At 61.9% G+C, this 40,481-nt stretch carries 41 protein-coding genes, 1 rRNA gene and 2 pseudogenes; 16 read left to right on the top strand and 28 right to left on the bottom strand.

Features of this window, described 5'->3' with window-relative positions; translation table 11 throughout:
• The 12 genes and pseudogenes from J9893_RS08255 to J9893_RS08200 all read right to left on the bottom strand — a co-directional run.
• Positions 1 to 496: pseudogene (locus J9893_RS08255) on the bottom strand (ATP-binding protein); the annotation flags it as partial.
• Between the two features lie 234 nt (positions 497 to 730).
• Positions 731 to 1,705 carry a prolyl oligopeptidase family serine peptidase gene (locus J9893_RS08250; RefSeq protein ID WP_210600806.1) on the bottom strand — a complete coding sequence of 325 codons (975 nt, stop codon included), beginning with the start codon at positions 1,703 to 1,705 and terminating at the stop codon, positions 731 to 733.
• Between the two features lie 145 nt (positions 1,706 to 1,850).
• Positions 1,851 to 2,198, bottom strand: coding sequence for a hypothetical protein (locus tag J9893_RS08245; protein WP_210600807.1), 348 nt, complete (start codon positions 2,196 to 2,198; stop codon positions 1,851 to 1,853).
• 954 nt (positions 2,199 to 3,152) lie between these two features.
• A pseudogene (locus tag J9893_RS08240) lies at positions 3,153 to 4,782 on the bottom strand (PAS domain-containing methyl-accepting chemotaxis protein).
• A gap of 237 nt (positions 4,783 to 5,019) precedes the next feature.
• Positions 5,020 to 5,868 carry a TIGR03899 family protein gene (locus tag J9893_RS08235; protein WP_210600808.1) on the bottom strand — a complete coding sequence of 283 codons (849 nt, stop codon included), beginning with the start codon at positions 5,866 to 5,868 and terminating at the stop codon, positions 5,020 to 5,022.
• Positions 5,869 to 5,989: 121 nt separating this feature from the next.
• Positions 5,990 to 6,466: a DUF3299 domain-containing protein gene (locus tag J9893_RS08230; RefSeq protein WP_109422197.1), complete on the bottom strand. Its 477-nt coding sequence runs from the start codon at positions 6,464 to 6,466 to the stop codon at positions 5,990 to 5,992.
• A gap of 31 nt (positions 6,467 to 6,497) precedes the next feature.
• Entirely contained in the window at positions 6,498 to 7,745 is a 1,248-nt protein-coding gene (locus tag J9893_RS08225) for an ABC transporter permease (protein ID WP_201922676.1), read from the bottom strand.
• Between the two features lie 58 nt (positions 7,746 to 7,803).
• Positions 7,804 to 8,490, bottom strand: coding sequence for an ABC transporter ATP-binding protein (locus J9893_RS08220; protein WP_201957025.1), 687 nt, complete (start codon positions 8,488 to 8,490; stop codon positions 7,804 to 7,806).
• 4 nt (positions 8,491 to 8,494) lie between these two features.
• The gene (locus tag J9893_RS08215; RefSeq protein ID WP_109112832.1) at positions 8,495 to 9,085 is read right to left on the bottom strand and encodes a DUF2796 domain-containing protein; all 591 of its coding nucleotides are present in this window, start codon (positions 9,083 to 9,085) and stop codon (positions 8,495 to 8,497) included.
• Between the two features lie 36 nt (positions 9,086 to 9,121).
• Complete coding sequence (locus J9893_RS08210) at positions 9,122 to 9,412, bottom strand: hypothetical protein (RefSeq protein ID WP_109112833.1); 291 nt, start codon at positions 9,410 to 9,412, stop codon at positions 9,122 to 9,124.
• A gap of 43 nt (positions 9,413 to 9,455) precedes the next feature.
• Positions 9,456 to 9,998: a YtfJ family protein gene (locus J9893_RS08205; RefSeq protein ID WP_010675585.1), complete on the bottom strand. Its 543-nt coding sequence runs from the start codon at positions 9,996 to 9,998 to the stop codon at positions 9,456 to 9,458.
• Between the two features lie 204 nt (positions 9,999 to 10,202).
• Positions 10,203 to 11,081 carry a hypothetical protein gene (locus J9893_RS08200; protein ID WP_210600809.1) on the bottom strand — a complete coding sequence of 293 codons (879 nt, stop codon included), beginning with the start codon at positions 11,079 to 11,081 and terminating at the stop codon, positions 10,203 to 10,205.
• A gap of 123 nt (positions 11,082 to 11,204) precedes the next feature.
• Between J9893_RS08200 and J9893_RS08195 the strand changes: the two genes are divergently transcribed.
• Positions 11,205 to 11,555, top strand: coding sequence for a hypothetical protein (locus J9893_RS08195; RefSeq protein WP_010675583.1), 351 nt, complete (start codon positions 11,205 to 11,207; stop codon positions 11,553 to 11,555).
• Between the two features lie 25 nt (positions 11,556 to 11,580).
• Here J9893_RS08195 and ppa read toward each other — a convergent pair whose 3' ends face one another.
• Positions 11,581 to 12,111 (bottom strand): inorganic diphosphatase, encoded by a 531-nt coding sequence (gene ppa / locus J9893_RS08190; protein WP_005335667.1) that lies wholly within the window; start codon positions 12,109 to 12,111, stop codon positions 11,581 to 11,583.
• 233 nt (positions 12,112 to 12,344) lie between these two features.
• Here ppa and mpl point away from each other — a divergent pair, with 233 nt between their 5' ends.
• Together mpl and J9893_RS08180 are read left to right on the top strand one after the other, a co-directional pair.
• On the top strand, positions 12,345 to 13,715 hold the full coding sequence (mpl, locus tag J9893_RS08185; RefSeq protein WP_210600810.1) for a UDP-N-acetylmuramate:L-alanyl-gamma-D-glutamyl-meso-diaminopimelate ligase: 1,371 nt from the start codon (positions 12,345 to 12,347) through the stop codon (positions 13,713 to 13,715).
• Positions 13,712 to 14,323 (top strand): flavin prenyltransferase UbiX, encoded by a 612-nt coding sequence (locus J9893_RS08180; protein ID WP_042864976.1) that lies wholly within the window; start codon positions 13,712 to 13,714, stop codon positions 14,321 to 14,323. Before mpl ends, J9893_RS08180 begins: the two co-directional genes overlap by 4 nt.
• A gap of 73 nt (positions 14,324 to 14,396) precedes the next feature.
• On the opposite strand, the gene J9893_RS08175 is transcribed toward J9893_RS08180, so the two are convergent.
• Positions 14,397 to 15,011 carry a TetR/AcrR family transcriptional regulator gene (locus tag J9893_RS08175; protein ID WP_029314803.1) on the bottom strand — a complete coding sequence of 205 codons (615 nt, stop codon included), beginning with the start codon at positions 15,009 to 15,011 and terminating at the stop codon, positions 14,397 to 14,399.
• A 201-nt stretch (positions 15,012 to 15,212) separates the two neighbouring features.
• Between J9893_RS08175 and hpt the strand changes: the two genes are divergently transcribed.
• From hpt to J9893_RS08160, 3 genes are all read left to right on the top strand, one after another.
• Positions 15,213 to 15,743, top strand: a complete 531-nt coding sequence (gene hpt, locus J9893_RS08170) for a hypoxanthine phosphoribosyltransferase (protein ID WP_010675579.1) — start codon at positions 15,213 to 15,215, stop codon at positions 15,741 to 15,743.
• A gap of 112 nt (positions 15,744 to 15,855) precedes the next feature.
• On the top strand, positions 15,856 to 16,773 hold the full coding sequence (locus tag J9893_RS08165; RefSeq protein WP_045521939.1) for an ABC transporter ATP-binding protein: 918 nt from the start codon (positions 15,856 to 15,858) through the stop codon (positions 16,771 to 16,773).
• Positions 16,770 to 17,543, top strand: coding sequence for an ABC transporter permease (locus tag J9893_RS08160; protein ID WP_010675577.1), 774 nt, complete (start codon positions 16,770 to 16,772; stop codon positions 17,541 to 17,543). Before J9893_RS08165 ends, J9893_RS08160 begins: the two co-directional genes overlap by 4 nt.
• Positions 17,544 to 17,604: 61 nt before the next feature.
• On the opposite strand, the gene J9893_RS08155 is transcribed toward J9893_RS08160, so the two are convergent.
• The 9 genes from J9893_RS08155 to thpR all read right to left on the bottom strand — a co-directional run bounded on the left by J9893_RS08155 (position 17,605) and on the right by thpR (position 24,713).
• Complete coding sequence (locus J9893_RS08155; protein ID WP_210600811.1) at positions 17,605 to 17,952, bottom strand: putative quinol monooxygenase; 348 nt, start codon at positions 17,950 to 17,952, stop codon at positions 17,605 to 17,607.
• Between the two features lie 20 nt (positions 17,953 to 17,972).
• Positions 17,973 to 18,827 (bottom strand): pantoate--beta-alanine ligase, encoded by an 855-nt coding sequence (gene panC / locus J9893_RS08150; protein WP_039040846.1) that lies wholly within the window; start codon positions 18,825 to 18,827, stop codon positions 17,973 to 17,975.
• Positions 18,828 to 18,924: 97 nt separating this feature from the next.
• On the bottom strand, positions 18,925 to 19,719 hold the full coding sequence (gene panB / locus J9893_RS08145; protein ID WP_042864977.1) for a 3-methyl-2-oxobutanoate hydroxymethyltransferase: 795 nt from the start codon (positions 19,717 to 19,719) through the stop codon (positions 18,925 to 18,927).
• 20 nt (positions 19,720 to 19,739) lie between these two features.
• Positions 19,740 to 20,237, bottom strand: a complete 498-nt coding sequence (gene folK, locus J9893_RS08140; RefSeq protein WP_045521936.1) for a 2-amino-4-hydroxy-6-hydroxymethyldihydropteridine diphosphokinase — start codon at positions 20,235 to 20,237, stop codon at positions 19,740 to 19,742.
• Between the two features lie 10 nt (positions 20,238 to 20,247).
• Complete coding sequence (gene pcnB / locus J9893_RS08135; protein WP_210600822.1) at positions 20,248 to 21,747, bottom strand: polynucleotide adenylyltransferase PcnB; 1,500 nt, start codon at positions 21,745 to 21,747, stop codon at positions 20,248 to 20,250.
• A gap of 99 nt (positions 21,748 to 21,846) precedes the next feature.
• Positions 21,847 to 22,749, bottom strand: coding sequence for a tRNA glutamyl-Q(34) synthetase GluQRS (gluQRS, locus tag J9893_RS08130; protein ID WP_210600812.1), 903 nt, complete (start codon positions 22,747 to 22,749; stop codon positions 21,847 to 21,849).
• Between the two features lie 109 nt (positions 22,750 to 22,858).
• A complete protein-coding gene (dksA, locus tag J9893_RS08125) occupies positions 22,859 to 23,308 on the bottom strand; it encodes an RNA polymerase-binding protein DksA (protein ID WP_029314801.1) in 450 nt (149 codons plus the stop codon).
• Between the two features lie 119 nt (positions 23,309 to 23,427).
• The gene (gene sfsA, locus J9893_RS08120) at positions 23,428 to 24,171 is read right to left on the bottom strand and encodes a DNA/RNA nuclease SfsA (protein WP_210600813.1); all 744 of its coding nucleotides are present in this window, start codon (positions 24,169 to 24,171) and stop codon (positions 23,428 to 23,430) included.
• Complete coding sequence (gene thpR / locus J9893_RS08115; protein ID WP_210600814.1) at positions 24,168 to 24,713, bottom strand: RNA 2',3'-cyclic phosphodiesterase; 546 nt, start codon at positions 24,711 to 24,713, stop codon at positions 24,168 to 24,170. Before thpR ends, sfsA begins: the two co-directional genes overlap by 4 nt.
• Positions 24,714 to 24,896: 183 nt before the next feature.
• Here thpR and hrpB point away from each other — a divergent pair, with 183 nt between their 5' ends.
• The 3 genes from hrpB to J9893_RS08100 all read left to right on the top strand — a co-directional run bounded on the left by hrpB (position 24,897) and on the right by J9893_RS08100 (position 30,238).
• The gene (hrpB, locus tag J9893_RS08110; RefSeq protein WP_210600823.1) at positions 24,897 to 27,350 is read left to right on the top strand and encodes an ATP-dependent helicase HrpB; all 2,454 of its coding nucleotides are present in this window, start codon (positions 24,897 to 24,899) and stop codon (positions 27,348 to 27,350) included.
• 122 nt (positions 27,351 to 27,472) lie between these two features.
• Positions 27,473 to 29,794, top strand: a complete 2,322-nt coding sequence (gene mrcB, locus J9893_RS08105; protein ID WP_010675566.1) for a penicillin-binding protein 1B — start codon at positions 27,473 to 27,475, stop codon at positions 29,792 to 29,794.
• 42 nt (positions 29,795 to 29,836) lie between these two features.
• The gene (locus J9893_RS08100) at positions 29,837 to 30,238 is read left to right on the top strand and encodes a VOC family protein (RefSeq protein WP_210600815.1); all 402 of its coding nucleotides are present in this window, start codon (positions 29,837 to 29,839) and stop codon (positions 30,236 to 30,238) included.
• 85 nt (positions 30,239 to 30,323) lie between these two features.
• On the opposite strand, the gene J9893_RS08095 is transcribed toward J9893_RS08100, so the two are convergent.
• Both J9893_RS08095 and J9893_RS08090 read right to left on the bottom strand, forming a co-directional pair.
• On the bottom strand, positions 30,324 to 30,644 hold the full coding sequence (locus J9893_RS08095; RefSeq protein WP_042077791.1) for an SMR family transporter: 321 nt from the start codon (positions 30,642 to 30,644) through the stop codon (positions 30,324 to 30,326).
• Positions 30,632 to 31,036: an SMR family transporter gene (locus J9893_RS08090; protein WP_042077790.1), complete on the bottom strand. Its 405-nt coding sequence runs from the start codon at positions 31,034 to 31,036 to the stop codon at positions 30,632 to 30,634. The genes J9893_RS08095 and J9893_RS08090 overlap by 13 nt, the downstream gene beginning before the upstream one ends.
• Positions 31,037 to 31,192: 156 nt before the next feature.
• On the opposite strand from J9893_RS08090, the gene J9893_RS08085 reads away from it, so the two are divergent.
• Positions 31,193 to 32,074: a LysR family transcriptional regulator gene (locus J9893_RS08085; protein WP_210600816.1), complete on the top strand. Its 882-nt coding sequence runs from the start codon at positions 31,193 to 31,195 to the stop codon at positions 32,072 to 32,074.
• A 42-nt stretch (positions 32,075 to 32,116) separates the two neighbouring features.
• On the opposite strand, the gene J9893_RS08080 is transcribed toward J9893_RS08085, so the two are convergent.
• A complete protein-coding gene (locus tag J9893_RS08080; RefSeq protein WP_042077825.1) occupies positions 32,117 to 32,632 on the bottom strand; it encodes a DUF2937 family protein in 516 nt (171 codons plus the stop codon).
• Positions 32,633 to 32,840: 208 nt separating this feature from the next.
• Between J9893_RS08080 and J9893_RS08075 the strand changes: the two genes are divergently transcribed.
• Together J9893_RS08075 and J9893_RS08070 are read left to right on the top strand one after the other, a co-directional pair.
• Positions 32,841 to 33,524, top strand: coding sequence for a phosphatase PAP2 family protein (locus J9893_RS08075; RefSeq protein ID WP_210600817.1), 684 nt, complete (start codon positions 32,841 to 32,843; stop codon positions 33,522 to 33,524).
• A 259-nt stretch (positions 33,525 to 33,783) separates the two neighbouring features.
• Entirely contained in the window at positions 33,784 to 34,686 is a 903-nt protein-coding gene (locus J9893_RS08070; protein ID WP_210600818.1) for a sulfite exporter TauE/SafE family protein, read from the top strand.
• 46 nt (positions 34,687 to 34,732) lie between these two features.
• Here the strand turns inward: J9893_RS08070 and J9893_RS08065 are convergent, their stop codons facing one another.
• Together J9893_RS08065 and hemL are read right to left on the bottom strand one after the other, a co-directional pair.
• Complete coding sequence (locus J9893_RS08065) at positions 34,733 to 35,545, bottom strand: hypothetical protein (protein WP_042016292.1); 813 nt, start codon at positions 35,543 to 35,545, stop codon at positions 34,733 to 34,735.
• Positions 35,546 to 35,744: 199 nt separating this feature from the next.
• A complete protein-coding gene (gene hemL, locus J9893_RS08060; RefSeq protein ID WP_210600819.1) occupies positions 35,745 to 37,031 on the bottom strand; it encodes a glutamate-1-semialdehyde 2,1-aminomutase in 1,287 nt (428 codons plus the stop codon).
• Positions 37,032 to 37,240: 209 nt separating this feature from the next.
• Between hemL and clcA the strand changes: the two genes are divergently transcribed.
• From clcA to J9893_RS08040, 4 genes are all read left to right on the top strand, one after another.
• Positions 37,241 to 38,635, top strand: coding sequence for a H(+)/Cl(-) exchange transporter ClcA (gene clcA, locus J9893_RS08055; RefSeq protein WP_210600820.1), 1,395 nt, complete (start codon positions 37,241 to 37,243; stop codon positions 38,633 to 38,635).
• A gap of 87 nt (positions 38,636 to 38,722) precedes the next feature.
• On the top strand, positions 38,723 to 39,415 hold the full coding sequence (locus tag J9893_RS08050) for a DUF6776 family protein (protein WP_210600821.1): 693 nt from the start codon (positions 38,723 to 38,725) through the stop codon (positions 39,413 to 39,415).
• Between the two features lie 89 nt (positions 39,416 to 39,504).
• On the top strand, positions 39,505 to 39,855 hold the full coding sequence (gene erpA / locus J9893_RS08045) for an iron-sulfur cluster insertion protein ErpA (RefSeq protein ID WP_010675554.1): 351 nt from the start codon (positions 39,505 to 39,507) through the stop codon (positions 39,853 to 39,855).
• A 492-nt stretch (positions 39,856 to 40,347) separates the two neighbouring features.
• Positions 40,348 to 40,481 (top strand): 16S ribosomal RNA (locus J9893_RS08040); the annotation flags it as partial.

The raw sequence follows: 40,481 nt of genomic DNA, 5'->3' as shown, positions 1-40,481 counted from the left end.
ACTCTCCGCTACTGATTTGATCTGGCTGAACTTCTTCACCATTAATATTTCTAAATACAAAGTTCGAGCCCTCCTGGCAAATTTCCAGATTTGAAAGTAATCTGTTAATAGAGTCTAATCGCTCTGTGCGAAAGTTCTTAGTTTGATTAAGCCTTATTTCAGGGTTGTCCTGCAGTTTTCTTAAATATGCTGTTTCAACCTCCCTAAGTAGGTTTGCAGAAGCTGCCTTAAAGTTAGCAGCTTGATTCATTCTTCGCGCATAGCCAATCCAGTTTGGATCACTTTCCATGTTGGTCATAATGTTTCCATCTCGCTTGAAAACACCTGCGCGCTCTGGGCTTATATACCTCACGTTAAACTCACTGTTTCCCATAAAGTATTGGTCTATTGCTCGAAGAAACCTACTTTTACCGGCACCATTTCTCCCTAGTAGTATATTTATACTTTTTAGGTTATTAGCTCTTACTTCACCGATGTCTAAAGTATCTCGTATCATATATAACTCTTGGTTTGTATGTGAATATACTGGTAATTAGATGGAAAGCGGTACGGATTTGACAATCTAGCCTTCCATGAAACTCTGCTCAATAAATAGAAGTATTAATTTAAATTATAATCTTATTCGACTATCTCTGATATAGTGACTTACTCGCTTGGATTATTCTTTTCGCTATGGAAAGTGCGAACAAGTATCCCAAGAACAAAAAATGAAAATTTTAGTCATTTAATATCAATGGGTTACCAGTAAATGCTCTCGTGCCATATGACTTATTCGCACCTTCCCTAGCTTCGACTTTAACCACATATTCATATCGCTAACGACCTCTTTACGCAGGTTTTTCCCGTCACTGTCCTTCAATCCATGATCGAGTTTTTCGTAACGCCGATATTCAATATTGTTTTTCCCTAGGTCTTTAAGGCGCTGCCACAATTCATCTGTTTTTTGCGGTGATACCGACGTGTCTCTCCCTCCCTGAACGATCAGCAAAGGAGATTTTACGTTTTGCAGGGTATCAAGCTGATCGAGGGAGAGCATCTGCTGCCACCAATGATAACCATGTCCGCTCACCTCAAGCTCAAAGGGTTTGCTGTGAAGAACATGCTCGGCAAACTCTTTAAAGTCATCGACCTCTTTTCTCGCCGCTTCGGGGTTTTTATGCTTTACCTCGATGCTGTGTGAAACGTCATCGATAAACCAGCGGCCACCGCCATTAAAGGCGATGGTGGCATCGATAGAGTCAATATCTGCGCTCACCAGGTTGGCGATAACGGCACCTTCACTGCCGCCCAATTGGATGAGCTTTTTGTATTGCCCGTCTTTTCGAACGATATCGAGCACAGTGTTGATATCCGCGACTCGCTGCGCAGGATTGTCCTTTTCAAAGTATTGAGCAGGGCAGTCCTTGCGTGCCGGGTCGGTACTGTATTTTAACTTGCGATTGATGCCGTACTTTTCGATTAGCAACACATCAGCTTCTGGCCAGACATTTTTATACTCGGTGAGTATGGAGTCTATGTTAAGCACGCTATTGCAATCAGAGCCTTGCAGGATCAACAGCAGTGTATCTGTGTCATGGGCATGTTGGACAAGATAATAGGAAATAAACGAACCATCATCTCTGCTAACTGTGCGAGTCATGATCGCTGTTGCGCTTACCGAGCAGGAAAAAATGAGCAAGAGTAAAGATATTGCGCGGACTTGCATATTATTCCCTGAGAGTCATGATAGAGGCAGTACGTTAATAAGTGCTGAAACCTTCATTCCTCTTGAATGGAAAAAGGGCTGAGGAAGCGTAGTGAAAACCGCCCCAGCCCGGCTTTTATTGGTTCTCGCACCCTGTTATCAGTGATTAACCACCAAATTCACGGCTAATAATTTGTGTGGGGACAACATTCTCTGGCAAGTCACTCGACATTTTTTGAGCAAGTTCACCAGCCAAACCAAACGCGTTGTCAATGGGGTCGACCTTTATTCCGCTTTCGACAGCCAACTCCAAAAACTTCTTGCCAATCTGATTGCACGTATCAACCCATTTTTTGGGCAGCTCCCCCATGGTGAGCTTGGGTTGACAGACCAGTTGAAATGTATTTTTTCCTTCTTGTATTTGAAATGCCACATCAACAAATTCACTTTTATATGGGTTGGCTAGCGCACTTGAACTAAGTAAAAAAACAGCACCAATAGAGGATTTTTTCATGACACGTCCTTGTGAATAGTAATGCCCATCAAGGGGCTGATAACATATAACCGCTAAACTCTGCGGCAACAAAAATAACCATTTAGGTCAATGGGGCTGAAAACACCGAGCGATGAAAGTTTCTTTTTACCCATCGATTGTGCATCCGTTTCGTGACCAGGTTCCCTCTGGCTTTTGACCTCATTGCCAATCAATATACTCTTGAGGTGGTCGTTCAATATCGATCATGTGTGCAGCAGAAAATAGAATTTCAACGCCAAAACCGAGAGGGACATCAACCTCATCAGGAACAATACAACGTGGCTGGAAGTCCAGTCTGACTTTGGTTGCATCACCTATTTTTAGTTACCGTTCGACCCCATCCCTCTTTATCCCACTCTGGTTCATGTGACCATGCTCGTTTGTTGGGCGCCGCTGCGCTCTGCACCAACCGGCAAAAAACACGCTACCGCCCCTGAATTTCAGCCTCCAGCCTGCTGCACTTTTCCTGTGGCTCCGGTCTGGTTCATGGCTGACTCCGACAAGAGGTGATCCCGATTGCCATGTTACCGAACGGAGCTGGTTAGGGAAGGGGGATCGGGTGATTTCTCGGGCAAGATCAATAAATTGGGGGGACAGCGGGGCCTGCGTCAGGTTGGATAAGAAGGCTCTCAAGGCGCAACGCGTTCCCGCTTTCCCGCTCAAGGCCCACGATTCACGGTGTATGGATGGGAGAGTGAGCGAGGTCATTGCCCTGCCGAGTGCCATGCGGTGCAGCCGAGAGGGGTGGCCTGGCACGGGCGAGCAGGTGGTTGGGAGGGGGCGAAAGAGCCGCGGGTTCAGTCGAGGACTCGAATTTGAAACCCGCTCAGACGCCCATGCTCCACTCAAAAGAGGGGCCCGCTGCCGGTGACGGCAGGGGCCCGTTTTTATTGTTAGCGCACGGTCTTTGGGTCTGGTTTCCTCCGTGAAGGCTTAGCGGGCGAGCAGGGGTTGGCCGCTGGTCAGGGCGGCACTGGTTGGCCGGGTGGCGGGATGCTGCTGGAACTGGCGCACCAGCCGCTCCAGATCCCCGAGCTGCTTCACGAGGGCAATGATGCCCTGCACGGCGTGGCGGCTGCCCTGGCTGGAGTCGTCGGCCAGACGCTTGATGTCCAGCACGCTGTGGTGGATGTCCTGGGTGACCAGGGATTGCTCCTGCACCGCCTGGGCTATCTGGTTGCTGCCTGCGGTCACCTGCAACAGGCGTTCGCTTATCTGTTGCAGGATATCGCCAGTGGCGGCGGCCTTGAGGCGGCAACTGGCGGAGAGCTGCTCCCCTTGCTCCATGGCCTGCTGGGCATCGTCGGCGCTGGCCTGCAAGAGGCTTATCATCTGCTGGATCTCGCCGGTGGAGGATTGGGTCTTGATGGCCAGGGTGCGGATTTCGTCCGCCACCACCGAGAAGCCGCGACCGGACTCGCCTGCCCGGGCCGCTTCGATGGCCGCATTGAGGGCCAGCAGGTTGGTCTGGTTGGCGATGTTGTTGATGACGTCCAGGATGCCGTCGATGGCGCGGCACTGGCTGGCCAGCGCCTCTATCACGGCGCGGGAGGTGAGCAGCTCGCCGTGAACCCCTTCCACCGCCGCCACGGTATCGAGCACGCTGCGATTGCCCTCCCGAAACAGCACGGCGGTGTTGTCCAGGCTGTCCGAGGAGGCGCTCGAGCTGTGGGAGACCTCGCGAATGGACGCCGTCATCTCGGTGATGGCGGTCGCGACCTGGTTGGTCTGGGCCTGCTGTTGTTGCAGGTTGCCGGTGATGGACTCGGCATTGTTCAGATCCGTCTGCGCCGCCTGCACGAGCTGCTGGCAGGTCTGCTGGGTGCGGGCCAGCACCGCATTGAACTCGGCCTGGTTCATCTTCATGGCGAGCTCGACGGCAGCCAGACGATCGACCCGGCCGGTATACAGCAGTTGCATCAAGGGGTTGTCGAAACGGTGGCGGGCCAGGGTCTCCAGCCGGGCGAGGCGCCGGGAGAGGGTCTGGCAGATGACGAGCGCAACCACCAGGGGCAGGGCGCCGATGAGCAGAGGCCAGCCCGGGCCGTGCTGATAGCCGAGGGTGACCAGACTGGCCAGCAGCGCCATCAGGCAGAGGTGGATCCCCAGGGTGTGGCAGCAGGGGGGGCAGGCGCAGGGCCCGGGGGGTCTTGCCGCGGCGCATCTCGTCATAGACCCGCTCCGCACGCTGCTTGACCGCGTCGTCCGGCGCCGTGCGCACCGGCTGGTACTCCACCACCTTGCCGCTTGCGTCCTGAATGGGGGTGACGAAGGCGTTGACCCAGTAGTGATCCCCGTTCTTGCAGCGGTTCTTGAGCGGGCCCATCCAGCTTTTGCCTTCCCGCAGATGGCGCCACATGTCGGCAAACGCCTGGGGCGGCATGTCGGGGTGGCGGACCAGGTTGTGAGGGGCCCCTTGCAGCTCCTCCAGGGTGAAGCCGGCTATCTGGCAGAACTCGTCGTTGGCATAGGTGATGCGGCTCTCCAGATCCGTGGTGGAAATCAGGTTCTGGTGCGACGGGTAGAGGCGCTCACGCTGGGTAACGGGTTGATTGACTCTCATGGTACTTCCTGCCTGACAGAGGAAAGAGAGTCTGGTTGCAATTCGTACACCAGAGTGCCCAAAAACGCTTAAATTGCGTTCTATATGTCTCTTTTGTGCTCAAAGCCCGTAGATGGGGGAACAGGGCCCGGGCTCGCGTCCGCCCCTGCCGTCAGGATTCGCTTTTTGGGAGCCGTTTTGGCAATGGCGGGGCGGGTTTCGCAATTTGGCAAGGCGGGGCCGGGGCCTCCGCCAGCCTCAGGCGGGCAGATCCGGCTCGCTGACCGGGGTCGGTATCTGGGTCTCTATCAGCAGGTGGGTGGAGAGCAGGGTCTTCAGATCCTGCAGGTACTCCTCCAAAGGGGGCTCGTCCAGCAGCAGGGCAAGCTCGTTGCCGATGGGGGTGAGCCGGTAATAGAGCAGGGTGAGGTTGCTCTGGCGTTGGCGCAGACGCCAGCGCTGGTTGCCAAAGGCCAGCTCGACCCCGTCGGCGGGCAGGGGACCGGATTCGAGCTCGCCACGGTGCAGCAGCCCGAGATCGCACAGCAGCAGCAGGGCGCTGTAGGGTACCCGGTATTTGCCGAGCCCCATCCGGGTGACCTTGGCGCGACTGAGCAGGCTGGCCCCCTTGTGCATGCCCAGCAGCAGGCGCTGTTCGTCGCTGCCCTCGTAGTGGCAGGAGAGGGCGCAGATGCGCTGGAACAGCTGGGCTTCGCGCTGGGTCATCTCCTTGAGGGTGTTGAGGGCCCGGATGGAGAAGCGGCCCGGGGTCGCCACTTCCAGGGCGAAGATGCGGCCCCACAACTGCTGCATGGGGGTCATGCTGATGTCTTCGGCCAGTTGCAGGAAGCGGGTGAGCCAGTCGCTGTCTATCTCGCCGCCGGCGGCGGTCTCTTCACAATGACGGGAGGCCATCACCATGATGGCTTCCAGATTGCGCTGGCGGGTAGCCTGATCCGCCAGATGGCGAAAGGTGGCGCGCTGCTCGAAGGTGCTGTCGCTGTTGCGGGTGAGCATGCCATCGATGCCGCGGCTGCGGGCCAGGCGCAGGGTCTGCTCCTGGCTGCTCAGGATGGAACTCTCTTTCTTGGGGGGCAGGTCAGCCATGCTGGCTCCGTGATGGCAAGGTCTGGTAGTGAATGTTACTCCAACCAGATCCATGAACAATCCCTTTGCCGGGGTCGTCACGGGATAAAAAAATGGCCTCCCGGGGGAGGCCATCAGGGGCTCACTCTTCGTAGACGCTGACCTCGACCGCGTCCATGGAGTAGGAGGCGGTGGCCATCTCGTGGCTGGAGCTGACGGTGTGCATCTTGCCTTTGACCCAGATGGCGTCCCAGAGGTCATCCACCGGCGCCCCCTTGGGGTAGCTCACGTAGATCACCTGGTTGGTGGGCGGGGGCGGCACGTGAATGCAGGCGCCGAAGTAGGGGACCAGCAGGAAGGCGGTGATGGTCTTGGCATCCCCTTCCAGGGGCACCACGAACCCGGGGATCCGCACCTCCTGATTGTCCAGCTTCTTGTTGACGCCCCCCACCGGCTGCGGCACCGAGGAGAAGTCGCCATCATGGCTGACCTGGGGCGGTGGCAGCAGTTTTTCCCCCTCCGGGATGAGGATATCCCAGTCGATGGTCTTGTAATCTGCGGCCATGGCAGGCAGCACCAGCAGGCTGGTCAGCAGCGCCACTATTTTCCACTTCATCATCTGTTCTTCTCTCTTGGTCGGATGCGTCGGGTCAGACGCGAATGCTCATGCCGTCGCTCAGGCTGTAGCGGTAAGCGCGGGCGGCAGGCAGCAGCCCGATCACCATGCCCGCCAGCCAGACCAGGCCCAGCAGTTGCCACTCATAGGCGCTCGGCAGACCCAGGCTCATTTGCAGGCCATAGTGGCTGAGCAGCCAGGGGCTAGCAAGCCCCTGCCCGAGATAGAGTGCGGCCACCCCGAGGGCGATGCCCGCCGTGGTGAGCGCCATCGCCTCCAGCGCCAGCAGCAGGAAGAGGTGGGCAGGGCCCGCCCCCAGGGAGCGCAGAATGGCGAGCTCGCGGCGCCGCTCGTTGAGGCCGGCGAGCAGGGTGGTCAGCATGCCGATGAGGCCCGCCACCACCACGAAGCCCGCGATCACCGACAGGGCGGTCTCCGCCACGCTCATCAGCCCCCAGAGCTCCTGCAGGGCGGCTCCCGGCAGGATGGCCATCAGGGGCTCTTTGGGATAGGTGTTGACGCTGCGCTGCAACTGGAACGCCAGGATCCGGTTGCTCAGCCCCACCATGAAGGCGGTGATGGTCTTGGGGGTGAGATCCAGCGCCATCGCCTGTTCCGGGGTCACGTTCTTGCTGTGACGACCGGTGTCCCAGCCCAGATGGATCGCCTCTATGCCCGCCAGCGGCACATGGATAGTGCGATCGATGGGGGTGCCGGTGGGGGCCAGGATCCCCACCACCTTGAACGGCATGTTGTCGTGCTGGCTGAACGAGGTGTTGCCGGCGCCATGGGCGATGACGATGGATTGATCCAGGTGATAGCCGAGCTTTTCGGCCACCTGGGCACCCAGCACCGCTTCAAACGGTGTTTCGAAGGGGCGGCCTTCGCGCAGGACGAGCGCCTGCTGCTGGCCGTACTTCAGGTGGGTGAAGTAGTCCCCATTGGTGCCGAGCACGCGAAACCCCTTGTGGGAGTCGCCAAGGGAGAGGGGGATGGTCCAGGCGATACCGGGCCTGGCCTTGATGGCCTGGTAGGAGTCCCAGCCCACGTTGTTGGTGGGGTTGCCGATGCGAAACACCGAATAGAGCAGCAGGTTCACCTGACCGGAGCGGGCGCCGACGATGAGATCGGTGCCCGAGACGGTGTTGGCGAAGCTGTCCCGTGCCTGACTGCGCACCCGCTCCACCCCGAGCAGCAGGGTGACGCTGATGGCGACGGCCAGCAGGGTGAGCCCGGCGGTGAGGCGACGGGCCCAGAGACTTTGCAGGGCGAGTTTCAGCATGAGAGCCTCCGCAGTGAAGGGGAGATGGCCGGACGGGCTACGAAATGATGGCGTGTGGTCATGCCGCCCTCCGGTTGAGCTGTTGCAGGTTCTCCACCCGGGGGAAGAGGGGCTCCAGATAGGGATCGTGACTGACGAAGACCAGGGTAGATCCCTGCTTGTCACACTCCTCGAACAGCAGCCGGATGAAGGCGGCCCGGTTGTCGGTGTCCAGGGCCGAGGTGGGCTCGTCGGCTATCACCAGAGGAGGGGAGCCTATCAGGGCGCGGGCGGCGGCGACTCGCTGCTGCTGGCCGATGCTGAGGGCGTGGACGGGGTGATGGAGCGCCTCATCCGGCAGTTGCAGTTCTGCCAGCAGGCGGCGCGCCTCCTGCTCGGGGCTCCCTGTCAGGCGGGCCCGCTTGGCGGGTGAAAAGGTGAGGGCAGCGGTGACGTTGTCCTGCACCGAGAGAAACGGCAGCAGATTGAACTGCTGGAAGATGTACCCCAGATTGGCCGCCCGGAACTGGTCACGGGCGCGGCCGGAAAGCCGGGCCAGGGGCTGGCCCAGCACTTCCAGGGTGCCGTGGTTGGCGGTCTGGATACCGGCCAGCAACCCAAGCAGGGTGGACTTGCCACAACCCGATGGGCCCTTGATGAAGACGCGCTCACCCTCGTGGATGCGAAGGGCGGGCAGATCGAGGACGGCTTCGTGACCCGGCCAGGCAAAGGCCAGATCACGGATCTCAACCACGGCATGTTTCATGGTGTTACCAGCCCAGTTTGTTGGCGGACGGAGTCAGTTCGGCGGCGGTCTGGCCGGTGGGCAGTATGCCCTGCACGCTCAGCTTCTCCAGGCTCGGGTAGAGGCTGAACAGGGTGGCCTCGAGACCGGTGAGCTTGGCCGGGGTAGCGCAGGTGTAGGTGTACATGGCTCCCATGTCCGCATGGCCCGCGTCGTCGTGATGGTGTTCATCGTGAGCGCCATCAGCCTTGTCGTGCTCGTGCTCGTGCTCGTGCTCGTGCTCATGGTCATGATCTTCCTTGGCGGCCTGCAGCTCCTGCTGGGTCAGCTTGCAGCCGGCGGCCGGGTCGAAACGGAAGAGGGCGTCGGGCTGCTGGAGGCGGGCCACCGCCTTGGCATACTGCGCTTTCTCCTCATCGGTGTTGGCGGCATGCTCGAAGCCCACCAGATCGGCGGCAGGGGCCTGCAACTCGATCATCAGCTGGTTGCCGTCGAGTACCAGGTTGAGGTGGCCGTGACCGTGCTCATGGGCACCGTGGCTGTGGCTTTCGTGTTCGTCGTGATGGGCCTGGGCGCCGAAGGCGGCAGCGGCCAGCAACAGGGTGACTGCTTTCATCGTTAATCCTTTTGAATAAATAGAGAAAAGATTGGTTCAAAAAAAGAAACAATGAAGGGGCGGCGGGGCGCGGATACGGCGATGTCCCGTGGTGCCGGTGGCCGCCCTCGGTTGGGGAGTGCCGATATACCGGTCGATGCCAAAGGAGAGGGAAGGGAGAACGGGGGTCGGCGTCAGTGCCAGCTTGCCATCCAGATGCAGGACGCAGAAGGTGCAGGCATGACCGTGATCGGGCAGGGCAGCTTCAAGAGGGTGCTGTGCCAGCGCCGGTTGCATCCACAACCAGCCCAGCAGCAACACCCAGATTGTCAGTGTGGAACGACCCATAGACCCTTGTGGAAAGGGCGCCATCAGCGCCCTTCTCTCTGATTCAGAGATGGGACTGGATGAGCCCCATCACCTTGGTTATCTCGGCGGCATCGAGCTGGCCATCTTTGGCAAACAGCACCTTGCCCTCTTTATCCAGCAGTATGATGGCCGAACTTTCCGGGGTGAGCGCCCAGGCGTTGCGGGCCATCCCCTTGGCATCCAGCACCATGGCGGACCAGGGGAACTCTTTCTTGCTGTCCTCGGCACTGCTCTTCACGAAACCGGACGTGCCCCAGATGGCGTCATTGCTGTTGATGATGGTGACGGTCTGGTACTTGTCGTGGGGCAGCTTGGCCGCCTTGATCGCCTCGATCATGGGGGCATTGAGCTCCTTGGCGCTGGAGCGACCCGCGATGTGCTGGATCAGGAAGACCTTGCCGGTCAGGACCTTGCTCTGCCAGGGCTGATAGCTGATCTCCTTCTCCTTGAGCACCAGCTCCCCCTTGTCGCTGATGTTGACCAGCGGCACCTGGGTTGATTCCTTGATGTTGTGGGCCATGACCAGGGTTGGCAGCAGCGCCAGAGTAAGCACGAGATGTTTCATCCGGATGACACTCCTTTGTGATGTTATAACGATTTTTGGGTCGAGGGAATGGGACCCTGAACATCCTAAACTGATCGGATCTGTTTAAAAAGTGTTAAATAATGCAGGGTGCGACGGTGATCTTGTCAACATGGGCGCCATCCCCCAATGACGGCGGCAAGGATGGCATGTCATCCATCAAAAGCAAGTGATGGTCAGAAGAGGCTAGTAGAGCGGTTCGCTGATCAAGGGAATCTGGGCCATGGTCATCTGCTGGGCCAGCAGGGGAGAACCGGTGAGCAGCACGTGGCGCTGATTGCCGATCACCAGGGTGTCTCCCTCAAGGCCGCTGTCGGCCGTGATGGCGAGCCAGGCCGGCGAGACGCTGCCGATGCTGATGTTCGGATAGATGATGCTGAGACTGTACTGGGGCGCCAGCTCCGCCAGCAGACTGGCCATGAGCAGCGCCTTCTCGTCGCTGTCGGCCTTGTTGTCCTGCAGGGCCTGCAAGGGCGGAGCGAAGTGGTCCATCTGCTCGGGCGGGGTGGGGATGCCGCTCAGCCACTCCTGCAGCAGGGTGACGCTGGTGGCGAGATCCTTGGCCGAAAACTGCTGTGCCAGGGGTTTGAGGTCTCCCTTGAACTGATAGAACAGCTGGGAGTAGTTGGGGCGCACACAGGGCAGCTTCTGGTTGGCCGGGTGCACGCAGGGCTGGACCCGCATTTCGTAGAAGGCGTCCTCCTGATATTGCCGGTAGGCCTGCCAGAACTGGGCGGATTCGAGGCTGCTGTCGTGCAGGGTAAAGGCCTGTTCCAGGTTGCGGAACTTGGTGGCCGTCTCCGGGCTGTGCTGGTTGATCTGGTTGATGCTGTTGTAGAGGCGCGGACTGATGTAGGAGTAGAGTGTTTCCAGCGGGAAGTTGAGGGCGGTGTCGAGCTGTGTCATCTCGTGACGGCTGGCTGAAAAGGTGCGCTCATCCGCCGTCAATTGCAGGTGCTTTTGCTGACCATCCGCAGATTGCCACTGCCAGCTCAGGTTGATCTCGTTGGCCTGCACCATGGTGCCGAAGAGCAGACTGCACAGAAAGCCTTGTGCCAGTTTCATGGTGCGCCTCCGCCTAGGTTGATAATAAACAACTAGGTGAGTGACCGGCATTTGGATTGGTCTGGTGACAGATATATTGGTAATTATCTGATCTGACTTTAAATTTAATTCAGGAAATAAGTCATGGGGGAAATCATCATGAAGCTTGTTTCACGGTTTCTGCTGATATTGGTGGCCACGCCGGCGCTGGCGGGGCAGGTCATCGTCAATCAGGGATTGTCCAGCGCGGATACCTTCGCCCTGCGGGATCAGCTGGCCCGGGAGCATGAATGGCAGGAGTGGCTGCGCTTCCAGCAGGCCATCAAGTGGCTGGAGGTGCTGCCGGTCAACTGCGATCTGGTGGGAGGTGCCGGTCAGGAATATCGCTGCGGTGATGACTATTACCGCCCCTATCGGCAAAACGGGCGCGACCTCTATATCCAGGGGGATCCCCCCGGAGCGTCCCCGCAACGACCCATAAAAAAGGCGCCATAAGGCGCCTTTTTTGCGAGGAATACGCTTATTTTGCAGCGTAACGCTCGGCAGAGGTCTTGATCTCGGCTTCGGCAGCGGCCTTGTCGCCCCAACCTTCCACCTTGACCCACTTGCCCGCTTCCAGCTCTTTGTAGCGCTCGAAGAAGTGCTGGATCTGAGCTTTCAGCAGCTCGGGCAGATCGTTCACATCCTGGATGTGATCGTACTGCTTGGTCAGCTTGGAGTGGGGTACGGCCACGATCTTGGCGTCTTCGCCAGATTCGTCGGTCATCTTCAGCACGCCGACCGGGCGGCAGCGGATGACGGAGCCGGCCAGCAGCGGGTAGGGAGTCGGAACCAGCACGTCGACCGGATCCCCGTCTAGGGACAGGGTGGCGTTCACGTAACCGTAGTTGCACGGGTAGAACATCGGGGTGGACATGAAACGGTCAACGAAGATGGCGCCACTGTCCTTGTCGACTTCGTATTTGATCGGGTCGGCGTTCTGCGGGATTTCGATGATGACGTAGATGTCGTCAGGCAGGCTCTTGCCGGCCGGTACCAGGTTCAGGCTCATGACGTTTCCTTTGAGTGTTGGAGTCAAGTTTGCAGGCCGACATTATAGCGATGTCCCGTCAAATGACCATATTTCAAGGGCCGGGTGGTGTGTTGGAGGGTGGCTTTTCCCCGCGCTTGCCCGATTTCTGTCGTCTGCGGGCACCGATGCCTTCGCTCCCCATGGGCGCGGCTTGTGCCACCGGGTCAACAGACCCTAGAATGCGCACTCCCTTTACTGGAAAAGGCAGCGGTATGCACATTCACATTCTCGGGATCTGCGGCACCTTCATGGGTGGTCTGGCGGTGTTGGCAAAACAGCTTGGCTATCGGGTGACCGGCTCTGACGCCAACGTCTATCCCCCCATGAGCACCCAGCTCGAGCAACAGGGCATCGAACTGACCGAAGGCTACGACCCCTCCCAGCTCGATCCGGCGCCGGATCTGGTGGTGATCGGCAATGCCATGAGCCGTGGCAACCCCTGTGTGGAATATGTGCTGGACCGCAATCTGCCCTATATCTCCGGCCCTCAGTGGCTGCTGGAGCACGTGCTGAAGGATCGCTGGGTGCTGGCCGTCGCGGGCACCCATGGCAAGACCACCACCGCCAGCATGCTGGCCTGGGTGCTGGAGTATGCCAAGCTGGAACCCGGTTTCCTCATCGGCGGCGTGCCGGGCAACTTCCCGGTTTCCGCCCGTCTCGGCTCGGCTCCCTTCTTTGTGATTGAAGCGGACGAATATGACTGCGCCTTCTTCGACAAGCGATCCAAGTTTGTCCACTACCACCCGCGCACCCTGGTGATGAACAACCTGGAGTTCGACCACGCTGACATCTTCCCGGATCTCGCCGCCATCCAGCGTCAGTTCCACCACCTGATGCGCACCGTGCCGAGCAACGGCCGGGTGCTCTTCCCCAAAGGTGATGACAACCTTACCGCCGTGCGCGGGATGGGCTGCTGGAGCGAGGTGGAGCTGGTGGGCCAGGACGACGCCAAGTGGAAGGCGGTGAAGCTGGCCGATGACGGCTCCGCCTTCGAGGTGTGGCTGGATGGTGAAAAACAGGGGGAGGTGCACTGGGAGTGCATCGGCGAGCACAACGTCAACAACGGTCTGATGGCCATCGCCGCCGCCCGCCATGCCGGTGTCATGGTGGAGCACGGGATCAACGCCCTCTGCCAGTTCAAGTCCCCCAAGCGGCGCATGGAGCTGAAAGGGGAAGTGGCCGGCATCAGCGTCTATGACGACTTTGCCCATCACCCCACCGCCATCGAGACCACCCTGGGCGGGCTGCGCGCCAAGGTGGGCAAGGCCCGCATCCTGGCGGTGCTGGAGCCCCGCTCCAACACCATGAAGCTCGGGGTTCACAAGGAGGAGCTGGCCGGTTGCTTCGACGGTGCCGACCAGGTGTTCTTCTTCCAGCCCCCCAACATCGGCTGGGATCTGGGGGAGGTGACGGCCCACATGACCCGGCCTGCCCGGGTATTCGAGGCCCTTGATGCCCTGATTGGCGCCCTGGTGGCCGAGAGCCGCCCAGGGGATCATATTCTGATCATGAGCAACGGCGGCTTCGGCGGCATTCACGACAAGCTGATCGCCCGCCTAAAGGAGCTGCAGAGCGCATCATGAACAAGGCCATCACCCTGGCGCTGACCGGCGCCTCCGGCGCTCCCTATGCCCTGCGCCTGCTGGAATGCCTGGTGCAGGCGGACTATCGGGTCTTCCTGCTCGCCTCCTCGGCGGCCAGGGTTGTGCTCAAGACCGAGCAGCAGCAGGATTGGCCGGGCTCCCCCAGGGAGCTGTCTGCGTACCTCTGTCGCCATTATGGTGCCAAAGAGGGTCAGATCGTCGCCTGCGGCAAGGAGGAGTGGTTCTCGCCGGTGGCTTCCGGCTCGGCGGCCCCCAAACAGATGGTGGTCTGCCCCTGCTCCATGGGCACCGTCTCGGCCATTGCCAACGGCACCTCGGACAACCTGCTAGAGCGGGCGGCGGACGTGGTGATCAAGGAGCGGGGCCAGCTGATTCTGGTGCCCCGGGAGAGCCCCTTCTCGGCGATCCATCTGGAGAACATGCTCAAGCTTGCCCGTCTTGGCGTGACCATCATGCCGGCGGCGCCAGGGTTCTACCATGAACCCAAAAGCATCGAGGATCTGGTGGACTTCATGGTCGCCCGCATCCTCGATCATCTGGGTGTCGAGCATGAGTTGACCAGTCGCTGGGGTTATGCAAACCACTGATACGGCGGGGAGCGGACAAAAAAGCGGCGCCGGGCTGTAAAGCCCGGCGCCGCTTTGTCAACATCAGCACGAGTCAGCTGGCCTGGATGGGGGCCGTCACGTACTTGAACAGGAAATCCGTCACCTCTTCCCGGCTCGGACGCTGCGGCTGATTGATCATCTGCATCATCACATAGCCAAAACCGGTCAGGGAGCGGGCCAGATCCTGCGCCGACAGCACGCTCTGGATCTCGCCGTTGTCGATGGCCCGTTGCAGGTGGGGGGCAATGCGCTCCAGCGCCTTGTCCAGCAGCCGGGTGTAGCGAGGCCACACTTCTTCCCGCACCGAGGAGCTCCACTCCAGCCAGATGCTGGCGTGATCGGGCTTGTCATAGGCGGCGTCAACGAACAGCTTCACGTGGCGGTGAATGCTCTCCCTGGCGGAGCCCTGACCGTTGTAGGCCTGTTCGAGGATCTGCTGTACGAAGGCTTCGATTTCTGTCAGCACTTCGTCGACCAGATCTTCACGAGTATTGAAATAGTTAAAAACGGTCGCAACCGAGACCTTTGCCTGTTCGGCTATTTCGGCATGCCCGGCACGGCCGATGCCGCGACGGGAAAATACCTCGACGGCACACTCCATCAATTGATCACGGCGAGCCTCCGGCGAAAGCCGGGTTCGACGTCTTATTTCTGCGCGTGGTTCCATAGTTTTTTCATCTAATAGTTATTGATTATGGTGTTTATAGTATTGTCACCGATAATGCCCGAAGGCTTGCTAACTCTATCAATTAAAATAAGCCGATAAAAGCATCACGTATGCCTGACGCCCACTGGTTGGAGTGGTAGAATCCTCGGTTTTGACGTTAATGAACGGCCAATAACCCTTTGGTCATTATTGGAGTATGTGATGAAACACATTGTCGAGGTGATGATCCCCGAGGCCGAGGTTGCAGCCCGGATCGCCACGCTGGGTGAAGAGATTACCGCCCGTTACCAGGGCTCCGAGGAAGTGGTCATGATCGGCCTGTTGCGCGGCTCCTGCGTCTTCCTGGCGGATCTCTGCCGTCAGTGCCAGTTGCCCATCACCCTGGACTTTATGACTGCCTCCAGCTATGGCTCCGGCATGCACAGTACCCGTGACGTGCGCATCCTCAAGGATCTGGATGACGACATCAAAGGCAAGGACGTGGTGATCGTGGAGGACATCATCGACACCGGTTACACCCTCAACAAGGTGCGCGAGATCCTCTCCCTGCGCGAGCCGAAATCCCTGGCCATCTGCACCCTGCTGGACAAACCGTCCCGCCGCGAGGTTCAGGTGCCGGTGGACTGGCTTGGCTTCTCCATCCCGGACGAGTTCGTGGTGGGCTGTGGCATTGACTACGCCCAGAAGTACCGTAACCTGCCTTTCATTGGCAAGGTGGTACCGCAAGAGTAAGCCGGGTCCGAAGTAGCAAGGCAGGCTGGCCGGCCCGCCATCGACTGTCTTCAGGCGGCGTCACAGCCGCCTTTTCTGTCTCGAGATGGGCTCATCCATCACAGGGGTTGCAATGAACGCATTGGAAATCAGCGGTCTGAAGAAGACCTATCAGGGGGGCGTCGAAGCCCTCAAGGGCATCGATCTCACCGTCAAACAGGGGGATTTCTTCGCCCTGCTCGGTCCCAACGGGGCGGGCAAATCCACCACCATCGGCGTGATCAGCTCACTGGTCAACAAGAGTGCCGGCAAGGTGAAGGTATTCGGTCATGACATCGATACCGATCTGGAGCTGGCCAAGTCCCAGCTCGGCCTAGTGCCCCAGGAGTTCAACTTCAGCCAGTTCGAGAAGGTGAGCCAGATAGTGACTCACCAGGCCGGTTTCTATGGAGTGCCGCGGGCCGAGGCCAAGGTGCGCGCCGAGAAGTACCTGCGTCAGCTCGATCTGTGGGACAAGCGCGACATGGCGGCCCGCACTCTCTCCGGTGGCATGAAGCGCCGGTTGATGATTGCCCGCGCCCTGATGCATGAGCCCAAGCTGCTGATCCTGGATGAGCCGACCGCCGGGGTGGACATCGAGATCCGCCGTTCCATGTGGAGTTTCCTCAAGGATCTCAACGAGCAGGGGGTGACCATCATCCTGACCACCCACTACCTGGAAGAGGCCGAGATGCTGTGCCGCAACATCGGCATCATCGACAAGGGCCGTCTCATCGAGAACACCAGCATGAAGAGCCTGCTCGGCAAGCTGGGTCGCGAGACCTTCCTGCTGGATCTGGTGCCGGGCTCCAGCGTACCGGCCCTGCCCGAGTTCAACGGCCGGATGCAGGATGAGAACACCCTGGAAGTGGAGCTGGAGAAGAGCCAGTCCCTCAACAGCCTGTTCGAGCAGCTCTCCGCCCAGGGGGTGAAGGTGCTCAGCATGCGCAACAAGGCGAATCGGCTGGAAGAGCTGTTCGTCAATCTGGTAGAGGAGGGTCGCAAAGCATGAACCCCATGACCTATTACATCGCCTTCAAGAGCATTCTGGCCAAGGAAGTGAGCCGCTTCACCCGGATCTGGATCCAGACCCTGGTGCCGCCCGCCATCACCATGAGCCTCTACTTCGTCATCTTCGGCAACCTCATCGGCTCGCGCATCGGTGACATGGGGGGCTTCAGCTACATGGAGTTCATCGTGCCCGGCCTCATCATGATGTCGGTCATCACCAACTCCTACTCCAACGTCGCCTCCTCCTTCTACAGCGCCAAGTTCCAGCGCAACGTGGAGGAGCTGCTGGTGGCGCCGGTGCCCAACTACATCATCATCGCGGGGTATGTGGGCGGTGGCGTGGCGCGCGGCCTCTGTGTCGGCCTCATCGTCACCCTGGTGTCGCTGTTCTTCGTGCCGCTGCAGATCCATCACCTGTTCAGCGTCTGCGTGACCGTGCTGCTCACCTCCATCCTCTTCTCCCTGGGGGGGCTCATCAACGCGGTGTTCGCGAAGTCGTTCGATGACATCAGCATCATCCCGACCTTCATCCTGACTCCCCTGACCTATCTGGGGGGCGTCTTCTACTCCATCACCCTGCTGCCGCCGTTCTGGCAGGGGGTCTCCCAGGTGAACCCCATCATCTACATGGTGAACGCCTTCCGCTACGGCTTCCTCGGGATCTCGGACGTGCCCCTGGGCACCGCCTATCTCATCATCATCGGCTTCATCCTGGTGCTCTACGGGATGGCCTGGTGGCTCATCTCCCGCGGCACCGGTCTGCGCCACTGAGGCGCAGCACCTGCCAGCAAAAAGGCGCCCTCGGGCGCCTTTTTATTTGCACATGTCGGTCTCAGAGCGCCGGGGCATCGTAGTCCGCGGGCTCGTCGCTGTAGACGCAGACGTTCCACTTGGCCGCGAGGCCATCATCCGCGAGGCAGTAGCGCTCGAAGAAGGCCTTGATACCGGCGCGCTGGCAGTGGGCCTCGAAGCTCGCCATGTCGCGCCAGATCTCGTTGAAGACGATGGGGAAGCTCTCCCCCTCGGCAAAGGGGCTCTGGATATGGCGGGTGACGATGTACTGCAGGCAGCCATCTTCACGCAGGGTGTCGGGTTCGAGCCTTTGCAGGACGCGGAACAGGGCCTGCTCCTGGCCCGGCTTGGGTTGGAACTGGGCGATGCAGTAAACCTTCTTGGACATCGTGGTCTCCTTGCCGTGTCTCAACCCCGCAGGGCGACGACCCGGTTGTCGATGAGGCGGGCCTTGCCCAGATAGGCGGCCATCAGGATCACCAGGCGCTGGCTCTCGGCGCTGGCGGATTCCAGGGTGTCGGCATCGACGATGTCGATGGCATCCGTCCTGAATCCCGCGTTGTCGAGGCGTTGGCTGGCCTGGGCAACCAGGGAGGGGAGGTGACTGTTCCCCGCTTCAATCTGCCCGGCAATCCAGTTCATGGTGCGCGCGAGCTCGGGAGCGATGGCCCGTTCGGCAGCGGTCAGATAGCCGTTGCGCGAAGAGAGGGCCAGCCCGTCTTCGGCCCGCACGGTCGGCACGCCCACGATCTCGATGGGCATGGCCATGTCGGCCACCATCTTGCGAATGAGCGCGAGCTGCTGGTAATCCTTCTCGCCAAAGCAGGCCACGTTCGGCTGTACCAGATTGAACAGCTTGGTGACCACGGTGCTGACCCCGCGAAAATGCCCCGGACGCAGCGCCCCTTCCAGCAGGCTGGAGATGCCGGGCACCTCGACGAAGGTCTGGCTGGCGAGCCCCTGGGGATACATGATCTCCGGCGTCGGGGTGAAGACCAGGTCGACACCGGCGGCCTCCAGGGCGGCGCAATCCTGCTCCAGGGTGCGGGGGTAGTTGGCGAGATCCTCGGCCTTGTCGAACTGCAAGGGGTTCACAAAGATGCTGACCACCACCTTGTCGCCATGGCGGCGGGCCTCCTCGACCAGGGTGAGATGACCCTGATGCAGATTGCCCATGGTGGGCACGAATGCGATGGCGCGGCCTTCGCGATGCCATTGACCGATCTGCTCGCGCAGCGCGGCGGGATTGTTCACAACCAACATCGTCAGTTCACCTTCAGATGAATCAATAAAAGAGGGGGCCGTCAGGGGGGAGGGCGAGACGGGGGGCACAGGCCCCCGCGCTCATGACGACAGAAAGTCAGTTGAAGCAGTGCTCGGGGCCGGGGAAGGTCCCCTCGCTCACCTGCTGCACGTAGAGACGAATGGCGGCACGCATGTCACCGGTCTCGGCCAGGAAGTTCTTGGTGAACTTGGGCACATAACCCGAGGTGATGCCGAAGGCATCGTGCATCACCAGGATCTGGCCGTCGGTGGCAGGGCCGGCACCGATGCCGATCACCGGAATGCGCAGCGCCTTGGTGATGCGCTCTGCCAGAGAGACGGGCACGCACTCGAGCACCAGCAACTGGATGCCGGCCGCCTGCAGCTCCAGCGCCTGGCGGTAGATCTCCTGGGCGTGGAACTCGTCGCGCCCCTGCACCTTGAAGCCGCCAAACACGTGGACGGATTGCGGGGTCAGGCCGAGATGGCCGCACACCGGCACCCCGTTGCGGGTCAGGTGGCGGATGGAGTCGCACAGCCAGTCCCCCCCTTCCATCTTCACCATGCGGGCACCGGCCGCCATCAGGCGCGCCGCGTTCTGGTAGGTCTGCTCCGGGGTGGCGTAGCTCATGAACGGCATGTCGGTCACCACCAGGGCATTGGTGGTGCCGCGCACCACGCAGCGGGTGTGATAGACCATCTCGTCCATGCTGACCGCCAGGGTGTCGTCTCCGCCCTGCAATACCATGCCGAGGGAGTCGCCGATGAGCAGCACCTGGGCGCCCTCGTCGTCGAACAGCTTGGCGAAGGTGGCGTCATAGGCGGTGATGGCGGTGATTTTCTGTCCGTCCTGCTTCATCTTCTGCAGGTGGGTAATGGTGATCTTGCTCATTACGTTGTTCCTACTCTTCTCTACTCGCCTGCTGCACCGGCCAGGATCGCGAGTCCATTGCGCGGGCAGCGGGCAACCAGTTCGGTGAGCGGGGTGCCGCAGGGCAGCACCAGGGAGGGGGCTATCTCGGCAAGGGGCAGCAGGACGAACTCCCGCTCCTTCATGCCATAGTGAGGCACAGTCAGGCGCTCATGTCGGATGACCTCGTCACCGTACAGCAGCAGATCGAGATCCAGGGTCCGGGGGCCCCAGCGCTCATCTTTGCGCACTCGCCCCTGTGCCTGCTCGATGCGCTGCAGCTCGTCCAGTAGCGCCAGAGGGCTGAGGCGAGTGGCAAGGCGCGCCACGGCATTGATGTAGTCCGGCTGATCCGCAGGGCCCATGGGGCGGCTGCCGTAAAGGTGGGAGGTCTGCAGCAGCTCGGACTCAGGCAGGGTCGCCAGCGCGGCGATGGCGCGACGAGCCTGGCCGAGGGGGTCGGCCAGGTTGGAGCCGATGGCGACGAAGACCTCGATCATCGGCGGATCCTTACTCTGCCGACTTCGGCTTGCGGCGGCGGGGGCGACGGCGGTTGCGGCCATTGCCGCTGCGCTTCTCGCCATCGTTGCTGCGGGCCTCACCGGCCTGACCGCGCTCACCGCTTGCCGGGCGGCGGGTCGCCTCCCGTTGCAGTTGCGGGCGCACATCCGGGTTGGAGGCCACATAGCGCTCCCACCAGCTCGCCAGCTCGCCGAGGCCGCGCTCGACCCGGTTGCGCAGCAACAGGAAGTCGAAGGCCGCACGGAATTTCGGGTGCTCCATGGCGCGCTCGGGGTGCTTGCCCTGGCGGCGGGTCAGGCGCTGCTGCAGGGCCCAGATGTCGCGCACGTCCGTGGTGAAGCGGCGCGGCACGGCGATGATCCTCACCTGGTTGTCGAGCACCTCGTTGATGGCCAGCATGAAGGCATCGTACCAGGGCAGACCGCTCTCGTTTTCCAGCACGCGGCCGCGGGCCTCGACGGCGCCCCACAGCAGGGTGGCGTAGAGGAAGGCGGGAGTGACGCGCTTCTCTTCACGGACCCGGGTATCGGTGTCCATCAGCGCCTGCTCGATGAACTGCTCGTAGGGCGAGTTGCCGTGGGGCGTGAACAGGGCGGCTACCTGGGGGAACAGCGGCTGGAACAGCCCGTATTCCCGCAGCAGCTTGTAGGTGGCCAGACCGTCCCCCGCCAGGAACAACTTGAGGGTCTCCTCGAACAGGCGGGCGGCCGGGATGTCCTGCAGCAGCGGGGCCAGCTCCCGGATGGGCGCGGCGGTGCGCGGGCTGATGGTCATGTCGAGCTTGGCGGCGAAGCGCACGGCACGCAGCATCCGCACCGGATCTTCCCGGTAGCGGGTCTCGGGGTCGCCGATGAGCTCCAGTCTACGCGCGGCCAGGTCTTCCAGCCCACCCTCGAAATCGTGCAGGGTGAAATCCTTGGCGCTGTAGTAGAGAGCGTTGACGGTAAAGTCGCGACGCTCGGCATCCTCTTCGATGGTGCCGTAGACGTTGTCCCGCAGCAGCATGCCTTCATTGGACTGGGCCGACACATGCTTGCTGGTATTGACCTGATGGTGGTGACCCCGGAAGGTGGCCACTTCGATCACGTCACGACCAAAGACGATGTGGGCCAGGCGGAAACGGCGGCCGATGAGGCGGCAGTTGCTGAACAGCGCCTTGATCTGCTCCGGCGTCGCGTCGGTGGCGATGTCGAAATCCTTGGGGGTCTTCCCGAGCAGCAGGTCACGGACGCCGCCGCCGACCAGGTAGGCCTCATAGCCCCCCTTGTTCAGGCGATAGAGCACCTTGAGGGCATTCTCGCTGATCTCTTTGCGCGAAATCGGGTGCTGGTCACGGCTCAAGGTACGGCGCTGTCCGGCGACACGGGCCGGAATGGGGGACTCCACCGACTGCTCGCCGTCTTCCTTGCCGAGCACTTTGCGGCAAAAGTTTGCGATCTGGGAAAAAATGGTACACCTCGTTATGACTTCAAATTGACGGGAGGCCAAAAAATAGCGGCCTATCATAGCTCAGCCCCAACCAAATGAGAAACGGTGTGGCCTGCTTCCCCTTGATTGGTCCTTTTGGGGCAAGAAATGCAGCCGGGGCTAGCTTTGCCCTTGCGGGATCTTCTGTTGGCGGGGTACCCGGGCCAGCTGCCAGTGGGCGATGCCCCAGCCGATGATCTCGTCGATCCGGCACGCCATCAGCTCGGGCGGCGGGCACTGACCGAGAAAATGCAGTGTCTGCCACAGGGCCGGTCGTACCTCGTCCTGCGACAGCGCCGGCGCATGGTTCTGCTTGGAGAGCTTGTTGCCATCCGCTTGCACCGCCAGTGGCAGGTGCACCCAATCGGGGACGGCAGCCCCCAGGGTCTGGTAGAGGGCTATCTGGCGCACGGTGGGCTCCAGCAGATCGGCGCCACGGACGATCTCGGTGATGCCGCTGTCCATGTCATCCACCACCACCGCCAGGTTGTAGGCGTAGAGCCCGTCCCGGCGGCGCACGATGAAGTCCTCCTCCGCCAGCGCCGCGGGGACGGTGATCTCTCCCTGAAGCGCATCCTCGAACCGATAGACCGGCTGGTGCTGGCGCAAACGGGCGGCACACCCCTCGGCGGTCAGCCCCAGGGGGCGGCAATGACCGTTGTAGAACCCCCCTGCGGCCATGATTTCGCGTCGGGTACAGCGGCACCAGTAGAGATCCCCGGCCCGATAGAGCTGATCGATGATCTCGTCATAGCGGCCATGGCGCGCGCTCTGGAACATCACCTCCCCATCCCAGCCAAGACCGTGTGCCTCCAGGGTGGTGAGGATAAGGTCAGCCGCTCCCGGCATCTCCCGCGGGGGGTCGATGTTTTCGATGCGCACCAGCCAGCGTCCCTGCTGCGCCCTGGCCTGCAAGAAGCTGCCAAGGGCGGCGACCAGGGAGCCGAAGTGGAGCGGACCGGACGGTGAGGGGGCGAAGCGGCCCACATAGGGGCGTCGGGAGGGGGGGGATGTCATGACCATGGCAATTCGGGTAGGCGATGCATTGAGGCTGCATTCTGGGACGGCCCGACCAAAAGCTCAATAAAAAAGGGAGCCTGGGCTCCCTTTTCGTTCCTGTGGATGGGCGGCATCAGCCAGCCATCTGTTTTTCCTTGATCTCGGCCAGCGTCTTGCAGTCCACGCAGAGGTCTGCGGTCGGACGGGCTTCCAGACGGCGGATGCCGATCTCGATGCCGCAATGCTCGCAGTAACCGAAGTCATCTTCTTCGAGCAGCAGCAAGGTTTTCTCGATCTTCTTGATCAGCTTGCGTTCACGGTCGCGGGTGCGCAGTTCGAGAGCAAACTCTTCTTCTTGCGCGGCGCGATCCACGGGATCCGGGAAGTTGGCAGCCTCATCCTTCATGTGGTCGACGGTGCGGTCAACTTCCTGCATCAGTTGGTTGCGCCAGGCTCCCAGGATCTTGCGAAAATGTACCTTCTGTTGGTCATTCATGTACTCCTCACCGGCTTTCATCTGGTAAGGCTCTACACCCGCAATGGCCAGGGGGCCCAGAGATTTCCTGTTTTCGCCTGTTGGCATGCCCTGTCTCCTAATTCAGCACGCTACCCGTGCCATCCATAAATTGAGGGCGACATCTATAGCAGAAGGGTCAACGGGAGGCAAACAAGCCTTATCAATAATGTTACCCACTTCTGCATTTATTCTCTGCCCTCGGGTAGCATATGGTCAGATTCAAATGGGATAAAATCCTGAGCCACCATGCCCTGCACACCAACATGGGGGCGATAGCATAAAATTTCAACCCCTGCCGCCATCGCCTGTTCAACAAGCTGACTATAGTGCGGATCGATATGGGCTGCAGGGCGCATTCTCGCGATGCCGGAGTGCAATACCATGAACAGCAGCACGGCCCGGTGCCCTGCCGCCTTCATGGCCATCAATTCACGCAAGTGCTTGGCGCCGCGGGTGGTGACCGCATCGGGGAAGTACCCCATGCCGTGTTGCTCCCGCTCGTCGAGCAGGGTGACGGATTTCACCTCGATGTAACAATCCGGCCTGTGGTCATCTTCCAGCAGCAGGTCGATGCGGCTGTTCTCTTCCCCGTATTTCACTTCGGTGCGCAGCCTGGCATAGCCTGCCAGGGGGGCGAGAGCGCCCTGTTCGATGAGCTCCCGGGCGATCTGGTTGGCACGGGCCGTGTTGACGCAGATGAAGTGACCCGCCGGGCTCTCGGCGATTTCCCAACTGTTTGGCAGCTTGCGCTTGGGGTTGTCGGATGTGGAGTACCAGACCCGGGTGCCCGGCAGGGCGCAGCCGGTCATGGCACCGGTATTGGCGCAGTGGATGGTGATCACCTCGCCGTTGTCGAGCGCCACATCCGTCAGGAAGCGCTTGTAGCGGGAGATCAGCTGCCCGGACTGCAGGGGGGGATCGAAGATCATGGGGTGAGCTCCTCGCGGTGCGGTTTTTTGACGCGGGCCCGCAGGGGCCAGCAGGCGAGCGGTTCGTAGTGGACGCCGTCCAGCGTGCTGACGGATTGATAGAGGCAGAAGCGATCGGCCCTGAGCAGAAAATCCGGCGCAGGCAGCTCGCCGGGGGCCTCGCCCGCCTTGCGCGACAGGGTGACGTGGGGGCGATAGCCCTGCTCGCCGTTGCCCAGCCCGAGTTTTTCACCGTGGCGGCGCAGCGCCCTCGCGAGCACGGTCAGCTCGTTCGGCCACTCACCGGGCCCCACCCAGGCGGCTTTGGCGCGCTGAAACCAGCCGGTTTGATCCAGATGGACGCTGAAAGGGGGACAGTGCTGTCGCTCGGCGGCCGCGATCAGGCGAGCCTGGGTCGTTTCGTCGGCCTCCCCGAGAAAGGCCAGGGTCAGGTGCAGGTTGCTCTCGGGCACCGGCTGGCCGGGCCAGGGGCGCTGGTCTCGCCAGGTCGCAAGCTCGGGGGCAAGCTCTGGCAGGGGCAGGGCAAAGAAGAGTTTGGGCATGCGGCGTGTTGGTCCTCGTGATGGGCATCGGATAAGGCCATTCTATGGCAGCCGCTCCCGGGATGTCTTGCCGTGTTGCACCTGACGCTTCCTGCCCCTGCCCGGCAGGGGCGCTTACGATGGCCGGGAGGCTGTGGCAGAATGGACCCCTTTTCAGAAGTGTCACAGAAGGTGCCCATCGCTTTGTCTTCCCTCCCCATCGTCCCGGTGTTGCCTGAACTCTTTGCAGCCCTCGACAACCATACCAGCGTGATCCTGCAGGCGCCCCCCGGCGCGGGCAAATCGACCCTGCTGCCCCTGGAGCTGGTGCGCCAGCACCGGCTGCCCGGGCGCATTATCATGCTGGAGCCCAGGCGCCTCGCGGCGCGCAACATCGCGAGCTTCCTCGCGCGTCAGCTGGGGGAGAAGGTGGGCGAGCGCATCGGCCTGCGAGTGCGCGGGGAGAGCCGCACCAGCAGCCAGACCCGGCTCGAGATCGTGACCGAGGGGGTGCTGACCCGGATGCTGCAGCAGGATCCTGAGCTCACCGGCGTGTCGCTCGTCATCTTTGACGAGTTCCACGAGCGCAGCCTGCACGCCGATACCGCGCTGGCCTTCGCCATCGAGAGCCAACAGGGGTTGCGCGATGATCTCAAGCTGCTGGTGATGTCCGCCACCCTGGATGGCATGGCCCTGGAGCGCCTGCTGCCAGGCGCCCCCGTGGTGCGCTCCGAGGGGCGCGGCTTTCCCATCGAGTACCACTATCGCCCCGCCAATCGCCAGCAGTGGTTGGAGGCCCAGGTCGGCGCTGTGGTGCTGGAGGCGCTCGCCAGTCAGGCTGGCAGTGCCCTGGTGTTCCTGCCGGGACAGGGGGAGATAGAGCGGCTGGCACAGTGGCTGGAAGGGCGGTTGCCAGGGGGTGTGACCCTGGCTCCCCTCTATGGCCGTCTTGACCTCGCGGCCCAGCAAGCGGCCATCGAGCCTGCGCCTGCGGGTCGTCGCAAGCTGGTGCTCACCACCAACGTGGCGGAGACCTCCCTCACCATCGAGGGGATCTCCGTGGTCATCGACAGCGGATTGGAGCGGCGCGCCGCCTTCGATATCAAGAGCGGCGTTACCCGGCTGGAGACCCGGCCCATCGCCAAAGCCTCCGCCACCCAGCGGGCGGGGCGGGCAGGGCGGCTTGGCCCCGGCGTCTGCTACCGGCTCTGGAGCTGCGAGGTGCAGGAGCGCCTCGCCGAGCAGAGTCCCCCCGACATCCTGACGCAAGAGCTCACCGGCCTGCTGATGGACGCCGCCCAGTGGGGGGCCCGGGTGGAGGCGCTGCCCCTGCTGGACATGCCACCCCCTGCCGCCGTGGCCAGCGCCCGGCGGTTGCTGGTGGCCCTGGGCGCCATGGCCCCGGAGGGTGAGCAACAACTTACCCCGGCAGGCCGTGCCATGGCGGCCTTCGGCACCCATCCCCGCCTCGCCCGCATGTTGCTGCGGGCCCGGGAGCTGGAATCCGAGGGTCTGACAGGGATTGTCGCCGATGCGGCTTTCCTGGTGGCGCTGCTGGAAGAAGATCTGCGAGGATCGGAGCGCCTGTCCGTGCAGTTCCACCGCCGTCAGGGCGCCCTGCGCCAGGGGGCGGCCCGCTGGTTCGAGCGGCTCGGCGTGCGGGCAAGCAGCCCGCAGGGTCAATGGCTGGGGTTGCTGTGCGCCCTCGCCTGGCCCGATCGCATCGGCAAGCTGCGCAGTGGCAGCCGCTATCAGCTCAGTGGCGGGGTGAGCTGCGATCTGGTAGAAGGGCATCCCTGCCAGGGGCAGGGGGCCATCGTGGCCGTCGAAATGGGTCAGAACGAGCGCGGCAGCCGCATCTTCATCGCCGAGCCGGTGGCGCTGGATGAGTTGGTGCGCCAGCTGCCCGAGCTGGTCGGCGAGCGCCAGTGGTTCGACTGGGACGATCGGGAGGAACGGGTGCGTGCGGAGCGCCAGCAGGTGCTCGGCGAGCTGGTGCTCGGCCAGCGGCCGCTGACGGATCTCTCCGATGAACAGAAGGGGCGCTGCCTGCTGCAGGGCATCCGGCGCAAGGGGCTGCACGTGCTGCCCTGGGACGAGAGCAGCGAGGGGCTGCTGGCCCGCTTGCGCTGCGCCCGCGACTGGCTGCCCGACGAAGCCTGGCCCGCCATGGATGAGGAGAGCCTGCTGGCCGACCTCGAGCAGTGGCTGCTGCCGGCGGTGAGCGGCATGACCCGGCTGGAGCAGTTGAAGCGGCTCGACATGAGCGACATCCTGCGCCAGTCTCTGCCCTGGCCCCTGCCAAGGCGGCTGGACGAGGCGCTGCCGAGCCACTTCACCGCACCGACCGGCAGCCGGGTGCGGATCCGCTACCAGCCGGGTCAGGCGCCAGCGATCCCGGTGCGCATCCAGGAGATGTTCGGGCTGGGCGCCACCCCATGCGTGGCCGATGGCCGGGTGCCCCTGGTGGTGGAGCTGCTCTCCCCGGCCCAGCGCCCCTTGCAGATCACCGCGGATCTCGCCGCCTTCTGGGCGGGATCCTATGAGCAGGTGAAAAAAGAGATGAAGGGGCGCTACCCCCGTCACTACTGGCCGGACAACCCGCTGGAGGCGATGCCGACCCGGGTGACCAAGAAGAAGATGGGATTGCAGGAGTAGCCGACGGGGCAGTGATCGGTCGGCACGACCAGAACAAGATGGCGGTGGCACAGCCCCCTCCACAACAGGCATCGCAGGCCGCTCGCATCAGCGGGATGGCGAGGAGAACGACAAGAGGATTTATGGCAACCCAACGACGCAAGCGCACGCCCAAGAAGGCGGCGCCCAAACGCACCATCTGGCGCACCCTGTTCTGGCTGGGCTTCAAGCTCTCTCTGGTGGTGGCGGCCTTCATGGTGGTGTTTGGCATCTATCTCGACACCAAGGTGCGCGAGCGCTTCGACGGGGAGAAGTGGCAGTTGCCTGTGATGGTCTACAGCCGCCCGTTGGAGCTCTATCCCAGCCAGCGGCTCTCCCAGACCCAGATGCTGCGCGAGCTCAACATGCTGAGCTACAAGCAGGTGCGTCAGCCTCATACCCCGGGTGAGTACGCGGTGAGCGGCAACCGCATCGAGCTGGTGCGCCGGCCGTTCGAGTTCCACGACGGTGCCGACGGCGCCCGTGGCCTGCGCCTCACCTTCAACGGGGCGCGCCTCGAGGGGATCCAGTCCCTGGAGAACCAGCGCCAGCTCGGCTATGCCCAGATGGACCCGGTGCTGCTCGATCGCCTCAACACCGAGGATCGGGAAGACCGCCTGCTGGTGCGCCTCTCCGAGGTGCCGGACAGCCTGCTGGTGACGTTGCTCACCACGGAAGACAGGGACTTCTACCAGCACGGCGGTGTCTCGCCGGTGGCCATCATGCGCGCCATGGCAGCCAACCTGCTGGCGGGGCGCACCGTGCAGGGGGGCAGTACGCTCACCCAGCAGCTCGCCAAGAACTTCTTCCTGACCCGTGAGCGCAGCCTGTGGCGCAAACTGCAGGAAGCCTACATGGCGGTGCTCATCGACTACCGCTACAGCAAGGACGAGATCCTGGAGGCCTACCTCAACGAGGTCTATCTGGGGCAGAACTTCTCCCAGGGGGTCTACGGTTTCGGGCTCGCCTCTTACTTCTACTTCGGCATTCCGGTCAACGAGCTGGACATCGATCAGGTGGCCCTGCTGGTGGGCATGGTGAAGGGCCCCTCCTATTACGATCCCTGGCGATTCCCGGACCGGGCCAAGGCGCGCCGGGATCTGGTGCTGAAACTGCTGGCGGATCACGGCAGCCTGACCCAGGCCGAGTATGACCTGGCCAGCAAGCAGCCCCTTGGCATCATCGCCCGCGGCCAGATGAGCTATGGCCGTACCCCGGCCTTCATGGGGCTGCTCAAGCGGGAGATCCAGAACCGCTTCGGCCCGGATCTGCTCAAGCAGTCCGGCCTCAAGATCTTCACCAGTCTGGATCCCATCGCCCAGCACGCCGCCGAGCAGGCGGTGGAGTCGGGTCTGGCCACCATCGAGAAGCAGCGTGGCAAGAAGAAGCTGGAGGCGGCCATGGTGGTCTCCGACTGGCACAAGGGCGAGGTGGTCGCCATGGTGGGGGGACGGGATCCCCGCTACGCCGGCTTCAACCGGGCGCTGGATGCCCGCCGTCAGATTGGCTCCCTGGTCAAACCGGCGGTCTACCTGACCGGCCTCTCCAACGGCCTGACCCTGGGCACGCCGCTTAAAGATCAGCCGATCCGGATTCGCGGCCAGGATGGCCAGATCTGGACGCCGCAGAATTACGACCGCAAGTTCCGCCAGAGCGTGCCCCTGATGGAGGCGCTCGCCAGCTCCCTCAACGTGCCGACCGTCAACCTCGGGATGCAGATAGGCCTGGACAAGGTGGTGGATACCCTGCACAAGCTGGGGGTGCAGCAGGAGATCCAGCCCTATCCGTCCCTGGTGCTGGGGGCGGTGGCGCTCTCGCCCATGGAGGTGAACCAGATGTACCTGCCCATTGCCAACCAGGGGTTGACCCAGCCCCTGTCGGCCATCCGGGCCGTGGTGAATGGCGAGGGGCGCCAGCTCTACCAGCATGACGAAGCGGCCAAGCGAGTGACGGATCCCCAGGCAAGCTGGCTGACCCTGTTCGCCATGACCAAGACGGTGAGCCAGGGGACGGCCCGGGCGCTCGGTGCCAAGTTCCCCGGGGCCACCATGGCCGCCAAGACCGGTACCACCAACGAGCTGCGTGACTCCTGGTTTGCCGGGATGGACAACAACGAGCTGGTGAGCGTCTGGGTCGGCCGTGACGACAACACCCCGGCCGGGTTGACCGGTGCCAGTGGCGCCTTGCAGCTGTTCAGCGGCTACATGAGCCAGCGAGGGGTCAACAGCCTGGGGCTGAAGATGCCCGAAGGGGTGAGCTGGGCCAACTTCTCCCGCTCGAGCGGTGCCCGGGTGGCCAGCGATTGTCCCGGCAGTCTCCAGGTGCCGGCCAAGCTGGCCGGTCTGGCCGAGCCCATGAGCTGTGCCAGCCCGGTTTCGGACCCGGCGAATGCCCTGGACAACTGGTTCAACGGTTTCTTCAACTGACGAAGACGGGCAGCGCAGGCTGCCCGTTTTGCAAGGATTGCCATGACCCATCCCCTGTTTGAGGCCATCCATCACGTGGCCATCATCGCCAGCGACTATCCGCGCTCGCGCCACTTCTATCACCAGGTGCTGGGGTTGCCCATCATTGCCGAGACCCTGCGGGCCGAGCGTCAGTCGTGGAAGCTGGATCTGGCGCTGCCGGACGGCAGCCAGCTGGAGCTGTTCAGCTTCCCGGCGCCGCCGCCGCGCCCCTCCCGGCCGGAGGCGTGCGGGTTGCGCCACCTGGCGTTTCGGGTGGCGGATCTCGACCGGGTCATCGCCCACCTGGAGCAGCACGGGGTGGAAGTGGAGCCGGTGCGGGTGGACGAGCTGACCGGCAAGCGCTTTACCTTCTTCGCCGACCCCGACGGCCTGCCGCTGGAGCTCTACGAAGCGCAGCCATAGGGATGTGCCGCTCAGGCCTCAGTCCCCCAAACAGAAGAAGCCGCCAGGCAAACCGGGCGGCTTCTTTCTTTGCGTCAACTGGGGGTCAGGCGGTGGTGAGCAGGGCCACGGCGACGGCCATCACCAGGATGCCGACCCAGCCGACGGGCTTGAGCCGCTCGCCGAACAGCAGCAGTCCGCCGAGGGCGGTACCCAGGATCCCTATGGCGCCCCAGGTGGCATAGGCCACGGCCAGATCGATCCGGCCCGTGCTGACCGCCTCCGACAGCAGGGTGAAGGCGCACAGTACCAGCAGGATGCCGAGCAGGCCCCAGCCCTTGTGGCGAAAGCCGAGCGAGCGGTTGATCGCCATGTTGGCGCCGATATCCAGCAGGGCGGCGCCCAGCACTATCATCAGCGGGTGCATGGGACCTCCCTGGCCTCGTGGGCGCTGTGCATGGGGGCGACCGGCTCCTCGTGGCGCTCACCCATCGTCACCAGAACAATCCCCACTATGGCCAGCGCCAGTCCGATCAACTCCTGAGCATTCAGGCGGTAGTCGAGGAACAGTACGGAGACGACGGTGATCAGCGCGATCCCCAGCCCCTCCCAGAGCGCGAAGGCAATGCCAATGGAGATTGTTGTGGCGGCTTTGGCCAACAACAGGTAGGAGAGCGAGATGAGTGCCCACATGGGCAGGTAGTTGAGCCAGCCGGCCTGGTTCTCCGGGATCATGGCCATGGTGGAGGTACCGGCGACCTCGGTCAGGATGGCACCCGTCAGGAAGAGGCGGGCCAGAAGCATGGGATTGAATGACATAACATGTCCTCTTGTTGCTGCGACGGGGCCATGATAGCCGCAGCCCGTTCAGGCGGCAGAATCGCTGAGCGTCGACAACTCAGACGCTGACGGTTTGCCTTGGCAGCAGCGGGCGAGATAAGGTGAATGCCGGATACCTAGCTCACGACCCAAATCATGAAGCTCTACCAGATACAACTCTTTGTGGAATCAGCCAGCAGTGGCTCCATCGCCAATGCAGCCCGCCGCCTTGGCAAGAGTCGCAGCGCGGTCAGCACGGCGATCGCGGCGCTTGAGGTTGAGCTTGGCGTCGAACTTTTTGAACGAGGGGCCAACCAGAGCCGGCTGACCGAGATCGGCGAGCAGGTGCTGGACGACTGCAAACGGCTGCTGCAGGCCGCCAACAGCCTCAAGCTCAAGTGCGAGCACCATGCCTCCGGCGCCGAGGTGGCGCTGCGGGTGGCGCGGGATGACGCCATCCCCGAGGCGGTGTGGCGGGAGATGCTGGGCCAGCTGCGCCACCAGTTTCCCGGCACCAGCATCTCCCTGGTGCTGGCCTCGCCGCCTGAGCTGCCCGCCCTGGTGGAGGAGGGGTTCGTGGATGCCGCCTTCGGCCTCATCACCGAGGAGCAGGAGCGCAGCGGCCTCAGCATCGAAGTGCTCAACCCAATCCGCACCCTGATGGTGGTGGCCCCGAGCCACCCCCTGGCCAGCCTGAAGCGGGTATTGCAGCAGGACCTGACCGGCCATACCCAGGTCACCCTCTCCTATGTGGACGAATTCTCGGTCAAGAGCCTGCTGCCCATCGGCGGCCATCACATCGGGCTGTCGAGCTTCGAGCTGATGCGGGATGCGGTGCTCGACGGCCTCGGCTGGGCCGTGCTGCCGTCACCGCTGATCCAGAGCCAGCTGCGCCAGGGGGAACTGCTGACCCTGAAACACAAGTTCAGCCTGCAGTGGCGCGACTACGGGGTCTATCTGGCGGAAAATGCCCACCATGGCAAGGTGCTGGCCTGGCTCAAGAAGGCCATCGGGGCCTATCTCGAACCCTTCGAATGACCGCGTTCGGGGGCGCCGCCGGACATGGCGGCACCAGGGGGATCAGCGCAGGCTGCGCCGGGAGAGCGGCTGGCGCGGGCGAAAGGGCAGCGCCAGGAGGCTGAGCAGCAGATCCCCCAGCAGGGAGGCCATCAGGCCCACCGCCACGCCGCAGAGGATGGCGGCCTGATTGAGCGGCACCACATAGCCGTAGTTGTGCAGGGTGTCCTGCCAGAGCAGGGGATCGGCGCGCAGCAGCAGGTGGGAGAGTTGCCGATACCAGGCCTGGTCCCGGAAGGCGAGTTCCTGCTGCAGGTGCCGCTGCTGGCTCACCAGCTGTTGCAGGCTGGCGGCATCCTGGGTGAAGACGGGATCCTGGCTGGCGCCGTAGTGGGCGACCAGGGCCTGAAGATCGCCCTGGAAGTGCTGATCCGCGGTGCGCTGGAAGGGCGCCAGACTGAGGCTGGCCTGTTGCAGGCGCGCATCCAGCCGCTGGTAGTAGAGATCGACGATCCCGGGGATCTGCACGCCAGCCAGCAAGCCGAGGGCAAACAGCATCATGCGAAGGTAGCTGCGCATCATCATCATCCTGAGTGAACGGAGTGGCCATACTAGCCGCAAGCCGTGGGAGAGCCAAGACGGCGGTGCCCGTTCTGCCGGCCAGGGGGCAGAACGGGGCAGGGGCGGATTCAATGGAATTCGTTTTTGACACGAATGCTTACATTTCTGTGATTCACGTCATCTTTTGACTGACCTAGAATGCGCGCTTTTCCAAGGAAAAGTCGGCATGAGCAAGTTCATTCCTCTCTATCTGATCGGTGGCCTGATTGCCTTCAGCTGGGCTGCCCTGCCGGATCATGGCCCCTGGGATCACTGGGATCTCACCCTCTTCCAGCTGGTCAATGGCTGGCTCGGCCACTCCCCCCGCTGGGCCGATCTGGTGGCCATCACCAACAACCGCCTGTTCGATCTGGCCGCGCTGGCCTGCATGGGCGGGATCCTTGCCGGTTGCTTCTTCCGTGCCGACGGGCAGGAGCGCCGTCGTCTGGTGGCCATGGGGGTCGTGATGCTGCTGGGGGCTCTGGTGATCAATCAGCTCGGGCATCTGTTGCCGGTCAGCCGTCCCAGCCCCACCTTGATGGTGGACGGGGCTCTGCGCCTGACCGAGATCAGTGCGATTCCCACCAAGGACTCCGCCGGTGACAGCTTCCCCGGTGATCACGCCCTCTTCCTGATGATCTTCGCCGGTTTTGCCCTGCGCTATCTGCCGCGCTGGGCCGGGGTAGTTGCGGTGGTGATGGTGCCCCTGTTTTCGGCGCCCCGCATCCTGGCTGGTGCGCACTGGATAACGGACGTCTATGTGGGCGCTCTTTGCCTCTCCCTGATCTGCCTGCCGCTGCTGTTGCTCACTCCCGTGTCGGATCGCCTGATCGACCGCCTGGCTCCCCGGCTGCCACGCTGGATTGCCTGACGGAGAATGAAAAAAGAAGGCGGGTCACCCCGCCTTCTTTCGTTTACGCCTCACCGGTGCTGTGGTCGTCGCGAAATGACCAGGACTACGCCCGATGAGCCCGGGCTGTCGCCCTCCCAACCAGTATGGATAGCCCCATTCGGGTTCTGCCAGCCAAAATAGTCGCGGCCAAACGTTTGCACCCGTCGTCTCATGATCCTGGCCAGGATTTTTTCCCTCCGCTGCCTTAGAATCGCCGCCCGTTGTTGGAGGTCTCCCCATGCTTGTCACTTTTCTGCGTCTCTTGTTTATCGGTTGTGCCCTGGTCTTTCTCTTTATGCTGGTCCGTGCCTGGTGGCACAAACGGCGTCATGGCCAGCTCGAAGCCACCCCTTTCTGGCCGGTGGCGGCCATCGGTTTTGTGGCCAATTTTCTCGATACCCTGGGGGTGGGGAGCTTTGCGGTGAAGACCGCCTGCTACAAGCAGTTCAGGCTGATCGATGATCGGGTGCTGCCCGGTACCCTCAACGGCCAGTGCGTGCTGCCGACCGTGACCCAGGCTCTCATCTTCATCGGCGTGGTCAACGTGGATCCCGTCACCCTCATCAGCATGATGGCGGCTGCGGCGGCCGGTGCGGCCTGGGGCGCCCGTTACGTGGCTTCCTTTGATCGCCAGACCATCCGGCTGGTCATGGCGGTCTCCCTGCTGGTGGTCGCCGGTCTCATCTTTGCCGGTCTGCTCGGGCTCTTCCCCCTCGGTGGCGAGGCCATGGGGCTGAGCGGTTACAAGCTGGGGATCGCCCTTGCCGGCAACTTCCTGTTCGGAGCTCTGATGAACGTCGGTATCGGCCTGTTCGCCCCCTGCATGACCCTGGTCTATCTGCTCGGCATGAACCCGCTGGTGGCCTTCCCCATCATGATGGGATCCACCGCCGTGCTCAGCGTCTTCTCGGCGGGGACCTTCATTCGCAAGGGGGCTTTCGATGCGCGGGCCGTGCTGGCTGTGGCTATCTTCGGCCCCATCGGCGTGGTGCTGGCGGCCATGCTGGTCAAATCCATGGAGATGGAGATGCTCAAATGGCTGGTGGCTTTCATCGTCATCTATACCTCCTGGACCATGTACGCCTCCTGGCGTGCGGCGCAGCGACAGCCAGCGCCCGCGCTGGCAGAGGCGACGAGCTAGCTGGCGTCGGCGAGGCCCGCCTGCACGGGCACCCCGCGTTGGTATGTCATCCCGCTCGCCCGGTCCTGGCGCGTCTTCTGATGCCCCTGGCAGCCCCCTCCGAGTGGGCGGTCTGCTGGCTGGAGGCGACCAGTGCGGCTTCCGCCCTGGCACCGAGAAACACATAGAGCCCCAGCGCCAGCAGCAACCCCACGGCGCACCCCATCACCCCCACCGCAGGCCAGAGCAGTTCGCTCTGGCCGAGGGATCCCTTGAACAGCAGCAGCAACCCCTCGATGGAGACCGCGATCAGGATGGCGGCGATAAAGCGGGTAATGGTGCGCCGGATGGCGCTGTGGCGGAAGATGTCCTTATGCAGCAGTACTTCCTCTTCGAGGATGGTCTTGCCGAGATCGAACACCGCCAGCGCGAGCGTGAGGAAGATGATGGCGCTGAAGGCGCCCAGCCGGTTCTGCTGGGTGCCGCACAGGAGCAGATAGAGCTGTTCCAGCCCGTGCCAGATGAGGGTGCCGACGATGAGAAACAGGGCCAGACTCAGGACGACGTAGACGGCCCTGAACCAGGGAATGGCGCGCCGCCGCTCCCTGTCCCCCATCAGCCAGGCGATCAGCTGGTGCAGGTTGATCTCCAGCTCCCGGCCATGGCCCTGCACCAGCAGGCGCAGCTGCCCCTGGGCCGCCGGAACGGGCGCCAGTATGGCTGGCCTGATCTGGGGGGCCAGGCTCTTCACCTCCTCGACGAAGGCATAGGTCTTGAGAGACGCCTCGGGGAGGGTGAGCAGCCCCAGCAGCAGGGGGGCCAGCTCGGTTTCGTACTCCTGATAGCGCCGCAGCACATCGATGGGGCTCATCTCTGCCATATACACCTCGGTCCAATGGGCTCCTGAGCAGGGTTCTGCAAATTGTGGGCCCGATTTATGACAGCCCGTGTACGGCGCGGCGCACCAGCAGGTGGCAAGGCTCCGGTGAGGGACTTAAGGATGCACCACTATGGTGCCTTGTCGGGACGAGCAAACAAAAAAGGGCCCCATCGGGGCCCTCTGCACATCTTGCTGCTTGTCAGCCAGCCAGCTTGGCGAAGCTGCGCTCGGCGGCCGCCAGGGTGTGTTCAATCTCCTTGTCGCCGTGCGCCAGCGACAGGAAGCCCGCCTCGTAGGCGCTCGGTGCCAGATAGACACCCTCTTCCAGCATCAGATGGTAGAAGCGCTTGAAGCGTTCCATGTCGCAGCGAGTCACCTGCTCGTAGCGGGTGATCTCGGGCTCGTCGGTGAAGAAGAAGCCGAACATGCCGCCCACGTAGTTGATGGCAAGCGGGATGCCGTGCCTGGCGGCGGCCGCTTTCAGCCCTTCGGCGACACGGGCGGTCTTGGCGCTCAGCTGCTCATAGAGGCCCGGCTCCAGCAGCAGGTCCAGCATGGTGAGGCCGGCGGCCATGGCCACCGGGTTGCCGGAGAGGGTACCGGCCTGATAGACGGGGCCGGTCGGGGCGATGTGCTGCATCACCTTCTTCTTGCCGCCGAAGGCGCCCACCGGCATGCCGGCACCGATGATCTTGCCGAGGGTGGTGAGATCCGGGTCGATGTTGTAGTGACCCTGGGCACCGCGCAGGGAGACGCGAAAACCCGTCATCACCTCGTCCAGGATCAGCAGGGCGCCGAATTCGTCACAAATGGCCCGAAGCCCTTCCAGGAAGCCGGGCACCGGCGGGATGCAGTTCATGTTGCCAGCGACCGGCTCGACGATGATACAGGCGATCTCGTTGCCGTACTGGGTGAAGGCTTCGCGCACCGAGTCCAGATCGTTAAAGACACAGGTGAGGGTGTGCTTGGCAAAGTCGGCCGGTACACCCGGGCTGTTGGGCTGGCCCAGGGTCAGGGCGCCGGAGCCGGCCTTGACCAGCAGGGAGTCGGCGTGGCCGTGATAGCAGCCTTCAAACTTGACGATCTTGTCGCGACCGGTATAGCCGCGGGCCAGCCGGATGGCGCTCATGGTCGCCTCGGTGCCGGAGTTGACCATCCGCACCTGCTCCATGGAGGGGACGATCTGGCGCACCTTCTCGGCCATCAGCACTTCGATCTCGGTCGGGGCACCGTAGCTCAGTCCCTTCTCCACCGCCTTGATGACGGCGGCCTTGATGGCCGGGTGGTTGTGGCCCAGCAGCATGGGGCCCCAGGAACCGATGTAATCCACATAGGCCTGGCCGTCCACGTCATAGAGGTAGGCACCATCGGCGTGATCGATGAAGCGGGGTGTGCCGCCGACCCCGTTGAAGGCGCGGACTGGTGAGTTGACGCCACCGGGAATGGTCTGGCGGGCCTGTTCAAACAGCTGATCTGATTTTGACATGGATCATCCTTAATGGGATTTTGGTCGTTACCCGGGCACAGGCTGCCGATTGCGGCTCGGCAGGGGATGGCGGGAGGAGTATGCTTTGCGCTCTCGCCCCGGACTCTCGCCCGTGAAACATGAAACGGGCCGACTATAGCAGAAAGGCCCAGAGCTGGGCAGCCGAGGCCGAGGTGTGTCTGGTCCTCGTTAGATGAGCGTGATTATCCATGGAGCAACAAGCCATTCCTTCCGCCGACGCGGCCTCGCTGCGTCGTCCTCCAGTCTTGCAGCGCCTGATACGGCGGGACAAGATGCCGCTGCTGGTGCTCCTGTTGGCGGCCCTGGTCGGCCTGCTGGCAGGCCTGGTGTGCGGATTGTTCGAGTCTTGCGTTCACTGGCTGGCCCAGCAGCGTGTCGACTTGCTGGCCGATCGCCCCTGGTGGCAGCTTGGCCTGCTCGGCTTTGGTTTCAGCGCCCTGCTGGGGTTGGTTGGCTATTTCCTCACTCATGCCTTTGCCCCCGAGGCAGGGGGGTCCGGTATCCCGGAAATTGAAGGGGCCATGGACGACCTGCGCCCGGTACGCTGGTGGCGGGTGTTGCCGGTGAAGTTTTTTGGCGGGGTCTGTACCCTGAGTTCCGGCATGGTGCTGGGGCGGGAGGGGCCCTCGGTGCAGATAGGGGGCAACCTCGGCAAGATGGTGGCGGATATCTTCCGGTTGCCCAAGGAGCATGGCCACGCCCTGCTGGCTGCCGGTGCGGCGGGTGGTCTCGCTGCGGCCTTCAATGCCCCGCTGGCAGGGATACTGTTTGTCATGGAAGAGATGCGACCGCAATTTCGCTACTCCTTCCTCGCCATCAAGGCGGTCGGGATTTCGGCCGTCATGGCGACCCTGATGCTGCAGAACATGGAAGGGCAATCCCCCGTCATCATGCTGCCTCACTACGACGCTCCGGCCTTGAAGGCGCTCTGGCTGTTTCTCTTCATGGGGGGCTGCTTTGGTGTGCTGGGGTTCGTCTTCAACAAGCTGGTGCTCGCCTGTCAGGATGGTTACCTGGCATTGCATCAGAACAAGCGCCACCGCTTCGTCATCATCGGCATGGTGGTGGCTGGAACCTTTGGCATGCTGTCGCTGTTCGCCCCTTCGGTCACTGGAGGGGGAATCGAGCTCATCCCGCATCTGACGGGGGGAGACTATGCGATGGCGACGCTCTTCATCATCTTCTCGGTGCGACTGGTGGGTACCCTCATCTGCTTTTGCTCGGGGGCCCCTGGTGGTGTCTTTGCGCCGACCCTGGCGCTGGGCACCCTGTTCGGGGTGATCTTTGGTCACCTGTTCCACTCTGCATTTCCCGATCTCGGCATCGAACCTGGCGCCTTTGCCATCGCCGGCATGGGGGCGCTTTTCGCCGCCACCGTACGTGCCCCCATTACCGGCATCGTGCTGGTGACAGAGATGACAGACAACTATCAGCTAATCCTGCCCATGATGATCACCACCATAGGGGCAACCCTGGTGGCGCAATGGTTGGGGGGGCGCCCTATCTATTCCCAGATCCTGGAGCGAACTTTACGGCTTGCTGCGCGTCAAAACCGGGGTGAAAGCAGCATCGCGACCGGTTAACTCTTTGTTTATCCGTATCAATCCGGCATGGTCGCGTATAGTGAAAAGAAACCAGCTGTGTTGATGTCGGCATATAGAAGAGGCCTTATGTCCCAAATCGTGAAGTTATTGGTGGTGCTGGCCGTGGGGGCATGTACCGGCTATGTCGTCGGGAACAGACAGGAGCTGGCTCAGAGCAGCCTGATGACGGTGCAGCAAGAGACGTTGGAGCGTCAGAGCAAGGCCATTGCACAACTGAAGACGGATCTCGGCGTCAGGGAGACCTTGCTGGCGACCCAGAAGGCCGCCTTCGAGCAACTTCAGCAGACGCTCAAGGATCAGGAAGCCCAGGTACAGGAGCAGAAACGTCAGCTCGCCTTCTTCGAGCGCATCATGCGTCCCACCGGCGAACAGGTGGGGGTATCCATCGACAATCTGACATTGCAGGAGACGAGTGTGCCGGGTCGCTACCACTATCGTCTGGCGCTCACACAACCCGCCAAGAAGCGGGAGCTGTTTCGGGGGCAGGTGCAGATCCGGCTCGAAGGCAGTCTGGCTGACAAGCCCAGGATCCTCAGTGGCCGGGATCTTGGCATGAAGGTGGGGGAGGGACGCTACGCGTTGCGATATTTCCAGCTCTTGGAGGGCAATTGGCAGCTTCCCTCAGGCTTCATCCCGGACAGGGTGAGAATCCTCATCCCGAAGGAGGGTCGGCAACCGGCCCAGGAGCTGGTTGCTGAGTGGAACGAGGTGCTCAAGCCTCTGGTCGCTCAACCAACCCCCTTGCCGGCAGCACAGTAAGAGAGTGGTGAATACTTGAACTAAATGGTCGGGTATTGGATAATTTCGCGGTTTCCATGTTTGTGGATGTAACGGTTGTGAGGTCAGCAATGAGTGCAGTAGCAGAAGCCCCCTTGCCCATCCAGATGACGGATGCGGCAGCCAACAAGGTAAAGACCTTGATCACCGAAGAAGAGAATCCCGAACTCAAGTTGCGGGTCTACATCACTGGGGGGGGCTGCTCCGGTTTCCAGTACGGTTTCACGTTTGACGAGAAAATCAATGATGGCGATACCGTGGTCGAGAAGAGCGGCGTCACCATGGTGATCGATCCCATGAGCCTGCAATACCTGGTCGGCGGCAGCGTGGATTACACCGAAGGCCTGGAAGGTTCCCGTTTCACCGTGACCAACCCCAACGCCACGACGACCTGCGGTTGCGGTTCCAGTTTCTCCATCTGATCTACAAGCAGCGTGATATGAAGGGCCCCGAGGGGCCCTTTTCATTTTTGTATGCCTGGCGTGGCTGGCATGTAGATCTTGATGTGGCGAAAACGGGTACCGATTGGTAGCGATAGAGAAGGTGTGCAGGCTCATTTAGATGAATCGTTGACGGCTTTTTAGTCTGATTGGTTGTTGATTAAACACCTGAACGTCTTTTTCAAATAAACACGTAGTTTTCGCTTGTCAGCGAGAATCATATCCCTATAATGCGCCTCCATCAGCACGGCGCAGTGCGCGTCTGGTCCACCTTGCAAAACAAGCTGGTGAGGGTTATAGTTTCAGGCCCTGCTCTTTAACAATTTGAATCAAGCAATCTGTGTGGGCACTCACAGCATCGAGCATCAAAAAACAATTTTTGATTTTCAATGTCTGATGAAGTGACCAAAGCAACGAAAGTTGCAGCAGTTAATTCAGCAATTCATTGAGCCGCCTTAATTGGCAACCAAACTTAAATTGAAGAGTTTGATCATGGCTCAGATTGAACGCTGGCGGCAGGCCTAACACATGCAAGTCGAGCGGCAGCGGGAAAGTAGCTTGCTACTTTTGCCGGCGAGCGGCGGACGGGTGAGTAATGCCTGGGAAAT

Source organism: Aeromonas sp. MaB10011B, from assembly GCF_017939325.1.
GTDB lineage: Bacteria > Pseudomonadota > Gammaproteobacteria > Enterobacterales > Aeromonadaceae > Aeromonas > Aeromonas caviae.
This window is presented reverse-complemented; position numbering and strand designations above follow the sequence as displayed.

Bases quoted from the DNA above. Each gene is read 5' to 3' on its own strand.
- erpA (WP_010675554.1), top strand. From the start codon at position 39,505: ATGAGTGCAGTAGCAGAAGCCCCCTTGCCCATCCAGATGACGGATGCG.
- J9893_RS08230 (WP_109422197.1), bottom strand. From the start codon at position 6,466: ATGATGAAGTGGAAAATAGTGGCGCTGCTGACCAGCCTGCTGGTGCTG.
- J9893_RS08215 (WP_109112832.1), bottom strand. From the start codon at position 9,085: ATGAAAGCAGTCACCCTGTTGCTGGCCGCTGCCGCCTTCGGCGCCCAG.
- J9893_RS08225 (WP_201922676.1), bottom strand. From the start codon at position 7,745: ATGCTGAAACTCGCCCTGCAAAGTCTCTGGGCCCGTCGCCTCACCGCC.
- J9893_RS08160 (WP_010675577.1), top strand. From the start codon at position 16,770: ATGAACCCCATGACCTATTACATCGCCTTCAAGAGCATTCTGGCCAAG.
- J9893_RS08165 (WP_045521939.1), top strand. From the start codon at position 15,856: ATGAACGCATTGGAAATCAGCGGTCTGAAGAAGACCTATCAGGGGGGC.
- J9893_RS08050 (WP_210600821.1), top strand. From the start codon at position 38,723: ATGTCCCAAATCGTGAAGTTATTGGTGGTGCTGGCCGTGGGGGCATGT.
- panB (WP_042864977.1), bottom strand. From the start codon at position 19,719: ATGAGCAAGATCACCATTACCCACCTGCAGAAGATGAAGCAGGACGGA.
- hemL (WP_210600819.1), bottom strand. From the start codon at position 37,031: ATGTCAAAATCAGATCAGCTGTTTGAACAGGCCCGCCAGACCATTCCC.
- J9893_RS08180 (WP_042864976.1), top strand. From the start codon at position 13,712: ATGAACAAGGCCATCACCCTGGCGCTGACCGGCGCCTCCGGCGCTCCC.
- panC (WP_039040846.1), bottom strand. From the start codon at position 18,827: ATGTTGGTTGTGAACAATCCCGCCGCGCTGCGCGAGCAGATCGGTCAA.
- J9893_RS08200 (WP_210600809.1), bottom strand. From the start codon at position 11,081: ATGAAACTGGCACAAGGCTTTCTGTGCAGTCTGCTCTTCGGCACCATG.
- J9893_RS08175 (WP_029314803.1), bottom strand. From the start codon at position 15,011: ATGGAACCACGCGCAGAAATAAGACGTCGAACCCGGCTTTCGCCGGAG.
- sfsA (WP_210600813.1), bottom strand. From the start codon at position 24,171: ATGATCTTCGATCCCCCCCTGCAGTCCGGGCAGCTGATCTCCCGCTAC.
- J9893_RS08095 (WP_042077791.1), bottom strand. From the start codon at position 30,644: ATGCACCCGCTGATGATAGTGCTGGGCGCCGCCCTGCTGGATATCGGC.
- J9893_RS08205 (WP_010675585.1), bottom strand. From the start codon at position 9,998: ATGAAACATCTCGTGCTTACTCTGGCGCTGCTGCCAACCCTGGTCATG.
- J9893_RS08070 (WP_210600818.1), top strand. From the start codon at position 33,784: ATGCTTGTCACTTTTCTGCGTCTCTTGTTTATCGGTTGTGCCCTGGTC.
- J9893_RS08100 (WP_210600815.1), top strand. From the start codon at position 29,837: ATGACCCATCCCCTGTTTGAGGCCATCCATCACGTGGCCATCATCGCC.
- dksA (WP_029314801.1), bottom strand. From the start codon at position 23,308: ATGCCAACAGGCGAAAACAGGAAATCTCTGGGCCCCCTGGCCATTGCG.
- J9893_RS08090 (WP_042077790.1), bottom strand. From the start codon at position 31,036: ATGTCATTCAATCCCATGCTTCTGGCCCGCCTCTTCCTGACGGGTGCC.
- J9893_RS08245 (WP_210600807.1), bottom strand. From the start codon at position 2,198: ATGAAAAAATCCTCTATTGGTGCTGTTTTTTTACTTAGTTCAAGTGCG.
- J9893_RS08195 (WP_010675583.1), top strand. From the start codon at position 11,205: ATGGGGGAAATCATCATGAAGCTTGTTTCACGGTTTCTGCTGATATTG.
- gluQRS (WP_210600812.1), bottom strand. From the start codon at position 22,749: ATGGTCATGACATCCCCCCCCTCCCGACGCCCCTATGTGGGCCGCTTC.
- J9893_RS08220 (WP_201957025.1), bottom strand. From the start codon at position 8,490: ATGAAACATGCCGTGGTTGAGATCCGTGATCTGGCCTTTGCCTGGCCG.
- J9893_RS08085 (WP_210600816.1), top strand. From the start codon at position 31,193: ATGAAGCTCTACCAGATACAACTCTTTGTGGAATCAGCCAGCAGTGGC.
- mrcB (WP_010675566.1), top strand. From the start codon at position 27,473: ATGGCAACCCAACGACGCAAGCGCACGCCCAAGAAGGCGGCGCCCAAA.
- thpR (WP_210600814.1), bottom strand. From the start codon at position 24,713: ATGCCCAAACTCTTCTTTGCCCTGCCCCTGCCAGAGCTTGCCCCCGAG.
- J9893_RS08250 (WP_210600806.1), bottom strand. From the start codon at position 1,705: ATGCAAGTCCGCGCAATATCTTTACTCTTGCTCATTTTTTCCTGCTCG.
- hpt (WP_010675579.1), top strand. From the start codon at position 15,213: ATGAAACACATTGTCGAGGTGATGATCCCCGAGGCCGAGGTTGCAGCC.
- folK (WP_045521936.1), bottom strand. From the start codon at position 20,237: ATGATCGAGGTCTTCGTCGCCATCGGCTCCAACCTGGCCGACCCCCTC.
- J9893_RS08075 (WP_210600817.1), top strand. From the start codon at position 32,841: ATGAGCAAGTTCATTCCTCTCTATCTGATCGGTGGCCTGATTGCCTTC.
- mpl (WP_210600810.1), top strand. From the start codon at position 12,345: ATGCACATTCACATTCTCGGGATCTGCGGCACCTTCATGGGTGGTCTG.
- clcA (WP_210600820.1), top strand. From the start codon at position 37,241: ATGGAGCAACAAGCCATTCCTTCCGCCGACGCGGCCTCGCTGCGTCGT.
- J9893_RS08210 (WP_109112833.1), bottom strand. From the start codon at position 9,412: ATGGGTCGTTCCACACTGACAATCTGGGTGTTGCTGCTGGGCTGGTTG.
- ppa (WP_005335667.1), bottom strand. From the start codon at position 12,111: ATGAGCCTGAACCTGGTACCGGCCGGCAAGAGCCTGCCTGACGACATC.
- J9893_RS08235 (WP_210600808.1), bottom strand. From the start codon at position 5,868: ATGGCTGACCTGCCCCCCAAGAAAGAGAGTTCCATCCTGAGCAGCCAG.
- J9893_RS08065 (WP_042016292.1), bottom strand. From the start codon at position 35,545: ATGGCAGAGATGAGCCCCATCGATGTGCTGCGGCGCTATCAGGAGTAC.
- J9893_RS08155 (WP_210600811.1), bottom strand. From the start codon at position 17,952: ATGTCCAAGAAGGTTTACTGCATCGCCCAGTTCCAACCCAAGCCGGGC.
- J9893_RS08080 (WP_042077825.1), bottom strand. From the start codon at position 32,632: ATGCGCAGCTACCTTCGCATGATGCTGTTTGCCCTCGGCTTGCTGGCT.